Raw genomic sequence first — 57671 nt, 5'->3', positions numbered from 1 at the left:
TTATATAGTAGAAATAGGTTCGCCGCTGCTGAAAATCAAGACAGTTGTAGATTGGCAGGAAAAGCACGTTTTAGTAAAAGCAGCCTTTGGGTTAAATGTAGAAGCAGATTTGGCAACTTGCGAAATTCCCGGCGGTGCGATCGCACGCACAACCAAGCCGCAAACACCCGCCGAAAAAGCCAAATGGGAAGTGCCGATTTTGCGCTGGACTGATATCAGCAATGACGGTTTTGGAGTGAGTTTGCTCAACGATTGCAAATACGGTTGCGACCTTCAACCGAATCGAATTCGGCTGACTTTGCTTCGGGGTTCGACTTGGCCGGATGGACAAGCAGATGTAGGAGTTTCCGAATTTACTTGTGCAGTGTATCCCCACAGCGGAAATTGGCAAGAGGCCGGCACAGTTAGGCGCGGCTGCGAGTTGAATTTGCCGCTGCTAGTAAAGGTGTTGCCGCAGTTGGGAGAAAATCGAAACAAGAGTTTACCTGCTGTTGGTAAATTCTTGGATTTGTCGGCCGACAATTTAGTTTTGATGGCTTTCAAACAGTCGGAAGACGATTCTAACGTGTGGATTTTGCGGTGTTGCGAATCCGAGGGGAAGGAGACTGTGCTAGAATTCAACAGTGACTTGGGATTAGAAATTGTAGAGCCAGTAGATTTGTTAGAACGGCCTGCCAATTTGTCTGAAAAGTTGCCCGAAGGACGAGGATTTAAGATAGAGCCTTGGAAAATCGCGAGTTTTGCAGTTGTCCCCAAAACAGACACCTAAAGACTTTATACCGAAATCTGGACTCGGCTGTAAACCTACATCTTTCCCTTTCATTTATTCTCTTCTCATCTCCCCTCTCCACCCTCTGTGGAACAGGCGTCCCGCCTGTGAATTTCTGCGGTTCATGGAAAAAAAATCAGTTGGCACAGGTAAAATCCCAAAGCTAAAATTTAATTGTACGAGCACGATGGTGCAATAATTATAGCCTTTTAGTACAGCCAAAAATAAGCTATTCCCAAAGTAACGAAAGTCAGCGGCAGCCCGAACCGCAAATGTTCTTTAAAAGTCAGCAAATCGCCTGATTTTCCTGCAACTTCAGCTACAATTAAATTAGCCACAGAACCCAACAAAGTTAAATTCCCCGCCAGGGTAGAACCCGCCGCCAACAACAGCCAAGCTTGCGTATCTGTTTTGACAATCACCGATTGCAGAACTAACACTGCGGGTACGTTAGAAATTAAGTTAGAAAGAATTACCGTTACTCCCAACAAACTCAGCGGCGTACCCGTCAAATTAGTTAAATTGTCCAACAAACCCAGTTGTTGAGTTGCTTTAGTCACCACAAACAATCCCGCAAACATTACTAGCAAATTCCAGTCAACGCCTTGCAAAATGCGATCGGACTTGACGCGCCTAGTAATTAACAATACACTGGCAGCTATCCAGGCAGATTCTGCTAAAGGTGCACCCGCTAAAAAAGCTACCAAAAGTCCTGCTGTCACCCACAAACTTTTTGCCAGTAAAGGCTTGAACAATCGATAGCGGACTTGGGGAACCTCCGGCAAAGATTTGCAAGAACGCACTTCTGGATAAAGCAACCACAGCCAAGCTACTTGAACCAGCAAACAAATTAAAGCGACTGGGGCGAGAGAGCCGGCAAATTCTAAATAACTAATTCCCGAAAAAGAACCGACGAGAATATTTTGCGGATTCCCACTGACAGTCGCCACCGAACCTAAATTAGTACCTCCGGCTAAAGCCAAAAGATAAGGGATAGGATTGAGAGACAAAGAGCGAGTCAGACTCAGTATTAAAGGGGCCAGCAAAATAGCAGTAGTGTCGTTAAGAAAAAATGCCGATAGAATGCCGCTGCCAAAAGTAACGGCCACCATAATGCCGAAAGGAGAACGAGTAAAGCGAGTTAAAAACTCCAAAGCGAGTTGAAAAAAACCCGATGCTCCCAAAGCGGAATTAACGACCATCATTCCCAGCAAAAAAACGATCGTATTGGGGTCGATCGCCTCCCAAGCAGTTTTCAGGTCGAGTATCCCCAAAGCCACCACAAAAGCTGACCCCATAATTGCAATCGCTGCCCTGTTCATCCGCAGCCCCGGCAAATATCCCAAACCGAATCCGAAGTAGGTCAGTCCCAATACTAGGTATTTGAGTGTTATCATATATACTTAAAACCATTGATTTCAGGTTTTTTTTATTGTCTAGGATGCTAAAAGTACAGACTGGGTAATTGCAGCTAAACCTGCTGGCATTGCAACTAGCGGGAAATATTGTCGGCAAACCGTGTACCAGCTACAAACAAACACAGTGGTTGGATGGGGAAGTGAAAACCAGCACGCTGGACAAGTGGCATTTTTGTTACAACTTGTAACTTTTTTCAAACAACAGGTTTAATTTAGTTTCACAAAAAAGTTAAATTCCAGAAGGTAAAATTAATTACAGTCGAGTTAAGCTAAAAGTGTTTGCTAAAAAAAGTCATTCAAGCAACCCCGAAACTAACTATTCTCACTTGAGCGACACGGACGGCGAGTTCGCGACAGCAAAACTTTCGTGCAGCCAACAAGTCGAACAAGATTGGTATGAAACTCTCTACGAGAATTTTCCGGGCATTTACTTCGTTCTAGACGCTTTGGGAAGAGTTTTTTCGCTCAATCAATTCGGCGCGTCTCGCCTCGCCTACAAATCGCAGGAATTAATTTGTCATTCAATTTTTAACATATTTTACTGCCAAGAGCAAGGGAAAATGCAGGCAGAATTTGCCCGATTAGCCCAGCCGGAAAACGGTACGCCAACTCCAAAAATTGCTTGTTGGGAAGGCTGCTTAACTTGCAAAGACGGCAGGATTATTAGGGTAAAAGCAACCGCGCGCCCAATGCCTGCGGTAAATTGGAAAATAGAGGAAAATACCAATGGTCGCTCAATTGCGAATTTCCAACGGCCGGCTGTACTGTTAGTTTGCGAAGAAATTAAGGCTGCTTCGCAGTCACCCCGGTCGCCCCACCAGAGAGGAAATTGGCGCAGTCCAACTTTAGCGATCGCAAAATTAGCCAAAAGTCAACTTAAAGAACGCAACAATATAGAAGACTTCATCCGCGAAGTAACAGAAACCGCTGTCAGTATTGTCAACTGCGATCGAGCCAGTATTTGGCTGTATGGCGAAGACAAAACGCAGCTTCACTGCATCGACCTTTACGAACAAAATACTAAACTCCATTCCGTACAAATAATCATCACAGCAGCCGACTGTCCGGCATATTTTCAAGCTTTAAAATCTGCAAGTGCGATCGCTACTGTGGCAGCAGAAAATGACCCGAGAACACGAGAACTTGTCAGTCTTTATTTGCTCGATCGGGGCACGACTTCCCTGTTAAACGTACCGATTGTGCTAGCAGGTCAAAGGTTGGGAATAGTCAGCGCCGAACGCCAGGGTTCCGACGGTGATTGGACGGAAGAAGAACACGAATTTACCCAAATATTAGCAGATTTTGTATCCTCAAGTTTGTCAGCTAGCGAAAAGTTAAAATTAGAAGCACTGCGGCACGAACAGCAGCAAAACTTGCTGACCCAATACTACGATCAACTAGAAGAAAGAGTAGAAAGACGCACTGCTGAACTCAAAAAAGCTAACCAAAAACTGCAAAAAGAAATAATTAAAAGAAAACAAGCAGAAGCCGAACTACGCCTGCAGCAACAAGAACAACAAATTATTTTTGATTCCGTGCCGGCGATGATTTGGCTCAAAGATACCGAAAGTCGCCTGCTGCGAATTAATCAAGCCGCCGCTGCATCGAGAGGTTTGCCCGCAGCTCAATTAGAAGGTAAATCTTTTTATGAAATCTATCCAGACGAAGCAGAGCAATATTATTTAGAAGATTTGGAAGTAATCAATTCCGGCGTTCCCAAGCAGGGGCAAGTCGAACTGCTACCAACAGTTTCGGGTCAAAAATGCTGGGTGCGGACAGATAAAATACCTTACCGCGACGAAACAGGTAAAGTCGCTGGTGTAATCGTGTTTGCCGTAGATATTACTGATTTAATTAGAGTCGAAAAAGAACTGCGAGAATATCGCGATCGCCTCACACAAAAAGTCGAAAAACGTACTGCTATGTACAGGCAAGCCATGACCGCTTTGTACTCGGCAAATACGCAATTGCAACAGTTAATTAACAACAGCTATTCTTCCGGCGCAAATGGCACCAGCTACTCAGCAGCGCACTTGCTCGAATGCGAAGCTTATTTTGAAGCAGTTGCCGTGGCTGACCGCGAGACAATTTTGAGCGTCAGCAGCAATTTTGCCCAACTTTTCGGTTACGAACCTGCGGAAATGGCGGGAATGAGCTTGCTGGAACTACTGTCGCCGAAATCATACAAACAGGCGCCGCAAATGATTTCGGCAGCCAGCAATACAGTCTGTGAAACTATTTTTCTCAGGCGAGATGGAACTGCTTTTCCTGCTGACGTTCGCAGCAAATTCGTTTTTTGGGAAGGTCGTTTAGTCCAGGTAAAAGCAGTCCGAGACCTCACGGAACGCAAATTGACCGCAGCAGAATTAGAGCGATCGCGGTCTCTGCTGCACGCTACCTTAGAAGCAACGGCAGACGGCATTCTCGCCGTTACTACCGCCGGAGAAATGATTAGTTATAACGAAAAGTTAGTTCAAATGTGGGGAATTTATGAAGAAGTTAGAAACTCAATGGATAGAACGGTGCGGCTGGCATTTCTCACTAAGCAAGTGAAAGATCCGAGAGCTTTTTTGCAGAGAGTTAAAGAATTTTATAGGGATGCGGAGTCGGAAGGCTGCGATCTTCTAGAATTTAAAGACGGCCGCACTTTTGAGCGCTACACGCAGCCGATTCGAGTCGGACAAAATATTATTGGCAGGGTGTGGCGCTTCCGCGATATTACCTCCCGCGAAAAGGTGACGGCAATGTTGGGAGATTCTCAAAGGCGCTTTCGGGCAATTTTTGATTCTTCTTTCCAATTTGTGAGCTTATTGAAACCGGACGGCACTCTGCTGGAAGCTAACCAAACTTCTCTGGATTTTGCGGGAATTAAGCTACGGGATGTGGCCAATAAACCGTTTTGGCGGTTGCCTTGGTGGGGAGATTCTGAGGAAGTTCAGGAACAGTTGCAAGAGGCGATTTCTCGATCGGCAAAAGGTGAATTTGTCCGCTATGAAGTCGAAGTTCAAGGTGTAAATCGGACGGCAACTGTTGATTTTTCTCTCAAACCGGTCGCGGATGAAACGGGCAAAATAGTATTGTTGCTGCCGGAAGGTCGGGACATTACTAAAAGCAAGCAAGCCCAAGTCGCGCTGCGGCAACAAATAGAACGGGAACGCCTGATCGCGCAGATTCAATCGCGCATCCGTTCTTCTCTGGATATCCAAGATATTCTCAACACTACAGTAGCGGAAGTGCGGGAGTTTTTGGCAACCGATCGCGTGCTGGTTTTCCGCTTCCGACCCGACTGGAACGGAGATGTGGTGGTGGAGTCGGTTGGAGAAGGATGGATGCCACTCAAGGGGATGGGAATTGACGATTGCTGTTTTGCCAATACTTACATCGGACAGTATTTAAAGGGTCGCATTCGCGCCATCGAGGATATTCATGCTTCTAATTTGACCGAGTGTCACATGAATTTTTTGGCGGGGTGTCAGGTGAAGGCAAATTTGGTAGTGCCGATTGTCCAGCAGGGAATAGAACCTCGGGAAGGTAACGGTTCTTGTCAAGTGCCGAAGTTGTGGGGTTTGCTGATTGCCCACCACTGTTCGGCACCCCGCCAGTGGCAGCAATTTGATATGGATTTGCTGAGTCAGTTGGGTACTCAAGTGGCGATCGCGATCGAACAATCTTTAGTTTACCAGCAGCTAGCTGCTGCCAACCAGCGGTTGGACGGGTTGGCGAATTTGGACAGCCTGACTCAGCTAGCTAACCGCCGCCGATTTGACGAGGTGATCAACCGGGAATGGGAGCGATCGAGCTCTTCGGAACCGCTATCTTTGATTATGTGCGACATTGACTGTTTTAAACTTTACAACGACAATTACGGCCACCAAGCCGGGGATGCTTGTTTGCAGCAAGTGGCGCGGGCGATCGGGGATGCTTGCACAAACGCACCCGCAGAACGCCTCTATTTGGCTGCTAGGTACGGTGGCGAGGAATTTGGGGTAATTTTGCCAAATACGGATATCGTGGCTGCACAGGCGGTTGCTGAGAGCATCCGCAGCCGCGTCAAAGCTTTGGCAATTCCCCACATCAAGTCTGTTGTCAGTGATTCTGTGACTCTCAGCTTGGGAGTTGCGGCAGTTTCACCAAGTCAAAATTCCCCGAAAATGTTGATTGAAGCTGCGGATAAGGCACTGTATCGAGCTAAGTCTGGCGGGCGCGATCGAGTGGCGATTAGTGAGTAGTCAGGTTATTTTAGATTTGAGATTTTAGATTTGGGACTTAGTGATGAAGCTGCTGGCTTCGAGCTTGTCTGCAGTTGCATTCTTTTTTGAAAGTGGTGTTACTAAAAAAGCGATCGCCCTAACTGGCATAAAGTTAGTGCGATCGCGGTACTATGAATCAGCTATTTATCTATCAGACTCGGCGCGGAATTTTTACGCATTTCCACGAAGATTGTTACAAGACTTCACAGAAAGAGGGGAAGAGTGAGAGATGCGGAAATTTTTCCTTCTAATAACCAATAACAGTCAACAGTCAACCGTCAACCGTCAACTGACAAAAGTTTTTGAAACACCCCATACATATCCTCAGCCAACTTTTTAGGATTCCACAAAGGTGCGAGATGTTCTGGCTGCTTAGATTTTACTAAATGCTCTTTCACCGCATTTCTGAAACCAGCATCGCGGCCAAACTTAACTCCCCACTGCGTGTATTCTTCCCAACTCCAGGCCGCACCGACATCAAGATTTGCACTTTTCAGAAAAGCGTAACCCATGCGCGAAAGATATTGGTCGCCGGAGCGAGTTACCACTGGCAAATTCGCCCACAAAGCCTCTAAATTGTGAGTTCCCCCGTTGTAAGGATAGGAATCTAAAAGCACGTCGGCTACATAATAAATAGCGCGATGTTCTTCTTCACTTCTGGTTTGACCTATAAACTTAATCCGACCAAAATCTACTCCCTGAATTTCGCATTCTTGGCGGTAAGTGCTGTGAATAACATCGGGGTCGCCTTGACCTTTGCGGATTAACAAACTATCTGGTACTTCCTTAAGGATTTGAACTTGAGCTCGTACCATTTCGGGATTGGTTTTTCTCCCAGGCGCAACGCACAGATAAGTCATTTGATCTAAGCCAATTCCGAGAGCGTTTCTAATCGCCTCTCGATTTACAGGAATGCTTTGCAGTGCGCCAATTGCTACCGAACAAGCAGGCAATCTTACTAACTGTTCTAAGTAATTTTTTTCAACACCAGGGGGGTGAGTGTGTTCGTCGCACAGAAAGTAGTGATTATCTGAAATGTAGGGTGCGTCGAATCCCAGCCAAGAAACGCAAATTCCCGCAGGATATTGGTATAAAACTTCCACATTTGTTGGCACTGTCATCGAGTCTAAGTCTATCAAAACATCCAAGTTGTCTTGCGCTACTTCGGCGAAGATTTCACCGCCATCAGCAAAGCCGTTTGGATATTTTTTAGGCCAGTAAAACTTGCCCGCCATGTCTTCAAACCGCTGCGTAACTTCATCTCGGTGGAGTTTGCCGGTGACGTAAAGGTGAACGTGGGGGGTGATGTGGCTTAATTCGCGAATTAAAGCTTCGCTGCACCAGCCTACCGAGTGGCGGCGGAAGTGTTTGGAAAGGAAGCCGATTTTTAAAGGACGCTGTTCTTTGGTTTGGTAATTGGCTAGGTTGCTTCTGTTAACTTGCTGCCGCAGCGGGACGGCTTTTTGGTAGTATTCTTTGGCAATTAGTCGGTAGAAGCTGGCATTTTTTTCGCGGTTGTCTCGCAGGTGAGAAACTGCAAACAGGAAGATTTCGTAGAGCAGTTTTAGTTCGATTACGCTAAAGGTTTCGACCTTTTCGTAGCAGAGTTTTTCGATTTCTTCGAGTTTTTGAATTGCCTGTTTGCTGACACCTGATTGCAGGTAGGAAAAGACGTAGGCTGTAGCTGACATGACTGGGGCATTTTCGCCGCAGTTTTCGCAGTATTTGTCGGCTACGCTGCGGGCTCCGGCGAGGTTGGTGGAATGGCTTAGCAAGTCGCACAGTTGTTGGTAGGCTTCGCTAAAATTGGGGTTGCATTCGATCGCCTTTTCAAAATTGGCGATCGCCTCCAACGGCTTATCTTGTTTCTGAATGTGTCCCATCCGGCAGTAAACCTCTGCCCAATTCGGTTTTAATCCCAGAGCTTGCTGATAGCTGGCTAGAGCTTCTTCCAGCCGCCCCTGCATGGAAAAACAATTGCCGAGGTTAGCGTGAACTTCCGGCCAGTCGGGCTTAATTTTCAGAGTGTTTTGATAATTAGTAATTGCTTCGTCGTACTTGTTTTGCTGTAAAAAAGAGTTGGCTATATTGAAGTGCAAAACTTCTAAGTGCGGCTTTAAAGCTACAGCTTTCTGATAGTAAGCGATGGCGGCTTCGAGATTGCCTTGTTGCGATCGCGCGCTGCCGATGTTACCGTAAGCTTCGGCCCAATCCGGTTTAATGGCGATCGCTTTTTCGTAGCATTCGATGGCTTCGTCGCGCTTTCCTTGGCTGAAAAGTCGATTACCTAAGTTAAAGTGGAAGTCGGCACCGACTAGCTGCGGGTTGAGTTCGGATGTTCTTTTAAAACAGGCGATCGCTGCTTCGATGTTGCCGTGTTGGTGATATACTTTCCCTAAATTCCAGTGAGCTCCCGCTAAATCGGGACTCAGGGCGATGGCTTGCTGGTAATGGGCGATCGCTTCTTCCAAACGCCCCATTTTGAAATACATACTGCCGATATTGGCGCGCACTTCCGCAAAATTTGGCTGCAACACTAGGGCTTGAGAATACGATCGAATCGCAGCTTCAGTTTTGCCTTCTGCTTGCAAGGCATTACCTAAAGTGACGTAAGCGTAGATGAAATCCGGTCGAATTTTTAGCGCTTGCTGACAAGCTGCGATCGCCTCTTTAATTTTACCTTGAACTAAAAACTGTTCTGCGAGTTTATTGTACGGTTCTACTTCTTCAAAATTGGCAACTTGTCCGCTATCTGGAACATTGAGCGAGGTAACTTGTTCGGAAAGTTCGGCGGGGTTTGTAAACGGAGTATTTAAAGTCTCAGTGGTGGGCGCTGGCGGCAAATTGATACTCGAAGGCTGCAAGCCGTAGCCTTCATCTTTGTTGACAGATACTGGTTGCGCTGCGCCTGATTCTGTTTCTAATTCGATAAAGTTGCTGTCGGTAGTTTGCCGCTGTTTTTGTGCGAGCAAACTCGATAGTTTCTCAGCAGCGCTGGCATCTCCCGGTTGCTGTTGCAGCACTTTTTGATAGCAAGCAATGGCTGCATCTAACTTTTCTTGCTGCTGCAAAACGCTGCCAAGCATCAAATTAACTGAGCTTAATTGAGGATTAATGGCGAGAGCTTTTTGGTAATAATTAGCCGCCTGTTCCAATTCCCCTAACTTGTAATACATACTGCCGAGATTCGCGCTGGCTTCGGCAAATTCCGGCTGAATTTCTAAAGCTTGCAAGTAAGCTTGAATTGCCATTTCTAGCTTGTTTTGACTGTGCAGGGCATTGCCCATTGTCAAGTAAGCAGCAGCAAAATTCGGTTTGAATTTAATCGCGAGATTGCAAGAGGCGATCGCCTTTTCAAATTCTCCTTGTAAAGCATAAACTTCCGCCAACTTTTTATGAACTTCCGCATCTTCGGGATTGAACTCTAAAGCTTTCTGATAGTTCTCGATGGCGCCACCGAGATCGCCTCGATCTTTCAGCCAATTTCCCTTTTGAAAATAATCTCTCACTGCCTCTAAACCTACTAAAGAATTCCCGATCATTTGCTCTGCCACTCTTACAGGTTTTACACTAATAATATTCAACCATTCTAGCCACTCTCGGGATCGTGCAGACCAAGTACAGCATCGATTTATATATTCTACCTGCTGTCTCAGATGATTTTCAGCAGTTGCGCCGCCCGTACCCCTACCCTCATTTAATACTCCGACTACGGCCTCTAAAAACTGCCTTGTATATTCCTCCCAATCTGGTTGGCCCGCACGCTTCCAATTAGTTATCGATGCAAAATTTTCCACCCCTGACATTGAAACTAGACGGGCAAACCCAGCAGTTGTTTCCGGCAAAGCTGCCAATTCACTCGTCACAATCCGGCAACCGCAGGCCATCGCCTCCATCACGGCAATAGATGAGGTTTCCAAATAGGTATTCGGGTAAGCTAAAACCGCGACAGAAGGCAGTTGCCGGACGAGTTCGGGTTGCGGCAGGGAACCGACGTACTCGACGCCTTCTGTTTCCTGGCACTGGCGGTAAAGTTGACCGAAAAAAAGCTGGTTTTCATTGTCGTCTATTTGGTGTACTTTCATGCTTGAAAATACTTTTAATCTGGTTCCGGGGACAGATTGACGAATTGCGGGAAAGACTTTTAACAAAATATCGAGTCCGCGAAATGGAGTGCTGGTTTAAGCTAGAATGGGCGGTCGAGATTTATGAGAGAGGAGAGAAATATTATCGGCGAAAATGTTAGCAAAAAAAGGTGCGATCGCATTTCTTAAAACACAACTGCGATTGGAGTCAATCCCAAAGCGCCGGTGAAATTGCTCGCGCTGCCAGTCGCTAACAAATACAAAGGCGTCGCAAGCATTGATTTCTCGAGCATTATTGAAATCTTGGAGGAATACAAAGCCGGGTTCGTTATGAATCCACAAAATTAATTGAGTGCGATCGCCCAAAAGCGGCTTGATTTCCAGCGCTTTGCCGACTATATTGACTATAACTAAAAAATCGAGCGATCGCAGCAATTCTAAATTAGATTTGTCCCCCACCCTGCGCCTGCAATCAACGCCGCGCGAAATCCCATTTTCATCGTGGCAATTATCCGCCGATTTGTGAACTAGATTTTTTTTATTGAACCGCAGAGTACGCAGAGGGCGCAGAGAAAAAAGAGAGAAGTTCCCACTTGAAATAATTTGCGAGTTCCCTCTCTTCTTCTTCTTCCTCTCTGCGTTCTCTGCGCTCTCTGCGGTTAAATAAATCCATAATAAATGGTATAATCTTAAAACTATTGAGGAGTACCGAACATGACCGCAGAACAAGATCCCGTAAAATTGATGAAACAGCAAGTCGGCTTTGCTGCCGCCGATCGCGTACAATCTGGTATGATTGTCGGACTCGGCACCGGGTCAACTACAGCTTATACTATTCAAGCATTGGGCGATCGCATAAAATCCGGTCAACTCAAAGATATCAAGGGAGTGCCGACATCTTTTCAATCAGAAGTGTTAGCCAAACAGTACGGAGTACCGCTGACAACACTGGATGAAATTGACAGAATAGATGTGGCTATTGACGGCGCTGATGAAGTAGATCCCCACCTCAACTTAATTAAAGGTGGCGGCGCAGCCCACACCCGCGAAAAAGTAGTCGATTACCTCGCCACTCAGTTTATTGTAGTAGTTGACAGTTCCAAAATTGTAGATAAATTGGGTTCGACTTTTCGCGTGCCCATCGAAGTTATACCGATGGCATTAACACCAGTGATGCGCGCCATTGAAAAATTGGGTGGCAAACCCGAACTCCGCATGGGTGTGAAAAAAGCAGGCCCCGTAATTACCGATCAAGGTAATATGGTAATTGATGTCAAATTTGATGACATTGCCAACCCCGGAGAAATGGAAAAAACATTGAATAACATTCCCGGTGTGTTAGAAAATGGTTTGTTTGTAGACTGTACAGATTTGGTTTTAGTCGGCGAAATCCAAGACGGAAAACCAGTAGTACGGGAGATTTCTAAATAGTCAAAACGGCCCCAGTGGTGGTCAAAAACTCTTTGTGGAACAGGCATCTTGCCTGTTCAGAAGAATGCTGCAAAAACTCTTTGTGGAACAGGCATCTTGCCTGTTCAGGAGAATGCTGCAATATGGGAGTTACAACCCGCAAAAATACCAAAAACAAGGTTTATTACCCTATAAGCTGTTGTGCATTTAATTTGTATGTTGAGGGCGGGCTCTCCTGCCCACCCCACGGAAAAATTTATTTTACTATGCAATTTAAATGCGGATTAGCTTAGCAACCTCCAAGACTATTAAGAAGTTCTTAATCAGTGACACCCTTGCGATTGTTACATCTTCCTTCTTGCTTCTTCCGGACATCCTACATCCGTTACATCCCGTACATTGCTCGTTGCCGAACTTCCTTCTTCCGGACATCCTACATCCGTTACATCCCGTACATTGCTCGTTGCCGAACTTCCTTCTTCTATAGCTTTGACTTTCATTATGATGCAATATCGCAGATTCGGTCGCACAGAATTATCCATGCCCGTCTTTTCCTGCGGTGGCATGAGATATCAGTACAAATGGCAAGACGTGCCAGCCAATGAAATTCCCCCAGACAATCAACAAAATCTAGAAGCGACGATTCGCTACTCGGTTGAATGCGGCATCAATCACATAGAAACTGCTCGCGGTTACGGCACTTCCGAGATGCAACTGGGGCTAATTTTGCCGAACTTTCCCCGCGAAAAATTGATAGTGCAAACGAAAGTTAGTCCCAAACCAAACTCCCAAGAGTTCCGCGAAGAGTTTGAAAAATCCTTAGCTTATTTGCAACTGGAATACGTCGATTTACTGTCGCTGCACGGCATTAATACGTGGGAATTGCTAGAGGATTCTATGCGTCCGGGCGGCTGCATGGATGTGGCGAAAAAGTTGCAAGCAGAAGGCAAAGTTAGGTTTATTGGTTTTTCCACTCACGGCCCGACGGATGTGATTGTCAAAACAATTGAAACCAATCAATTTGATTATCTTAACTTGCACTGGTACTACATCAATCAAATTAATTGGCCGGCTATTGAAGCGGCTAAACGTCACGATATGGGCGTTTTTATTATCAGTCCTTCAGACAAAGGCGGTCAACTTTACAGCCCGCCGCAAAAATTGGTAGATTTGTGCTATCCGCTGAGTCCGATGGTGTTTAATGATTTGTTTTGTTTGTCGCATCCGCAAGTACACACTTTGAGTTTGGGCGCAGCCAAACCTGAAGATTTTAACGAGCATCTGAAAGCTGTAGAATTGTTAGATAGAGCCGATGAAATTTTGCCACCGATATTAGAAAAACTTGAAAAAGCAGCCATTGATAAATTAGGAGAAGATTGGTTTAAGACTTGGCACGTCGGTTTACCAACTATCGAAAATACTCCCGGAGGTATTAATATTTATGTGATTTTGTGGCTGTGGAATTTGGCGCAGGCTTACGATACGATCGACTATTGCAAGATGCGCTACAACCTTTTAGGTAATGGGGGCCACTGGTTCCCGGGCCAAAAAGCCGTAGCTTGCGGGGCGGAACGCCATCGTCTCGATGAATTAGACTTGCGCCGCTGTCTCGCCCACAGTCCCCACGCTGCTAAAATTCCCGGTATTCTGAAAGCAGCCGATCGGCTTTTTGGAGGTCAAGCCATCCAGCGCTTGTCCCAAGAATAATCGCAAAAAAAACCCGGTTTCGAGGCAGAAACCGGGTTGGTGAACCGGAGCACGTGAGTTAGTTACGCGCACACAATTAGCCTATACTTGAGAAACTCTCACAACCATCGCCCATCCGTCTCATCCATTCGGGCGATACAACTTTTTTTATCAACTCGCTCCCATTTTGCTTTAATCTGAGATAAAACAGTTAATAATTCACTTAGGTACTTTTTATGACTCTCAAACGCCGAGATTTCTTGTATTTGGTGACTGCCACCGTCGGAGCTATTACCGCAGGTGCTTGCCAAGCGTCAGGAAATAATGTATCGCAAGCAAGTCCAATTGCAGAAAGCCCAAAAATAGCCCAAACTCCGGGGCCTTTTACACTTCCGCCTTTGCCCTACGAATACAATGCTTTAGAACCGCACATCGATGCGCGGACAATGCAATTTCACCACGACAAACACCACGCCGCCTACGTTAAAAACCTCAACGATGCTGTCAGTAAATACCCGCAACTCAAAAATATCACTGCGGAAAATATGCTGCGAGATTTGAGCAAAGTGCCGGAAGATATTCGCACAGCAGTTCGTAACAATGGCGGGGGACACCTAAATCACAGTATGTTTTGGGAAATCATGAGTCCCAAAGGTGGCGGCGAACCGACAGGGGCAATTGCAACAGCAATTAAGCAAACTTTCGGCAGTGTTGACGATTTTAAAGCAAAATTTAACGATGCAGGCGCCAAGCGTTTTGGCAGCGGTTGGGTGTGGCTAGTCCGCAATAAAGCTGGCAAACTTGAGATTACAACTACGGCAAATCAAGACACTCCTTTGATAGATGGCAACTATCCAATTATGGGTAACGATGTTTGGGAACACGCTTATTATCTCAAATATCAAAACCTGCGCGCAGACTACTTAAAAGCTTGGTGGAATGTGGTTAATTGGGCGGAAATTAACAAGCGCTACGAAAAGGCGATCGGGTAGTTTTCGATTAGATGAAATACAGGACAGGGCAGATGAAATACAGGACACGGTAGTGCCGTGTCCCTACTAGCTAGCGGACGGGACGATCGAACTGCCGTGCAACTTTCCGCAAGTAAACGCAGTGCCGCGCCCCCTGACTCGTGGGCGTTGTGAATGCTTCGACTGACTCAACTTTACCGCCCAAATGCTCGATCGCCCTTTGCAACTCGGTCTCTTCCTCCGCCGTCCAATTCCCACGGTAAAGTACCGCCAAACCGCCATTTTTTAGCAGGGGCAGCGCGCATTTAGCGCACAGAGGAGCGGCTCCCACTGCTCGGAGAACTGCTAAATCGTAAGCTTGTTTGTGCTGCGGCACTCTGGCAATTTCATCGGCTCTGCCCAACAAAGTCGCCGCATTTTCTATTCCTAAAGACGGCACAACTGTTTCCAAAAAAGTAATTTTTTTGCGCGTAGAATCGAGCAACGTAACTGATAAATGCGGCAGGGCGATCGCGATCGGCAGACCCGGAAAACCCCCACCCGTCCCAATGTCGATCGCTTTGAGCACCGACTCGGCGGACAATTCGGGATTTTCCGCCGAATTGTGATTAGCTGGCAGCAGTCTGGCAATTCCCCGCAGAGAATCCCACAAATGTTTTTCCCAAAACTCCATCGGCTCAGTAATTCGAGTTAAATTCAAGGAGCGATTTCCCTCGACAACTAACTCATAAAGTCGCTGAAATTGTTGTTGCTGCGACTCATCCGGCTGCCAATTCAGCGTTTTTTGCCACAACTCGTTCATCTGGGGCAACACAGGCATTGTCATCTGATTCATCTTCTATTCCCACTCTTTTGTAAGCTCTGCAAATTCTCTGCACTTAAAAATGCTTCATAATGCGATAGACCCGCCCGCACTAACTAATGACTAATGACTAATGACTAACAAAACTCGTTTCCTTAGCTTCTAATTTAGCCCGATCGACCTCCTGCAAATCCCCGCGGTCTAAAGTCCAAAAGCGATCGGCAACGCTCAGCAAATCGCTAGCATCGTGAGTAACAATCAACAAAGTCCAGTGACTTTTCAACTTGCTCAACAAGCTTACCAACTGCCGCCGCATCGACCAATCCAAACCCGCCGTCGGTTCGTCCAAAAGTAGCAAATGCGGCTGCCGAATTAGCTGCACCGCCAGGGCAACCCTGCGCTGTTGTCCGCCGCTCAAAGCGTGGGGGGAAGCCCGCAGCGGCAAATGTCCGAGCCCCACTTCTGCCATTGCTGAGTTAATTTGTTCTTGTCCCAATTCAGGATGTCCCAGTCGCAATTCTTCTAAAATTGTGCCTCCGCAAAAATGCCTTTCTGGAAACTGGAACACTAAACCTCCTAACTGTTGCAAGTGTTCGGGTGTTAATTCTTGTTCCCGCCAACGGATGTCGCCGCTAGTTTTTTCCGCTAAACCTGCTAATATTTCTAATAGCGTACTTTTGCCAGAACCGCTGCGACCCACAATCAGCCCCATTTGCTGCGAGGGAAGTTCTAAGTTAATATTTTTCAGAATAGCATTCGGACAGGCTGTAGGATGATATACTAAGTTTTTTAGATAAAGCATTAACGGCAGTTGTTAGTTGGCAGTTGGCAGTTGGCAGTTGGCAGTTGGCAGTTGGCAGTTGGCAGTTGTTAACAGTCTACAGTCTACAATCAAAAAAATAGTTATTGTTGGAGCGGGGAACTTCTGGTTGGGCTATTGATAGTTAAGGCTGTTTTTGGCTGGGGTCAATCGCACGCAATTATTTTACATAAATCTTAACAAAATTTTCCTTTTTTTTCAGGATTGGCGTTTGCTTTTTCAGTTTTTTGATGGTATATTTTAACAATGGAAATATGTTCGTTTATCACTGAAAAGTCACACTCCGATTATTAAAATATACCGCAACAGCTAGAAAAAATCAAGCAAATTTCACTCTTTTTTTGGTCGCGGCCCGAGAGTCTGAAAATTTAACTCTCTTGTTTCTAGTTTACAGTATATTCCATTGAGAGAATTGACGATGACGAAAACCCCTTTAGCATCGCTGGGCAAGCAAATGTTAAGTTCTAAACAGAGAGTGCGGGCGATCGCTGCTGCACTGGCGATCGCCCTCAGCATCTGCATTAACTCGGCAGTAGCGGGCGATCCGTTTCGCAGCAGCAACCCGCAGGCGATCGGGCCCAACACCGAAACCGCTTTCAAAACAATGTTTCAGCAAGGAAACTACAAACAAGCAAAAACTCAAATTCAACAAGCAGTATCAGCCGAACCAAACGAGCCGCTAGCCTATGCAATGGCAGCCTCCCTCTCATACATCGAGCAGGACTTAAACTCGATGAATTCCTACGCGCAAAAAACCCGCGAAGTCGGCGAAAAATTGGCGAAAACTAATCCATTGCGCGGCAACATCTACACAGCAGCAGGTCACTTTTTAGAAGGGGCGAACATTATAGCCAAAGAAGGAACAGCCAAAGGCGCGCCCCAAGCACTCAACAAACTGCGAGTAGTATTTCAATACCTAGATGCCGCCGATAAAATAGCGCCCAACGACCCCGAACTCAACCTGCTAAAAGGCTACATGGACTTAATGCTAGCCACAAACCTGCCCTTTTCCAACCCCAGCGAAGCAATTCAAAGACTCGAACAAAAAGCCTCTCCTCGCTACTTAGCTTATCGCGGCATGGCAGTAGGCTATCGAGACTTGAAAAAGTACGATCGCGCTTTAGAGTTTGCCAACAAATCCCTAGCAGAAACGCCAAATAATCCCGAAGTTCTCTATCTAAAAGCACAAATTTTGTTCTCTCAATCCCAGGGGAAAGACGGCAACAAAACCTTACTTGAGGAAGCCCGAAAAAACTTCGACGCAGCCTTAGCAAAACCCGACCAACTGCCGCGCAGTTTAGTAGCCGAAATCTTCTTTGAGCAGTGCAGAACCCGGAACCGTCTCGACAGCAAATCTCGCGACTGCGACCCGATGCGCGATAAAATCAGAGATGCAGATGGAGTCTGGGGGCCGGCGGCCTTACCACCACTATAACAAGAGTCAGAGGGGAAGTCAGAAGTCAGGAGTCAGGAGGAAAATTTTTCCTGTCTCCCTCTCTCCCACTTTTCCTCTCTCCTGCAATCCAATTCCTGCAATTCCATTCCCTTTCTTTGATAAAATTGATGCAAGTAGAGTTTCGCGAGTTTAACCCCTTTGACCTCTGGATTTGGCTGAAGTTCAGCAACGTGCCTTCAAACGGTGAAAAACAGTATGTTGAAGAAGTGTTTGACTCTTGGTTTTTCTTGGGAAAACTGGGAGGATTTAATGCGGAAAATTTGCAAGTTCAAGATGAAGGCTTAGATATCAGTCAGATGAATTACGATGTTAATCTAGCCGACCAAAGCATGATGGCTTTGATGCACAATATGGGAGAAATGGAGTATCAAGGTTCTTGGGCTCGCTGCTGGTTTGATTTGGGAACTAGCGATGCAATTGGCCTCGATGTTTTGATTAATGTTTTCCAGCAACTCAGCAAAGAATTCGTAACGATTGAAAAACTCATTATTGGCGGGGAAAATACAGACTGGCCCGTTGACAACAGTCGCCGTCGAGAGGCTTTTGCTGCTGATAATTAGTGATTAGTAATTACTCATTAGGGGCGGATTCTACTCGTTACTATGCTCTGCCTGGTAACACAGATCCGGAGGCTCTGCCTCCTATGAAAGCTGCTCCGAAAGCGAGGCAGAACCTCTGGACATTGATTCCTAGGCTCTGCCTAGGAACCAGTTAACTAGAGATATTTGCTATAGCTAACAAGATAGATAAACCCGCCTCTACCGCGTTACCTCGATCTACCGTACACTTGGCAGCGTACTCAACAACTGATAGAGAAGAGAGTTAATAAAACCGAGGGCGATCGCCCCCAGCAAAGCACTCCAAATTCCCCAGCGCAACCGAAATCCTTCGACTAGCCAAGCCGCCAATCCAAAGATAATCGCGTTGATAACAATTATCCACAAACCAAAAGTTACCAACACCAGTGGAAAACCCAAAACGACAAAAAGCGGTCGCACCAAAGCATTCAGCAATCCAAAAACCGCCGCCGAAATCATCGCTTTTCCAAAAGTGTCAATGTCCACCCCGATGGGCAACTTGGAAATGATAAAAAAGCTCACAGAAGTAACCAGCCAAGCAATTACCAGCGAAACGATATCCATGTGCCAATCTCCTTAAAAAAGCTAAACATTAAATCGGAACAACAGTACATCCCCCTCTTGTACAACATACTCCTTTCCTTCACTGCGAACTAAGCCTTTTTCCTTAGCTGCATTCATCGCGCCCGTAGCAACCAAATCTTCATATGCTACAGTTTCGGCCCGGATGAAACCCCGTTCAAAATCAGAGTGAATAACCCCCGCAGCTTGCGGTGCTAACATTCCCGCGATAATAGTCCAAGCGCGAGTTTCCTTCGGGCCGCTAGTAAAATAAGTCCGCAAACCCAATAATTCGTAAGTAGCTCGAATCAGAGATTTCAAGCCACCTTCTTTTACCCCCAGAGATTCTAGGAAATCCGTTCGTTCTTCCTCTGATAACTCCACCAATTCTGACTCAACTTGCGCCGAAACTATGACAACCTTAGCATTTTCTTTAGCTGCTACTTCCCGCACTTGTTCGACATAGCTATTTCCAGTTGCTAAATCGTCCTCAGATACGTTGGCAGCATAGATAATTGGTTTGTTGGTCAGTAATTCCAAACCTTTAACTAATTCAGCTTCTTCATCTGTGAAATTGTACTGCCGCGCCGGTTTGCCGGCATTCAAAACTGCGACTAATTTTTCGAGTACATCCACTTCTGCCTGAGCTTCCTTGTTGTTGCGGGCCAGCTTGCGAGTGCGATCGAGCCTGCGTTCAATTTGAGCTAAATCTGCTAAAATTAATTCGAGATTGATAATGTCAATATCTCGGATCGGATCGACAGAACCCGCAACGTGAATGATGTCGTCATTCTCAAAACAGCGGACAACATGGACGATCGCATCTACAGCCCGAATGTGAGACAAAAACTGATTTCCCAGTCCTTCCCCCTGACTCGCCCCCTTCACCAAACCCGCAATATCCACAAACTCCATCCGTGTCGGCACAGTTTGCGCGGAATTGGAAATATTGCTCAGCACGTTCAACCGTTCGTCTGGCACTGCCACGATACCCGTATTTGGCTCGATCGTACAGAAAGGAAAATTAGCAGCAGTCGCCTTGGCATTAGCAACCAGAGCATTAAACAAGGTAGATTTGCCAACATTAGGCAGTCCGACAATTCCGGCAGTAAGCATAGGTATTTAGAAACATATCACTGTTTCAAAATATCATAAGCAATAGCAATATATCTGACTTGTCCCTTCTAACTTCTACAGCTAAGCTTGAATAAATATCTAACTTGAGGTAGATGGCTCAATGGTTAACAACTGGTTGAGCAAAGTAACGGTCGCTGCGGGGCTGTCGCTGCCACTGGTAGCGCTGACAGCACCTAGCGTCTTGGCTGGGATGGTCAAAGTTTCGGTGATTAACAACAGCGGCAAGACGATGACAGCCGTTTATATGTCTCCTCCCGATCGGGATACTTGGGGAGAAAACGAGCTAGACGCCCCGATTGCCGATCGGGACAAGGCAGATTTTGAGTGGAATCAAGCTGACTACGGCGGCTCGGATGCGGGCTGTATTTTCGATGTCAGGGCCGAATACTCTGACGGCAAATCCACTGATTTGGATGCTGTTGACCTTTGCAAAGAGACTGCGCTCAACTTCAATTAATCGATAATTTAGGCAAAAACCGAGTTTTTTCAAGTCTGATATTCATCAAAAAGATTGGGGACTTTGGAGAAAGCCGATTTTTGCGATCGACCTGACAAACAATCTTAAATTTCGCGATCGACTAAAACATAATTTATACAGGTTCAGGGATTGTCTGAGGAATAGGCTCCGGCACTGTCTGAGGAATTGGAGAGGGTACAGTTTCCGGCACCGGTTCGGGAATTGGCTGGGGAATTGGCGCAGGTACCGGCTCCGGTACTATCCCGGGAAGGGGTTCGGGTACGGGGCCCGGCACTGGTGGCGATGCGGGTATAGTCGGGAGCCCCGGTTCGGTACTGGGAATCTGCGGGCCTGGAAACGGAGTAGGGTTGGGAAAAATCACGGCAATTCTATTAATAACTCGATACAATCAGCGTATATAAAAAACTAAAAATACGGCATCTATCTAAATAGTGAAAATTTATTAAAGTTGATATTTTGCACGATTTTTAATCCGCTTTTTGGAGTAGACGAAAGCAACCGGGTCGATCTGTATTTGATTTTTTATGCTGACGGAAAGCAATTTGGTCACAGCCCCCCGGTACAGCCCGTGAACCCTTGAAAAAAGCGTAGCGTACTCATCACGTGCGATCGCTACAGCCCGTGGGAGCAATTCTAAAATCTCAAATCTACAATCTCAAATCGCGCAATCGCCCTCCAAAAAGCCTTGCCCGCCTGTGGTTTGGCACGACACCTAGCCAAAAGTACAGGTTCTGTCCTGTACTTACGGCCAGTTGCGAGCTGGCCTTTTGGCTAATTTAAGACTGAACTAAAAGCTAGGAACTTTTTGGGGATTGCTCTCTTACGATTGAACCTACGCTGTCACAGATTTTTAGGATTAAGCAAAAAGTTTCTCCCAATCCAAATCTGTTTCGGTCTATGCAACAATGAAAGCCGAGGCATAAAGGATGCATCTCCAAGATTTTGTCGAGACAAATATCAAATACGATGTCAGCAAAATAGTAGCAGATCGAGAGTTAAACTTGGAAATCCAAGAGCTTCTGATCGCTCAAGGGCTACTCTCTCCCACAGTAGAAGATATCTTTGGCCCTGTTTCTATTGCTGTTTTAAAACGCTTCCAAAAACTAAATCGCTGCTATGAACCAGGATTTTTGGGAAAACGAACAGCTACCGAACTCCTCGAAGTTGATAAAGTAGCCACGCGAGGAGCGGAAGGGGTTCCCTCAATTCAGGTTCAAATTATCCAAGATACTCTCCTTAAAAATAAACCGTTGCAATCCGATGCTTTGTTGCCTGCGGAAAAACAGAATCTAAAAGCCGGTGTCACTCTCAGAGTAGCATCATTTGAAGTGGAGCGCGGTCATTTAAAAATTACCTTAGCTGATACTCCTGTTGAGAATACTTGGACTGGATATATTTTTGGAGAACACGCCGAAGTTTTTGAAGGCACTACCATAATTTATCCAAAACGCGATGAAATTAAATTGCCGGTTCCTTACAAATCTCAGAGAGATAATGAAATCAACCCTGATGGTTCGTGCAATGTTACTTCAATAGCGATGTGTTTGGAGTATCTAAAGATTCCTCGTCGGCACAGTGAGGGGTACTTTGAGGATGAGCTTTACAACTATGCCTTAGATCGAGGATTAAGTCGGCATAGTGGTTACGATCTAGCTCAAATTGTTCGCGACTATGGAGCGAAAGATAATTACACTGAAACGGCCACTATTGAAGAAGTCAAAGACTGGTTAGCTAATGGAAACCCAACCGTTGTTCACGGCTACTTTACTGGTAACACAGGGGGTCTGAACGACGGTCACATCATTGTATTAGTTGGCTATGACAGCACAGGTTTCATTGTTCACGATCCTTATGGGGAATGGTTCATAGATGGCTACGATCGCAATGAGCCAGACGGAAACGATGAAAAGGGTAAGTTCCTGCATTACTCCTACGGAATGATTAAAGATACCTGCATCCCCGATGGAAACTTTTGGGTACATTTTATTTCCCGCTCGTGAGAGTTGGTGTCATTCTCCATTTCCTAGAATCGTTAATAGATAGAAAATATTAGCTATTAACGATTAAAACCAATTTAAAAACTTTAATTAAACAAGGCAGTTATGGCAAAAAACATTTACGCGCTGTTAGTTGGTATTGACAACTATTCTCCCGCATCTAATCCTCTCGTCCCTCCGTTAAAAGGTTGTGTTAACGATATTAAAGCTATAGAAGCTTATCTGGGAGAGCGAATTACTCAAGATAGCGAATGGAAACTTATAGAGCCTACAGACCAACCTTGGATACTGCTCAATCAAGATGCCACTCGTCAGGCAATTATCAGCGCTTTCCAGCAGCATTTGTGCAACGCTGACAGCGAAGATGTGGTCTTATTTTACTATTCCGGTCATGGCGCTCAAGAGAAATCACCAGAGGAATTTTGGGAATTAGAGGCAGACCGCTTAGATGAAACTTTAGTGTGCTATGACAGCCGTGCAGAAAATGGTCGGGACTTAGCTGATAAAGAACTAGCCTACCTCATATCCAAAATAGCCCTAAAAGAACCCCGCATTGTTGTCATTCTTGACTGCTGCCACTCCGGTTCTGGAACCAGAGACTTACCCCCCGAAACAACAGTGAGGCGCGCCTTAGTAGACTCGCGGGAGCGACCGTTAAGCACCTTTATTTTTGCCGAAGACGCACCAGCAATTCATGAAATACTAAGCACTGCTAAACAATCAGAAAGAAAGACAACAGGTGTGATTTTGCCCAAGGGGAAGCACATTTTGTTCTCTGCCTGTAGAGACTACGAACTGGCGAAAGAATACAAAACTGAGGATGGAGAAAGTAGAGGAGCTTTCTCTTACTTTTTGCTGCAAACACTACAGCGAACCAATGGCAGCATAACCTATCGAGATTTAGCGAGAAATATGAATGCTCTCGTGACTGGCAAAGTCAAAGAACAGTCGCCTCAAGTAGAAGCAACAGACAGGAACGATTTAGACCAACCTTTCTTGGGCGGTGCTATTAAAGAACGGCCTCACTACTTCACCTTAACTCACAGTCAAAACCTTCGGAATTGGGTAATTGATGGAGGGTCTATTCACGGAATTCCTAAACCCTCTAATGGGGGAGATACGCGACTAGCATTTTTTCCCTATGGCAGCAGTACCGCAAAATTGCGCCAACTTTCAGAAGCTTTAGGCGAAGCACGAGTAACTCAGGTATTGCCACAACGCAGCCAAGTAGAAATTATTAACGGTCAAGACAGCTTATCAGAAAGTGAGAGCTATTGGGCAGTGGTGACAAGTTTGCCGTTGCCAGCGTTGAAAATTTACATTAAGGGCGATGAAAGTGAACTCCAAGGCATCAAACACGTCGAACAAGCACTGTCAAAAGCAGCAATTGGCAACAAACCTTCTTTGTATGTGCAGCAAGTAAATGAACCTAAAGATGCAGATTACCATCTGTTAGTCAGTCACGGTCAGTATTGGATTTTACAGCCTGATAATAACCGGCCTTTAGTTGCTCCGATTCCCGAAGAACCAAATCAGTCGGGATACACAGAGGAAATTGCTTTACAGGTGATTTATCGTTTAGAACATATTGCCCGTTGGAATAACATTTTACAACTCTCCACTCCTGCAACCAGCCGCATTAAAACCGACGAGGTGGAAATGGAAATAATTCTGCTTTGCGGCCAGCAAGAATCTTCGCCAGGGGATAGAGACGGAAATATCTCGTCATCTGAGATGCGTGTCGATTACGCCTATGACAATGGGGAGTGGCAAGCGCCAAACATCCAAATAAGGCTAACAAATAAAAGTGACAAGAAGTTGTATTGTAATGTAATCGTTCTTTCCGAAAGTTTTTCCGTAGACACTCCATTTTTTGACCGAGATAGCAGTATCTTGCTCCTACCCAAAAATTCAGAAAATTCCTCTAGTATTACCAGCTTTGAGGATATTACATTTCAAGTGCCAGACGAATATTTTGAACAAGGCATTACTGAGTATAAGGATATTCTCAAGCTAATTGTGTGTACCACAGAATTTGATGCTAGCTTGCTAAAACAAGATGGACTAGCGCCACCTAAACTGACTCGTTCTCTTGGAGAAACAGAGGGAACTCTCAATAGCTTAATGGCACAAGTTAATACTCGCGAAGCCGTGAGAGCCAAGGGAAATTATGATGATTGGATGACAAAGGAAGTGACGATTACAATTGTCCGACCTCAAGATGCTCAACCCATTAACGCTAATGGCAGCACTGCCCTACAACAGGGTGCAGTCGAAGTTCAAGCTCATCCAACTTTAAAAGCGAAAGTGAATCTCACCACTGTACCCCAAGCGAGTCGAGATTTAGGGAATTTGATTTTACCTGCGATTTTGCGGCAACAAAATCGCGTGAGTGAATCTTTCCAATTTACAACCAGCCGAGGCACAGATCCAGGGTTAAGTGCTTTGGAGTTAAGTGATGTAAAAGATTATGAAGCGGTGACACCAACAACCCCTCTCAACTTGTTGGTCAATCAAGAATTAGCTGAGAACGAGCATATCTTACCTTTTGCTTATGATGGGGAATTTTTCTTGCCATTAGGAAGAGGGGCGAGAACTGAAGATGGCAAGATAGAGATTACGCTGGAACGCTTACCCAAACCAACAGTTAGCAGTCGCAGCCTTCACGGATCGATCCGAATTTTCTTTGAAAAAGTCGCCCATCAAAAATTGGGAAGACCTTATGAATATCCTATTTTAGCTGTAGCAGAGGTCAGCGAAAAAGGTGATGTCAGCTACGAAAAAAATCCAGAGCAAGTTAAAGCTAGAGTTGCAAAAGCCCAGCGCATCCTTCTCTACATTCACGGGATTATAGGGGACACGCAAAGTATGGTTCCTAGTGTCAGACAGACGGTAGTAGAAGTGGACGGACAACAGCGACAGATTGCAGAACTTTATGACTTAGTTTTGACTTTTGACTACGAGAATATCCAAACCACCATCGAGGAAAATAGCCGCTTATTAGGCCAAAGATTGCAAGCAGTTGGTTTGGGAGCAAATCACGGCAAGCAGTTGGATATTGTGGCTCACTCAATGGGGGGTTTGGTTTCTCGGTGGTTTATCGAGCGAGAAGGCGGGAATCAGGTTGTCCAGCACTTGGTGATGTTAGGGACACCTAATGGGGGTTCTCCTTGGCCTACAATCCAGGATTGGGTTTTCACAGCGCTTGGGATAGGGTTGAATCAACTGTCGAAAATTATTTGGCCGACCAAAATTGTTGCTCAATTACTGGAGTTTTTAGAAGCAAACGATTACTCGCTAGAGCAAATGCGGCCGGATTCTCCTTTTCTGAAAAAACTTGCCGAAAATCCCGACCCAGGGGTTCCCTATACAATTATTGCTGGCGATCGCTCAATTGTTTCAAAAGCTCTAGAATTTCAACCCGACAAGGAATCAAATCCCTTACAGCGGTTATTGAGCAACCTTTTTGGTCAAACTAAAGACAGAGTTGTAGAATTGGCATTTTTCAGTCAACCTAATGATATTGCCGTTGCTTTAACTAGCATCAAAAATGTCAGTGCTAACCGCTCTCCTGCGCCCAAAATCCTATTACCGGATACTGCGTGCGACCATCTTAGCTACTTTACACATCAGGCTGGGTTAGATGCTCTGGCAGCGGCTCTTTTCCCAAGTCCAAATGGCAATAGCCAGTTATTAGTAAAACCTTTGGTCGTGGCAAGAGTAGAGGATGAGCCAGAGAGTATGAATTCTCAGCTTGCGGTTAAAGATACAGTCAACCCTTTACCTGTTGCAGAACAGCTTGCCAAAACTCCCGTAGAAAGTTTCTCTCCAGCCTCTAACAGTCTCACCAGTTCACATCCAGTTGGCTCGGATACGCTAAACGTTCAAACACAAAATAATTCCAGGATAACGGGTTTAGTAATTGGGCTATTTGGGTTTTTAATCGCAGCCGCTATTGGCTTAATTGGTCTCTGGCCTCGTTCTCCCGTGCAACAACCAGCGAATCAAAAATCAACGAGTCAGTCAAATGAACAGGCACTCTATCAGTTTAAAAAAACTAGCAATTAGTTTTTGGTTGACAATTTTGCCAGCATTAAACTGAAACTTGAAATAAATTAGTCGGGGGAATTAAAGAATGTCGGAGATTAAACGCAGTCTGGCAGTGGTGATTGGTATCGATCGCTATGTTAATAACATTCCCCCCTTGCAAACAGCAGCCAATGATGCTCAACAACTTGCCAATCTGATCGAGGAAAAGTATCAATATCAAGTTTTGTTACTGTTAGATACAGATGCTACTCTGTCTAATATCAGCGATGTCTTGGCAGGCTTTACCGAGAAAATACTTGTTTTTCCGGATGGCAATAAAGTGCAAGTTGCAGCGGACGATCGCATTTTGTTCTACTTTGCCGGACATGGCATCGCCTTAGACGGACTGGATAATGCAGAAGGCCCGGCTGGCTTTTTGATTCCTCAAGATGGTGAACGAGATGATAGCGACACTTGGTTGTCGATGCAGCGATTGCACGATAGCTTAATCCAACTGCCATGTCGCCATTCGTTAATTATCCTGGATTGCTGCTTTGCTGGGACTTTTCGCTGGGCGGCAGTTCATCGGGAGGCAGTGCGATCGCAAAAAGTATATCGCGAACGGTACGCTCGCTACACATCAGGCTGCGCCCAGCAAGTCATTACCTCAGCAGCGCATGATGAAAAAGCCGCCGACTCCCTGTATCGGTTTGGACAGCGAAGCGAAAGTTCCAATCACTCTCCCTTTGCAGAACTTTTACTCAAGGCGCTTGAGGGAGAAGCAGACCTTACCAAAGATGGCGTGATTACCGCAACCGAACTCTATGCCTATTTACAATCAGAATTCGGCAAAATAGCAGCTAAACAAACCCCTGGTTTTGCACAGTTAAAACACCATGATAAGGGCGAATATATTTTTATTCTTCCTGGTTTTGACGTTAATCAATTGCCGCCCGCTCCCAAACTAAATGAAAACACCAATCCCTACAAAGGATTACAATCATTTGAAGAAGCAGATAGCGACAAATTCTTTGGCAGACAGGCTTTAACTGAAAAATTAGTTGAATTCGTCACAGAACATCCCTTAACTGTGGTTCTAGGTGCATCAGGTTCAGGGAAATCTAGCTTAGTCAAAGCTGGATTACTTCCCCAATTGAAAAAAACTCAACCCAACTGGCGCATACTCTCTCCTATTCGTCCGGGTGAGTCTCCTTTCAGTGCTTTAAACTCTGCCATAGAAAACGAAGATTTACCAGAATTACTTATCTCTAACGAGTTTGTTTCTGACAAAGACTTACCAGAAACTACCACTAGATATCGCAGTTTGGAAGCAGGACAAACTTTGAAAAGCTTGTTATCCAAACTCAGTGCATGGAAAAACTTTAATCCTCACACAAAATTGCTGTTAGTCATCGATCAATTTGAAGAATTAGTGACTCTCAGCCAAGATAGCCAAGAACAAGAATTTTTTTTAAAGTGGTTAGAAAAATCTTTAGAAACTCTCCCTGATTGGTTGCGAATCGTCATAACTTTACGTTCAGATTTTGAACCTCAATTTAGAGATACAGCATTAAAGCCCTATTGGAAAAAATCACGATTTGTTGTTCCCGCCATGACACGGGAAGAATTACGCCAAGCGATTGTCGATCCTGCTGCTGCTAAGGTAATGTATTTTGAACCGGCCACGTTGGTAGAGCAATTAATTGATGAGGTCGCACAAATGCCCGGAGCACTACCTTTACTTTCTTTCACTCTGAGCGAACTTTATTTTAACTATATTAAAAACGTCAGAGAAGGGAAAAGAAATAATCGGGCAATTACTCAAGAAGACTATGAAGAGTTGGGCGGAGTTACACGCAGTCTCACCCAAAGAGCCGACTCGGAATATGAAGAATTAGTTAAAAGCGATCGTGCTTATGCAAAAACCATCCGCCACATCATGCTGCGAATGGTAGCTGTAGGCGGTGGTGAATTGGCTCGCCGCCGGGTATTAGATGAAGAATTAATTTATCCCGAACCGGAAAATCAACGAGTCCAAACAGCCATCGAGCAATTTTGTGCCGCACGTCTATTAGTAAAAGGGCGAGATACAGAAGGCAAAGGCTATGTTGAACCTGCCCACGATGTCTTGATGCGGGGATGGCAAAAGCTAATAGTTTGGGAACGAGAACATCAAGAAAATTTAATTTTGCAGCGCAGGCTCACTCCAGCAGCTATAGAGTGGAAAAGCAAAGAAAAACCACGGAATTTTCAAGAAAAAATAGAACCCATTGTTAAGTTTATAGACAGCAGCCTCCTCTCTTGTCAAAACGTTTTTGACCAGATTCATGCAACTTTAATTAAAGTCTGGAAGCGCAAACCAAGCCTCCAAAAACGCCGCCAAGAAAAACAAGAAGAATTTCTCTGGGATACCAACCCTTATCTGAACGTATTAGACGAACATCTCAAATACGATGCAAATTGGTTTAACGAAGTAGAGGCCGAGTTTTTACAGCGCAGCCTCCGGCGCCGGCGCAACAACCTCCGCCGCCAAATTAGCCTGATTGCTACAGCCTTTGCTGTGACATTAGGATTTCTATTTTATCAATGGAATCAAAATCTACAAGCCCAAAGCAGAAGCTTAGCGCTATCGGCTGAACAACTTTTTAGCTCTGAGCGAGAATTAGATGCTTTGATAAAAGCTTTAAAAGCCAGAAAAATAATGAAACAGGCAGTTTGGGTTTCTTCAAACACGCAGGAGGAGGTTGTGTCAGCCCTGCAATCTATTATTTATCGCATCAGAGAATCCAATCGCTTGAAAGGTCACAAAGCTGCTATTTATAACATCAGTTTTAGTCCTGACAATCAAATTATTGCCTCTGCTAGTGCAGACAATACGATTAAACTTTGGAAATCAGATGGCACTTTACTCAATACCCTTTCGGGACATACTAACGAAGTTTATAGCATTAGTTTTAGCCCAGACAGTCAAATTATTGCCTCTGCTAGTGCCGATGGAAAGGTTAAACTTTGGAAACCGGATGGCACGTTACTCAAAACCCTTTCTGGCAATAAAGGGCCGGTCTTGAATGTTAGTTTTAGTCCCGACGGCAAGACTCTTGCCTCTGCTAGTGCGGACAAGACAATTAAGCTTTGGAAACCCGATGGCACATTGCTCAAAACCATTCAGGATAAAGGGTCGGTGTATAGCGTCAGTTTTACCCCAAACGGACAGACTATTGCTTCTGGTGGTGCGGATGGAACGGTCAAGCTTTGGAAACTCGATGGCAGTTTACTGAAAAGTTTTTCGGGTCATAAAGCGCCGGTTATGAGTGTTAGTTTTAGCCCGGATGGTGAGGTTATCGCTTCATCCAGTCAAGACAAGACGGTAAAAATTTGGAAACCCGATGGTACTTTAGTTAAAACTCTTGAGCATAATACTCATATTTTCAAGGTTAGTTTTAGCCCAGACAGTCAGTTGCTCGCCTCATCAAGTGCTGACAATATTGTTAAACTTTGGAAACGCAATGGTACTTTGCTGAATAGTTTAACTGGACGGAGCCCTTCTTTTAGCCCCGACGGTCAAATTCTTGCCTTTGCAGGCATTGATAATAGCATTGAACTGTGGAAGTTGAATAATAGCTTACGTAAAAATTTAACGGGGCAAACGGATATTGTTTTGGGGGTTAGTTTTAGCCCCAAAGGTGACACATTGGCTTCGGTAAGTGCTAATAGCTTGACTGAAGTTTGGAAACGAGATGGTTCTTTACTTAAAACGCTTTCTGGGCATCAAGCGCCGGTTAATAGCGTCAATTTTAGCCCCGACGGTCAAACGATCGCCTCTGCAAGTTTAGATACGAAAGTGAAACTTTGGAAACAAGATGGCACGTTGCTGAATACTTTTTCTGGTCATCAAGCTCCAGTTACCAGCGTTGTTTTTAGCCCCGACGGTCAAACAATTGCCTCTGGAAGTTACGATCGCACCGTGAATCTTTGGAAGCCAGATGGTACCTTGCTCAATACTCTTTCTAAACATAGCGGTTCAGTTAAAAGTCTTAGTTTTAGTCCTGACAGTAAAACTCTTGCTTCAGCAAGCCTCGATCAGACCGTCAAACTGTGGAAAATGGATGGAACTTTGCTAAATAGTATGAAGCATGAGGCTCAGGTTTATAGCGTTAGTTTCAGTCCAAATGGTGAGACTCTTGCCTCGGCTAGCAATGATGGCACGCTTAAAGTTTGGAAAACAGATGGCACTTTGCTCAAAAGCTGGACGGGGCATAGGGTGGCAGCTAATAGTATCAGTTTTAGCCCGGATGGCAAAATATTAGCTTCGACGGGTGACGATAAGACGGTGAAATTCTGGAAACCGGATGGCACTGGGATCGCTACTCTGCCGGGGCATAATGCGGCGGTTCGCAGTCTTAGTTTCAGCCCTGATGGTAAGACTTTGGCATCGGGTAGCGATGATCAGACGATGATTTTGTGGAATTTGGAGGGATTAGAACTCGATGCTTTATTAAAGCATGGTTGCTTTTGGATGCGCGATTATTTCAATAATCCTAATGTCAATTTTAGTAAAGAAGACCGCGATTTGTGCGAGCGCATAAATCGAGGATCTTAGATGGTCAAAGTAGAAGCATCTAAATATTATTCAGGGTTAATGGAGGCAATCAGCTATGGAGTTTAAGGCGAGATTTCGCAAACAAAAATACCACCATTTTTTCATAAAATTGACGGGTTTTTATAGTTTAGCATTGATATTAGCGTATTGCTTGACAGGGTGGCAGTGGCGATCGGTAGAAAAAGCGACAATTAAAATGCACAGTATTGATGCAAATTTACTTTTTAATCAAAAAACAAGATTGGCGTCTTACAGAATTATTCAAGTTCAGGATGTGGCACAGATCCAGCAGATCGATCCCTCGGCAGAGCAACAGCGTTCTGTTTGGAGTGTCGCTTTTAGCCCAGATGGTAAAACCCTCGCTGCTGGGACTTTCGACCAAAGTATCAAATTTTGGGAGGTGGCTACCGGCAAAGTTATTAAAACTTTCAGAGGCGCTCAGAAAGGAGCTTTGAGTATTGCTTTTAGTTCTGATGGCAAAACCCTCGCTTCTGCAAGTTTCGACAACTCGATCGAACTCTGGGACGTGGCTACTGGTAAATCTATTGACAGGTTAACGGGTCATAAAAATTGGGTTTTGAGGATTGCTTTTAGTCCTGATGGTAAAACCCTTGCTTCTGCCAGTAGCGACAAAACTATCAAACTCTGGGATGTGGCTACTGGTAAACTCATTCACACCTTGACCGGCCATCAGAGTTGGGTTGAGAGTTTTACCTTTAGTCCCGATGGTAAAACTCTTGCTTCTGGGAGTAGCGACAAAACTATTAAACTTTGGGATGTGGTTACGGGTAAACTGATTCGCGCTTTGACAGATGGCAAGAATTGTGTTTTGAGTATTGCTTTTAGTCCTAATGGTAAAACTCTGGCTGTTGGCAGTTTTGACAACAAAATCATACTGTGGGATCTGGCTGCGGGTCAAATTTTTGCAAGCTTGAGGGGTCATCACCAAGGGGTTTTGAGTATCGCCTTCAGCCCTGATGGCAAAACTCTGGCTTCTGGGAGTTTTGACAACACGATCGGACTCTGGGATGTGGCGACGGGTAAACCGATTCAAACTTTGATCGGCCATCAGGACTGGGTTGAGAGTGTCGCCTTTAGCCCTGACGGTAAAATGCTGGCTTCTGGAAGCTGGGATCGGACGATCGGACTCTGGGATGTGGCGGAGGGTAAGCCTGTTCGCACTTTGGCCGATCGCAATTATCAGCCTGCTGGGAAAATCGCTAGTTTTTGGGCGATCGAACTATAGCAATTCTCAAGGATTCGTGAAATGGGTCAGGTATTTGCACGATCGACAAAGGTGAACTTAGTTTTCGGGGATATGGTGGTCGCGATCGGCTGTTACTAAGGAGTCATTATGTTAACCATTCCGTTACCTTGCCATTGGCATTGGCGAAGATCGCCTTCCTAAAAAGCGATCTTGCAACAGAAAAACACATTCTAAAAAGGAAATTAACAATGGTATTAGAAATCAATCGCAACTTACGCTCTGAAACCTTGCAGCATAACCATACCCACTGCACTGCAAATATTGGTTTCACAGAAGAAGAACTTGAGCAGTTCAGTTGGGGAACACGAGGTTTTTTTGAACAAATGCCTGCCAAGGGAGATGGCTATGAATGTTACGGAGACAATTGCTATGGTCGTCCAGAAGTGATTCAGGCTCTCAAATATGTCTGTAATGAGTGGGTAAAAAAATATCCTAAACCCCGCATTGGCATCGGAGATATCAGTACAGCAGAAGGGGCAACACCAGGTCATAGCTCTCATGACAACGGACTTGATGTTGATATTGCTCTTGTTGCTAACACTGATGAAGAAATTCCTCTCACCTGTTACGATAGTAAATACTCTCGCCAACGCACTCAAGAATTGGTAGATTTATTCTACAATAATCCAATTTTGCGTATTCGGCGAATTCTCTTCAACGATCCGCAAATTACAGGCGTAGAATTTTGCGACGGACATCACAATCACCTTCATGTCAGTTTTATTTCCCCTGGGATTGATTCAGCCCCCTACAGCAGCGATCGAGATGGGGATTTGCGATTGGTTATCCCACCAATGCAAGGAGAACGAGTTCGCAAACTGCAAGAAGATTTAGCGAATGTTGGAATTTCAGTTACAGCAGATGGTATCTTTGGCGAGCAAACAGATGCCGCAGTCCGAAAATTTCAGGCCGATCGAAATTTGCAAGTCGATGGAATTGCCGGTTTTGTAACCCAAACTAAACTAGCAGAGTTAAGCTCCGGACAGTCTCGCGGAGTTTCTAGCGAACCATCCAATCTGAAACTCCAAGATGTAATTGACCAAAAGCGATCGATTCCTTTTGATGATATTAACTCTGGGGTTTTTGTTGACGATAGACTGTTTTGTGCAGAAATTCAAACCATCCTGCGGGCTAATCATCTTTTAGAAGTTGTCGATGGTATTTATGGCTCTAAAACGCAAGAAGCCTTAAGGAATTTTAAAGCTAGCCGTCAACTTGATGGCGGGGATGTGTTAGGGGCAACAACCGCTAAAGCTCTACTGGATGCCAAGCAAGGTGCTGGAAAGTTACCTGATTGGAAAGGCGGTGATAAACAAGCGGCGGTGCAGGCAATTATCAAAGAAGCTCATCGCCAAGGTATTGCGTCTCAAGCTCAAATTGCTTACATTCTCGCCACCGTTCAGCATGAAACAGCAGAGACTTTTCAACCCGTGAAAGAATCCGATTTTTTGGGCGAACCTGCCGCAGAAAACGACCGCAAAACCTTACCCTATTATCCGTTTTACGGACGGGGATACGTGCAACTAACCCACCTGGATAATTATCGCAAATATTCGGATTTGCTATCCCTAGACTTGGTTAACAATCCGGAGCTTGTGATGCTTCCAGATATTTCACTCTTTATCCTAGTTCATGGCATGAAATGGGGGGTCTTTACGGGTATGAAGCTGGATGATTATATTTCTGAAAGCAGTGTGGATTTCTGGAGTGCGCGTAAAATTATCAATGGTATAGATCGGGCCGAGCTGATTGAAAAGTATGCAATTAATTGGCAAACCCAATTAGGGTAGAATTTGGGGCGATCGCAACTCAACAATATACCTTGAATTAAAGTTTAACTTTGATAGCTTTTGGGTCAATCGGTTAAAGCGTCTTGGTAGTTTGTGACAGTAGTGCGCGATCGCCCAAAACTTCCTCACAACAGTAAGCTGAAAAATAGCCGCAGACTGTGGTATAATTTTTTCCTTTAACTGAAACCACAGCCCCTAGACAAACCATAAGTAAAGCAGTAGCCAGGATTTTCAACTGTTTGGGTATCACACTTAAGCAGTCCATATTCAGTCATTTTAGAGACATTTGAAATTGAGACGGTGTTGCTTGTGGGCGATTGCAACGAAAAAGGAAGCAGTCGATGCGATCGCAAAATTTCCAGCAATGGTTTCAGCAATTAATCACGTCCAGTGAAACCTCGGCGGTTGCTATAATTCTAAATAATCAAATCAGGATTAAGCGTGTCAGCAGCAAACTCTCAACAACAAACGCCTCTATTAGATGCCTTGCGCGATCGCACAAATCATCCGCACGCCCCATTCTACGCCCCCGGACATAAACGCGGACAAGGAATCTCTCAACCCCTAATTGACTTATTCGGTGCGGCAGTATTTCGATCGGATTTGCCGGAATTGCCGGAGTTAGACAATCTCTTTAACCCAGAAAGTGCAATTGCCGAAGCTCAATACTTGGCCGCCGAAGCATTTGGAGCCCAATCAACTCGGTTTTTGGCCAACGGTTCGACTTGCGGAATTATCGCCGCCATCTTAGCGAATTGCGGCCCCGGCGATAAAATTATCCTACCTCGAAATATCCACTCCTCGGCGATTTCTGGTTTAATTTTATCCGGTGCAATTCCAATTTTTGTCAATCCAGAGTACAACCCGGATTGGGATATTGCCAACAGCATCACCCCAGAAGCCACAGCCTCCGCATTAGAACAACATCCCGACGCCAAAGCAGTAATGATAGTTTACCCAACCTATCACGGCGTCTGCGGAGATTTGCGGGCGATCGCCCAAATTACCCATCAATACAACATACCGTTATTAGTAGACGAAGCCCACGGCGCGCACTTTAACTTTCATCCCAACTTGCCAGAACCAGCACTATCAGCCGGCGCCGATTTAACAGTACAATCAATCCACAAAACCCTCGGTGCAATGACACAAGCATCCATGCTGCACGTCAAGGGCGATCGCATAGATATCCAAAAATTAAATAAAGCATTGCAGTTAGTACAATCCACCAGTCCGAGTTACTTATTATTAGCATCCCTAGACGCCGCCCGCCAACAAATGGCACTCCACGGCAAAGAATTAATGGCGCAAACTTTACAGCTAGCAGAAAAAGCGCGATCGCGCCTCAGTCAAATTCCCGGCTTATCAGTTTTAGAACCGTTAAACACTCCGGGTTTTGCAGCATTAGACCGCACCAGGCTAACAGTAAAAGTATCAGATTTAGGAATCACAGGATTTGCCGCCGATGAAATTCTGCACTCTCAACTCGGCGTCACAGCAGAACTTCCCATGCCCCAACATTTAACATTTATTATCAGCTTGGGAAATACAGAATCAGATATTGACAATTTAGTTAAAGCTTGTACTCTTTTAGAAGCCACATCTGACACGATAGTCAATAAGCCTTTTATGGGCGGGCAAGATGCCCACCCCACAAGAAACTTGATGTGTTGTGGAACAGGCATCTTGCCTGTTATTGAAAGTGGAACGGGCATCTTGCCTGTTATTGAAAGTGGAACGGGCATCTTGCCTGTTATTGAAAGTGGAACGGGCATCTTGCCTGTTATTAAAAGTGGAACGGGCATCTTGCCTGTTATTGAAAGTGGAACGGGCATCTTGCCCGTTCTTGAGAATCGTGCAATATCTCAGTTAAAAGGAAGAAGTCAGAAAGAAGACGAGATTCTCTCCTTCCCCCGATTTTCCCCTCCCCCACTCTCCCCCCGCGAGGCATTCTTTTTCCCAGCGGAAACAGTACCTGCAGACAAAGCAGTCGATCGCCTGTGCGCCGAACTCATCTGTCCTTACCCGCCAGGAATACCAGTCCTGATGCCCGGTGAAATCATTACCCCAGCAGCCGTTGACTACCTGCAACAAATCCTGGCAGCCGGCGGAAAAATCACAGGTTGCAGCGATCCCGGCCTCCAAACTCTCAAGGTTGTGCGACAGTAAATACTAAGGCTTGGGGGAAATTGGGAGAATTTCTACTTCTTCGGCGAGTTCCCACTTCGGTCTTGCTTCAATCAAAAATCAAAAATCAAAAATATAACTATGCTTTGGCCCTACGTCACTCCAGGCATCCCGGATGACTTATTTGAACGTTTACCGGGAATTCCCATGAGTAAGCGAGAAGTCCGACTGCTGTTAATCTCCCACCTGCGGCTGCAAGCAGATTCAGTCGTGTGGGACATCGGTGCAGGTACTGGTACGATCGCCGTAGAAACAGGTTTGCTGTGTCCCAAAGGTCGGATTATCGCCGTCGAAAGGGACGAAGAAGTAGCAAGCTTGATTCGCAGAAATTGCGATCGATTCGAGCTCAACAACGTAGAAGTCATAGAAGGCAGTGCCCCGGAATGCCTGGAAAACCTGCCCCAACCCCCCCACCGAGTCTGCATCGAAGGAGGTCGCCCCATTAAAGCCATTCTCCAAGAAGTCTGGCGGTACTTGCAACCCCACGGTAGAGTTGTCGCCACAGCCTCGAATTTAGAAAATCTTTACGCCGTTTCCGAAGGGTTCGCCGAGTTACAAGTACGCAACATCGAAGTAGTCCAGTCCGCCGTCAACCGCTTGGAGACTCGCGGCCTCAGTCAAACCTTTGCCGCCGTCAATCCCATATTTATTCTCAGCGGCGAAAAGCTGGATTAGAAGTTAGTTGACAGTTGACAGTTGACAGTTGTTATTGGTTATTTGTTACCCATCCCCTTCCAGGGTCTGCCTCCACTGGGCCATGTCCCGTGCTTTTAGGCCCTATGCCCATTCCTAAATGTAATTCTTAACCTTTTTTACGTTCAATTAACCTTCATACTTAGAATAAGGGCGACCATAGCTGGATTGACCCCCTGAGTTGAGATTTTGGATCGTCGCCAGTTGGGTATTGGGCTTGGCTGTGCAAGGGAGGAAACCGTACCCTAACAATTCTTAGATCCTTACATCCTTGCCTCCTTGCATCCTTGCGTCGAATGACACGCCCAAAAACGGATACAAGCCGCCGACAATCGTCGCGGGCAACCCAAAATTTTAGACCCTAGTTCAATCTCCCAGATTCATCTGTGGAGTAAATCTAGAATCTAAAATCTAAAATCCAAAATCCAAAATCGAATGATCCGCCGCCGTCTGCAAGAGAAATTCATTTTATGCCTTGGTCTCGTATCCTGAGTGGAATAGTTGCGATCGCCCTTGCTTTGGGAATGATTATTATGGGCGGATGGTACTTCACCGTCGGCTTTGGAGTCATCGTCTACCTAGGTCAATTGGAATATTTTCAATTAGCCAGGGCTAAAGGCATTGCACCCGCTGCCAAAACTACCTTAGCCGTCAGTCAAGGCCTGTTAATTACTGCCGCCCTAGCACCGGAACTCGTAGATGCCATGTTCCCCTTAGCGGGAACCTTAATCTGTTTCTACCTGTTATTCCAACCTAAATTATCGACGATCGCCGATATTGCCTCCTCAATTTTAGGATTGTTCTACGGCGGTTATTTGCCCAGCTATTGGATACGGCTGCGAGTCGGCCTCGACCCAGCCAATCTTGCTACAACTGGACTGGGGCAAGCAGTAGCAAGCAATTTGCCGGTTAACATTTATCCGTCCCCGTCTTGGACAAATTCCAGCCACATATCTTTAGGATTGACTTCGCTGCTGCTGGCTTTCTTCTGCATCTGGGCCGCTGACATTGGGGCTTATTTTGTCGGCAAATTCTTCGGCCGCACTAGCCTGTCCCACATCAGCCCCAAAAAAACCGTTGAAGGTGCCGTATTTGGAGTTTGCGGCAGCATCGCCGTGGCAGCCGCTGGGTCTTGGTATTTACACTGGCCGGGGTGGCCGTATACTGGGGCTGCTTTTGGTCTGTTGATTGGGGTTGCTAGCCTGTTGGGAGATTTAACTGAGTCGATGATGAAGCGAGACGCCGGTGTTAAGGATTCGGGACAGTTGATCCCCGGTCACGGCGGCATTCTCGATCGCACCGACAGTTATGTTTTTACCGCACCGTTAGTCTACTATTTTGTCACTTTACTCTTGCCCGCGATCGACTCTTTTTTAATTAATCGGTAATTGGGCATGGGGCATTGGGCATGGGGCATTGGGCATGGGGAATTGGGCATGGGGCCTTGGGCATGGGGCCTTGGGCATGGGGCATTGGGCATTGGGGCATTGGGCATGGGGCCTTGGGCATGGGGCCTTGGGCATGGGGCATTGGGCATTGGGGCATTGGGAATTGGGAATTGGGTATGGGGTATTTATTCCCAGGATCGGCCGAGGAACCAGGTTAAAGTCAACTGTCAACTGTCAACTGTTAACTAACTAAGGCAAAACTCTAATTCCCCCCCGACAAACAATCTCCCCCGGACTCAAAATCAACTCTTCTATCTCAACTTCCCGCCCAAAATCAATTTTAAAATCATTGAAATCACTGCTCTTTAATTCTCCATCCATTTCGATTTCTGGTGCTTCAAACATCAATTCGCGACCGCTGGCTATCCGCAAACCAGTCCGCAATACAAAAGGAATTTGACTACCGCCAGCGCGCAAAATTGCCGCCGAAAGCGTTAACAAACCCGCCTCAATAGCAATCTGCGAATTTTGCAACTTCAGCGACTTTTCCCTATCTGTCAGCGGCAGCATAGGCAGCAAAAATTCGCTCAAAGCATCAGCCAGCAAAGGCGCTTTCAACGACGCATTCAAATCCGCTTGGCTGAGCCTCAAAACGCCTGCCACGGGAACGGATTCCAGGAGGCGCAGGGGTTGGCCTTTGAGAGCTTGACCGAGGTTGATGCGAATGCCGCAGCCCTCTATGGCAACTTCAGTTAGGTGTAGTCCTTTATACACAGCACCGCGCGCGGCAGCCGTGACTTTGGGGATCGCACCGCTGAAGATTTGTCGATCGCTCCCCTCAATTTTCACCTTCAACTCGTCCACCTGCTGAACTTGCGATCGCAGCCACAACTGCACCGCCGGAGACAGCACCGCGCTCGCGATCCGGCTGCCTTGACTCGGCGAAGGTATCCCCGGCACCTCGCCGAGATGAACAGTCCCACCAGAGCCAGCAGCGCCATCTCTATTGTCAAATTGAAGAGAGTTTCGATCGACAGTCATAAACAATTTCAGAATATAAACCTTAATATTCAAGCACAGAAATTTAACTAGAGCTTGCAAATCCGGTCTCAAAAACCCGGTTTCTGCACAGATATATCGCCGTCAACCTCTGATTTCCCTTGGAAACCGGGTTGATGAACAAAAGTCCGATCGACTCCAAAATCAAGCAGAAATCTGGCATCAGCAACACCAGAAGCCGAAAAATTCTCACCTTTCTCCCCTTGGGATCTTTGGGTAGTTCACGAGTTGTGCGATCCCGATGAAAAATTCGCGATCGAGCGTATAAATTTAACCAGCAGTACGGGATTTATGGTAGTGTTGGTTTATGGTCGGGTCTGACCCACACCTTTCAAACCAGCCGCAAACCAACGGTGCAAACCTGTGCCTGCAGCGAGTCTTTTCGTCGTAGTTTTTGCACAGCATTCAGGGTAATGCCATCAGGACAATCTGCACCGGGCACAAGGACAATCTGCACTCTTGCCGGGCGTCCTGTAATAATTGGTCAGCATTATAATTTATTCCCAACCAGGAATTGAGCATTGCTAGTACGGTTAATCAATTAACCGTGTCGTGTTTCCTCCCCACCGCTGGCTCGTTGGGGATTTCCACACTCCCGTCATGTCTGATGAAAGGCTGCAAAAAATACTCGCCCAGTGGGGCATTGCCTCTCGCCGTCTTGCAGAACAGATGATCGTAGCTGGACGAGTCCGAGTTAACGGCAATATTGTTCGCTTAGGAGAAAAAGCGAATCCCGATCGCGATCTCATCCAAGTCGATGGAGTCCCGGTGAAACCAACGGATCGACCCGCAAAGGTCTATTTGTTGCTCAACAAACCGGCAGGCGTAGTTTCTACTTGCAGCGATCCAAGAGCCCGATCGAAAGTTCTCGACTTGCTGCCACCCCAACTGCGCTCCGGTAAAGGCATCCACCCCGTAGGACGCTTAGATGCAGATTCCACCGGCGCCCTCTTGCTCACCAATGATGGTAAGCTGACATTTTGTTTGACCCATCCGCGTCACTCGATCGCCAAAACTTATCAGGTTTGGGTGAGCGGCGATCCCCCGGAACCCATACTGGAAGCGTGGCGTCAGGGCATCATCTTGTCCGGCAGAAAAACTTTGCCCGCGAAAGTTAAAGTTCTCGATCGCGCGCGAGACCAAACTCTGTTAGAAGTCATTCTATCAGAAGGCAGAAACCGACAGATTCGGCGAACTGCCGAACAGTTGGGATATCCCGTGGTGCGCCTGCACCGCACAGCCATCGGCCCGATTCAATTGCAGCGGCCCGGTTCGCCAATATTGCCACCAGGCTGCTGCCGACCCCTAGAAGATGCGGAAATTATTTATTTATGGAATCTAGTCAACCTAACATCAATAAGCGTGCCAGTAAATTCCCCGGAGCACAGCATATGACAAAGAATTTATTGTTTTTATTTTTCAAAACAACTAAGCAGAAACTGCACTCCCAAGAGCCAGAAACAGCTCAGAAGAAGCTAGCGGAAATAGGAACTCAACTCCGCCAGTACCGCGAACAGCAGTCGATTTGTTTGGACAAAGTAGCCGTGGTAACAATGATTCGGCGGAATCTGCTGCAAGCCATCGAGGACGGTCAACTAGACCAACTTCCCGAACCAGTCTACACTCAGGGTTTGATCAAGCGCTACGCTGAAGCAATGGGTTTGGATGGAACTCAGTTTGCCGACTTTTTCCCGATCGAACCGCCGCCCCGATCGAGAACCAAGCTATCCTGGCAAGATGTGCCTCAGTTGCGGCCGATGCACCTCTACCTCTTTTACACATTTCTAATTATCTGTTCGGTCAATGTCTTATCTCAGTTGATGAGCGGTTCTGTTACCGCAAAAAACGGTGCGGGAGCCGAAGAACTAGCGCTTGGGCAGCAAGAACAAGCTCGTTTAGCTGCTGAGGCATCGAGAGCCTCACAAAATCAGAAACCGGATAGTTACGAGGCTGTCGAAGCAGTAAGAACCGGTCAAAATTTAAATAAATCTGGCAATAAACCAGTGATGGTTAGCGTCACTTTTAAAGCAGAATCGTGGATGCAGGTTGAAGTCGATGGTAAAACAGAGTTTGAGGGAACTTTGCCGACCGGGACTGTTCGCACCTGGGGAGCTCAAAAGCAATTGGTAGTGGTAGCAGGTAACGCCGGCGGGGTAATGGTTGCTGTTAATAACGGACAAGCCGAACAACTCGGAGATCCTGGAGTCGCCAAAGAAGTTGTTTTTAAAGCAAACGAACTCAAGCCTTCAGCACCGCCCAAGAATGAAGGTTGAGTGTTAATTGGTAATTGTTAATGGGTAATAGGTAATAGCGGGCAGTCCACAGATTTTAATTAGAATGTCCGTCTTGATTGACTCATTACCAATTACGAATTACCCATTAACAATTACCCATTAGATCGAGTCCGGTTGCATCGGAATAGTCAAATCCAGTCAACAGTCAACAATCACGGATGGTGCAAGCGTAATTGATATCATTCATCTGCGTTAATCTGTGTTTATCTGCCCTCATCTGCGGTTAAAAAAAAGAGAATGTATTAACCGCATATGACAAGGGATGGACGCTGATTCACGCAGATCGAGAGTAGAGAGATAGGAATAATTCCGATGTTAACAGATTTGATATTACCCATTAACAATTACCAATTACCCACTACCAACTACCCCTTACTGACGATCAATGTTTATTAGGAGCGCGGCCGGAGATGTAAGTCATGGTTTTGAGCCGATCGCGCACTTCCCAATTTAAAGCTTCGGGCCGATACCGCCATCCCCAATTTCCCTCTGGTTTCCCCGGAAAATTCATCCGCGCGTCAGTATCTAAACCCAACAAATCTTGAAAAGGCACAATTGCCATATTAGCAATAGACATCCAACCCATGCGGATTAAAGACCAGTGAATTCCTTGGGGATCGATGCAGCCCAAATAACGCAAAACCTCATCTCTTTCGTAGTTTTGCAGTTGATTGAACCAACCGACAGTCGTGTCGTTGTCGTGGGTACCGGTGTAAACTACGCAATTGCGATCGTAATTGAAAGGCAAAAAAGGATCGCCAGGGCCCGCTCCGAAAGCAAACTGCAAAATCTTCATTCCTGGAAACTCGTATCGATCGCGCAAAGCTTCCACTTCCGGAGTAATTACCCCTAAATCCTCAGCGATAATCGGCAAGTTGCCAAACTTCTCGTTAATTAGATCCAACAAAGCTGTTCCCGGCGCTTTAATCCACTCTCCCTCGATCGCAGTTTCTTGTCCGCGCTTCACCGCCCAGTAAGCCTCAAATCCTCGAAAGTGGTCGATCCGAGTCACGTCTACATAAGCGAAAATCGCTTCAAAACGCTGCACCCACCACTCGAAATTAGTTGCTTGCAACTTCTCCCAATTGTATACGGGGTTGCCCCACAATTGACCTGTACTGCTGAAGTAATCAGGGGGAACACCCGCCATTAAAGCTGGTTCTCCGCTGGCTTCATCCAAGCAAAATATTTCTGGATGAGACCATACATCCGCGCTGTCGTGAGCTACATAAATCGGAATGTCGCCAATAATTTTAATGTCCCGCAGGTTAGCATAGCGTTTCAACTCCGTCCACTGGCGAAAAAACTCAAACTGGACGTATTTGTAGTAATAAATCTCAGCATTTAGCTGCTGAAGCCACTTCTCTACCGACTCTGGTTCTCGACGGGCAATTTCTGGTTCCCAATTGTTCCAGCTAACACCGCCAAAGTTATCTTTTAGTGCCATAAATAAGGCGTAATCTTCCAGCCAATTCTCTTTGCTTTCGCAAAAAGCTGAGAATTCTTTTTGCTGGATCGGGGATGCTTTGGCTTTGAAGTTTTCGCTAGCTTTTTTGAGCAAAGGTACTTTCAGGGCGATCGCCCGATCGAAGTCTACATAATCCAGCGGAAATTCGGGCAAATTAGCGAAGTCTTCATCTCCGAGCAATTGCTGATCCCGCAGCAGTTCTGGGTTAATTAGCAGGGGATTTCCCGCCATTGCTGAATAGCACGAATAAGGAGAATTGCCGTATCCTGTCGGGCCGAGCGGCAATACCTGCCAGTATTGCTGGTCGCTCTCAACTAAAAAGTCAATAAAGCGATATGCTTCTATTCCCATGTCCCCAATGCCAAATCGACTGGGAAAGGATGTGGGGTGGAGTAGCATACCACTCGATCGGGGAAAAAGCATAATCTATCTAAAGATATAGGAATTTAACATTGACAATTTGACCTATCTTCCCTACCCGTTAAACTTCGCAGTTTTTAGGGCGATTGTCAGGGCAAATACTTTTGTGATTGTCTCATATTTTCTGCGATAACGTGCTTGCCAAATATTTTTATGGGACTCTACTAATAACTCCTGAGTAGAGTTTAAAACATCAAAATCCGAACTTAGGCGATCGCCCTGCTTTCACAGCTAGGTTTTTTTACCCAGGCTCGTTTGCTGCAACAAAGTATTTTGATCGAGCGTACCCGGTTTCTGCTTAACTTTTCAATCTAACTTTTCTTTTGTTTTCGCCCCATCTCTCTGCAGTCGTAAATTGCCCGCCAACAATCAGCCATCACTTAAGCAGAGCCAATGCACAAATCAGCCGGCTGTTTTTGTATCTCACAAAACAGTCGGCTGCGGAATTACCTGAAAAGAGGCTGAGTTTAAGCTTGCTTGTTCAACAATTTCTGCACTTGTTTGAGAGCTATACTGCCGATGTTGTAAGCAGCCCAGCCGCCCGCCAACAATACGGGCATCAATACTATTAGTATGCGGAAGTCAAAATCCATGAGTTCTCCTCCTAAAGTTTTTTAACAAATTCTCATAATCTATTTGTATCTCATTTTGTCGCGATTCTCTTAACTCTTTAACCAAATATTCGGGATACGCAGGAGGACATCGCTCCGCAAGAATTGAGAGCGAAAGCGAAACTCCTGGGCGGGCGATCGGCATTCGCTGCACCAATTATCCCACAATCTGTTTCGCAATCCCTTCCACAACCTTAGTTAGAGGGTCGTTAGGGAAGTGCAGCGCAAACACTCCCTTGCTGGCGAGCAGCATCATCTGGTCGCTGTGGGGCAGTACCCCTGCCACTGGGATGTTGTAAATACTCTCTACTTGCTGCTTCAAATCGTCGAAATCCAGGGATTCTGGGGCTTTATTGATCGTCATCAAAATCTTGGGAACTTCTAATTTGCGGGCCACATCTACCGTGACAGCCGTTCCCTGAAAATCTTGCTGATCCGGACGCAGAATCAGCAGCAGGATGTCGGAAATGGTGATGCTGAGGAGGGTTTCTTCGTTGAGCCCCGGGTGCGTGTCTATAAATAGGTAGTCTAAGTTCAAAACCTCGATCAGTTCTTGAAAGCCGTCGGTAAGCAGTCCCACATCGTAGCCTTCCCGCAAAACTCGCGCTATCTCCCCTGCTTTAATGCTCGAAGGAATCAGGTAGAGGTTGCCGTTAGTGGCTAATTTTGGCAGCAGCGAACTCACATTGTAGGCCGTATCCGCGATCGGACACCGGCCCCACAGGTAATCGTTCAGGCAGCGATCCATGTTGTTCTCGCTGAAACCGAACAGCACGTGAATCCCCGGTGATTGAATGTCTGTGTCCACAATGGCGACCCGATTTCCGCCGCGAGCGATAATAGATGCCAGGTTTGCTGTCGTGTTCGATTTGCCAGTTCCGCCCCGGTAAGAGTGGACAGAGATGATTTTGGACATGATCTGCGTATGAGCGTAAGAAACGGCGAGAATTCATTATGATGCAATTCTCGATGCAGTCGAGTTGTCTTTGACATCCTCACCGACTATCAGGTGCAGTGATTCCCGACAGGTCAAACAAACTGAGTTGAATGAACTCCGGGCGGGTTGACGCTTCAACGGATGCCGCTAACTTTGCGCTAGTCTTACGCTTCCTCTGCAATCCGTTTTGAGTCTCCGAATGCCCTCCGGCGACTTTAATATTTACCGCTGCATTGATATCGCGGTCGTGGCTCGATCCGCAGAATAGACAAGTCCACTGACGAATAGATAGCTCCTTCTTGCCACCAATCTCGTTACAACACGAGCAACGCTGGCTGGTAGGTTCCCATCTACTAATGATGCGAAATTCACGCCCATACTTTTGGGCTTTTCCTTCTAGAAATGTTCTGAACAGTCGCCACCCTAAATCGCTGATTGCACGGGATAACTTACGGTTCTTGACCATGCCTGCGACATTTAAATCTTCCAGAATTACCGCTTGGTTTTCGCGGATTAATCTGGTTGATAACTTATGCAGAAAGTCTGTTCTTGTATCCTTAAGCTTGGCGTACAGTCTGGCTCTCCGTCGCTGTGCCTTCTCGTACCGCTTAGAGCCTCGCTGCTTTCTGGCTAGGTTTTTATCTAATCGCCTCACACGCTGAATACGCTTTTTCAGTGGCAGGAGTGCATCTACTTTTTCACCAGTGCTTAATGTGGCAAAGGTGGCTATGCCCAAATCAACGCCCACGCTGTTTTCGGTAGGTGGTAAAGTTTCTGGCCCAATCTCCACGACGAAGCTGACAAAATAGCGGTGGGCTGCGTCTCTAATCACTGTTACCGAGCTAAGCTCAGACGGGAGAGGACGCGACCAGACTACATCTAAGTTGCCTATCTTGGCAATATAGAGAGAATCATTTTGCAGCTTGAAACCAAAGGTAGTAAACCGTGCAGACTGTGCAGCCCGACGCTTCTTAAACCGTGGTGGCTTAACAGCTTTTCCCTTACGCTCTCCCTTACATGATTTAAAGAAGTTTTGGTACGCCTGTTCTAAATCATTGAGCGATTGTTGCAGAGGTACGTTAGAAACCTCCGTTAACCATTCTCTTTCTGCTACCTTTTTGGCTTGGGTTATAAATTGCTTCTGTAATGCAGCATTGCTCGGTTTCTTACCTGCTTCCCGATATTCAGCATTCCAGTGAGCCAGTGCATCATTCCACACCACACGCACACACCCGAACAGTTTAGCGAGTGCCAACTGCTGCGAGGGTGTGGGGTAGACGCGAAAACGATAACGTGCTTTCATCATAGTATAGTATCCTATTACGGACGCGAATGGCAAGACAAAACACTTTTAAAGTAAGGCTTACAGATGAGGAACTAGGCTGGCTCCAAGCTTATGCCGAGAGCAAACAAATAACTACCGCTGAAGTAGTGAGACAATATATCCAAAAACTCAAACCAAAAGAAAAGTCGCCCTGAAGTGCGAGGCTTGTATCCCATTATTTCCGGTCATTCTTCCTTACCCCCCAAATCCTCCTTATCTGTTAAACTATCACTTTTTTCATCTTTTATAATCTTTTGGGCGCCCCTGCGCTGCCGCATCTGTTTGGCTTTGGTTTGCAAATCGCTGAACTCGTCATCATGTTTAGTTTCGGCTGAACTAGCACCGCTGCCCGCATCGGACGCGACCGTTTTTGAGCCGCTTTCCGATTCAGTCGCGGCGGCACGCTGCTTTTGCTGTTTGGCTTTTTCCTGCAACTGAGCTAGGTATTCGTCTGTCTGACTTTCGACCTTGGGAAGCTCTGGGGTACTTGCAGTTATTTCTTGGGGTTCGGAAGGTGCTTTTTCAGAGGTTTCTTGTTTGCTAATCCTCAGTTTATCTTTCTTTTGCTGCAATTCTTTAAAGAAAGCAGATTCTGTGATTTCTGCGACTTGCTGTTCTTTTTTGGCTTGGTCTATTTCGATTTTGAAGACTTGTTTTACTCGATCGCTAATTGCTTTCCCGTATCCGGCTTTATTAAATCTCTCTGCTGAGACAATGCTTCCGCCAGTTAAGATTAATGCTAAGGCTGGCGCTGCCACAGGCACCCACCCTCCCAACAGAAAAATCCCAAAGCCGATCGCGCAGCACCCAGACAGCAGTGCTGCGAATGTCACTGTCAACTTCGCTGGGTGAGCCATCCGCGATGCCAAGGTTCCTCCCACAATTGACCATCCCGAAATCCACAAGATTTCTGCCCATTCCGGCCAAAACCAAAACATCGGTCTGTTGTCTAAAACTGCACTCAGAATTTGGCTGACTACTTGTGCGTGTGCCACGATCCCCGGCATGAATTGGTTTTTTTGCTGTCGCCCACTGTAAGGAGTATAAAATAAATCTTTAACGGTTTCTGTGGTATAACCGATGAGAACTATTTTATCTTTAACTAAATTCGGGTCAACTTTCCCTTCTAAAACATCCGTAATCCTGACTTGGTTTGCCACCTGCAGCCTCGAACGATAGTTAATTAGTATTTGGTATCCTCTGGCATCGGCATTTCTGTATCCACCGTCATTGCTTGCTAGTTGTTTTAATTGGGTTTTTCCCAGCCATAAAGATTGATCGGGTGCAAGTTTGGGAGAGATTTTTTGCCCTTGCAGGTAGCGGAGTGCTAGCTGGAGGTTGAATGAAAATAAAACTTGAGAACTGTCATTGCAAAGATGTTTTTGGACTGAGGAATTGCCTTCAATTGTTGGCGGTTTCATAAATAATAAAGCCCTGCGGAGTATGCCGCCCGGATCGACTCCGAAATCTGCAAATCCTACCCGGTTTGTTGGCATTCCCGGCGGCGGCGGAGAACCGGGATTGTCCGGGCTTCCGTCGGTAACTAAACATACTCCAATAATTCGATCGTTTTTTTGTAAAACTTTAGTTAATTCCTGGCGGCCGTCTCCTAAAGGTACGTCTCGCAGTACATCTAAACCGATGACTGCCGGCTGCATTTGGTCGAGTTTTTGTAAGATTTCAGCTATTTTGCGATCGGATATCGGCCACTGTTTCAGTTTCTGAATGTCTGCTTCGGTAATCCCCACCAGTAGCAAACGCGAGTCTGGCTGTTCCTCGGGACGCCACCTCACCATTTGGTCGTAAGCGCTTAATTCTACTGGTTCGAGTATTCCTAACTGTCGGGCCCCCATCAAGGATAATGTTACTGCCGCGCTGGCAATTAATACAGACTGAGCCAATGCTCGTGATGGTTTATACATTTGACTCAATTGAGCCGCTGCCGATCGAATTTTGTTAGATATTTTACTCATTATCCCAGCATAAAAGTTTGACTCGTTTCTGGAACAGCAGTTGTTTCATCTTTGCCGCCTGCTGGAGACTTCCTCCATCTTAGAACACTCGGAAACTCCGACCGCTTTGTTACAAAAATTTACAGTACGTGGCGAGCAACTGTATCCAATGATACTTGCGACCTAGGCAAGCTGATTTTTAGACAGAGAATCCACTTGCCGCTCGAATTAATTAATGTTATTGATGATATGTCAAGGTTTAAATAGTGTATCTGCGCCCTCGACTAGCAGCTCAAAAATATTTGTCGCCATCAGCGAATGCCTGTGTTTGCAATTATAGTGAAAGGTACAACAAAATGAAACGTTTTCTACATGGGGCTACACTTGCGGTCGCCGTATCTGCGATCGCAGCTACCGTACCCAGTTCACTTGCACCGATGCGCGCACAATCCCAGCCGCTTCTGCTGAGTCAAAATTTGAATTTCAAGCCTCCCGATGTAACAGCCCCCGCCAACCGACAAGGAGGGACACATCGCGGCAACAAGCTTTGTCCGGCGGGTTTATCTATTACTCCTTTAGTACCTCCAACTAATATCGGTTTAACCCTAACAGAGTCTCCCACAATTTTTGTCTATGTTCCTCAAACCTCAGCAAAAATAGAGTTTACTGTACTCAACGACAAAGAAGAGGAAGTGGTCTACGAAAAAACATTTAAACTTGACAAATCTGGGATTGTTGGAGTTACCATTCCTGCTACCGTGGACAACAACAAATCCCTTGAAGTTGGTAAGCGATACGTGTGGTCATTTTCGCTAGTTTGCGACCCCGAAGACCGAGCGGCGGATTTAGTTGTTAAAGGGTTCGTGCAGCGAATTGAACCGCAGGCAACTCTCAAGAGCGATTTGGCAAATCCCGACCCGATGACTAGGCTCAACGTTTATGCTCAAAATGGGATTTGGTACGAAACTCTCGCTACTTTAGCCCAAATGCGGCGCCAGACACCGGGGGATGTGAAGCTGACAGCCAAGTGGACGCAATTGTTGCAGTCCCAAGGACTCGAATCAGTTGCAGCTCAACCGCTGGTTGCGCCTCTTTAAATCTCGATATTTCTTGAAGTTTGGTCGGTATGCCGATGGCGATGTGAAAATTGACCCATTTACTCGATCGCGCCCGGGGCTAAAACTCCGGGTTAACAGAAGAGATGCGTTCTATAAATATTTCTACAAGTTGGTGGAAAAATGAAACGTTTTATACATTTTACGGCACTGGCGATGACTGTATTGGCGATCGCCCTTACTCTCCCCAGTTTGCTGACACCGATGCAGGCTGTGCCTGCACCCATTCTCCTGAGTCAGAATGTTAATTTCAAACCTCCCGATGTAACAGCCCCCGACAACCGGCAAGGGGGGACGCATCGAGGCTGTAAGTTACGGGATGGTTTATTCATTACTCCCTTAATACCTGAAAGCAATATTGGCTTAACGGTCACAGAGTCGCCAACATTTTTTGTATATGTTTCTCAACCGGCGGCTCAAGTAGAGTTTATTTTGCTAAACGCAGATGAATCCGAAGTAGTCTACGAAACTACTTTAAAAAATGACAAAGCCGGAATTGTTGGAGTTAGCCTTTCTGAGAAACGCAAGACACAAAATATTCAGGTTGGTAAGCGATATGTGTGGTCGTTTGCACTAGCCTGCGATCCTCTGGAGCGTTCTGGGGATTATATTGTTAAAGGATGGATGCAGCGAATTGAACCCCAGGCAAATCTCAAGCAGGATTTGGCAAATCCCGACCCTATGGCTAAGGTGATTGCTTATGCTAAAAATGGGATTTGGTACGAGACTCTTGCGACTCTAGCCGAAATGCGGCGCCTCGCACCCGATGATTCGCGGCTGACGACCGAGTGGACGCAATTGTTGCAGTCCCAAGGACTAGAATCGATTGCCGATCAACCGCTAGTTCAGTCTTTTTAATAACCACTCTTCACCAATCACTGCTGAGTGTTTGCACAGTCAATTCTCAAATTCTTCAATTCTTAAATCCAAAATCCAAAATCCAAAATCTAAAATCGATTGATGGCTAATAACTTTCCGACAATTCTAGCTCTTGATTTTGACGGTGTGATTTGTGACGGACTAATCGAATATTTCCAAACAGCTTGGCGTACCTACTGTCAAATCTGGAAACCAGTCGAAACAGTGCCAGATCCAGATTTAGCTTTGAGTTTTTACCGAGTGCGGCCCGCCATCGAAACCGGTTGGGAAATGCCGCTGCTGATCCGCGCACTGCTGACAGGAATTTCCCCAGAGCAAATTTTGCTAGACTGGCCCAATATAGTACCGTATTTGTTGACCGAAAATAATTTAAAAGCGCAGTCTGTCGGCGCTATGTTAGACGGATTGCGCGATAATTGGATTGCTGAGGATTTATCTGGGTGGCTGTCTTTGCACCGCTTTTATCCAGGGGTTGCCGATCGGTTGCACTCGTTGCAGGAGAGTTCGGTGAAAGTGGCGATCGTCACTACAAAGGAAGGCCGTTTTGTGCGGGAACTTTTGCAGCTAGCAGGCGTAGAAATGCCGTCGGAGTTGATTTTCGGTAAGGAATACAACAAGCCTAAGCACCAAATTTTGCGGGAATTTTTGGCTGCGTCTGGCAAAGATTCGACTATTTGGTTTGTGGAAGATCGGTTAAAAACTTTGCTGTCGGTGAAGCAGCAGCCGGATTTATCTCAGGTGAGGTTATTTTTGGCTGATTGGGGTTACAATACTCTGGCAGAACGGGAATCTGTGGCTCAAAATCCACCAGTTCAATTGCTTTCTCTGTCGCAGTTTGCCGGAGATTTTGCCGATTGGCTGCCGATCGACTGTTGATGTTAGATTTGTTGACAGGTGGGATTTTTTTTCGCTTTTCAGAGTCAAAAAAAACAACAAAAATTTACATCTTTTTTGTTGACTTTTGCGGCGCAGACATGGTATTTTAATATAATGGGATGGTTGCAAAAATAATATTTTTGCAACCATCCCATTATAAAACAAATATAACAGAAATCCCTCCAAAAAGCAAGGCTATCGACAAAAAAAATGTTTTTTTTTATAGACTATTGCAGGTACTCTTGACCTCACAAACCGGGTTTTTTTACTGTTTCTGTGGGCGGGCACGAAGTATTTTAACTTATCAAACCGCGTGTATGACAAAAAACCAAGCTTCGGCACCCAAAGTTTGAAAAGTGTTTTGATAATTTCTCAGCTTGAAAGCTTTCTAATATTGAGACTTAAAACCCATGCTGGATTTAACTAAAGCAGCCAAGGCAATGCAGGGAATGAGCCAACATTTGAATGTGGAAGCTCACGCGGCTCGCCAGCGTTTGGAAGTGGCTCAGAATTTGCTGGTAAAGGCTGCTGCGGAACAGGAAAAATTGGTGGAATTGCAAGAGAATTGGCGCGATCGCACTTTATTCAATGCTGCCACGCCGATCGAGCCATTATCCGATCGCACCTACATCACCGCACCCCCCGCAGCCCACACAGTCTTTGCCACAGACGGCTCGCAAATTTCCCCCAACCATCACGAAATAGCCTACTGCTACCTGCTAAACGTCGGCACAGTCATGCTGCACTACGGACAAAGCCGCCACCCAGTTTTAGACAGCGTACCCGAGGTTTTCTACAAACCCGAAGACTTGTACGGTTCGCGGCAGTGGGGAATTAGAACCGAAGAATGGATGGGATACCGGCGAGCAGTTTCCGAAGCAATTGCCTTAGCAGAAATGGGCTGCAATTGGGCAAAAGTTAACGACAATAAATTGCCCGCGCCAGCTTTAGCAATGGTAGACGGTTCCCTGATTTATTGGTTTTTGGAACAGTTACCCACCGAAGCGCGCGATCGAATTTTGCTGCCAATTTTAGAAGCTTGGGACAAGTTGCGTTTAGCAGGAATTCCCCTCTTAGGATACTTAAGCGCTTCTCGCAGCAGCGAAAGCTTATCTTTTTTACGGTTTGAAGCTTGCACCCACGAAGTACCAGACTGCATGACAAACTGCCCGAACGTCGGATTTTCAGCCACCATTTCTTTCGACGAAAAAGCACCTTGTCAAGAATTTGAACCTTTGCGCGATGCCATCTTGTGGGCAACAATCCTGTCACCGGGACAAAGAAGCCCTTTGTGGAAATCCCGAGCTCGAATTTTAGATTTGTACGGTCTTAATTCCGTCTATTTCTGTTACGTTCACGTTGGCACAGAAATTGCTAGAATAGAAGTGCCGGAATGGGTAGCACAAGATACAGCACAGCTAGATTTAGCATTGGGAATGATGCTCGCTCAGGTACACAAAGGCGGCGGGTATCCGGTGACGCTAGCAGAAGCTCACAATCAAGCGGTAGTCACGGGGGGCGATCGAAGTCGCTTTTTCGCTTTGTTAGAGCAGCAAATGATTAAAGCAGGCTTAAAAAATGTCGGAATTTCTTATAAGGAAACACGGAAGCGCGGCAGTATTGCTTAAAGTAATAAGTAGAGTAGTCGTTGACGCAGAAACCCGGTTTTTACAGAAATGCTGCTTTTGAGTCGGTAACATAGATAAAAAACCCGGTTTCTATGGTATTGATACGTAATTTATGTAGACTTTAAATAGAGTTAAAAATGTTATATGCCAATAGAACTAATTATCTTAATTGCTGCGTTACTTGTATCTTGGCTAGTGTTTAATTGGGCGTTTAAAGTGTTGAAAGCCAGCATCGGGACAGCGATTGGTTTAGCAGCAATTGTGCTGACGATGCAGTTATTGTTTGGCATCGGCCCCAACCAGCTTTTCCAACACATAATTCACCTGCCGGACACCCTGGGGAAAATGATTTCTGGCAAGTGATCCGATTTTAGATTTTTGATTTTATATTTTACATTTTAGATTTTAGATTTTTTTAGATACCCGAGTTGTTGAATAAGTCGGGTATCTGGGTATTCCGGTAATTTTTCCTCTTCGTTCAGATATTAACTTCCCAGCATTTGCAACTTGTACAAACTGGCATACAACCCTTCTTGCTGCAACAATTCTTCGTGGCTGCCAGACTCTACTAACTGCCCGCGCTTGAGCACTAAAATGCGATCGACATTTCGGATAGTCGAGAGCCTGTGGGCAATAATTATCGCCGTTCTGTCCGCCATCAAACGCTCTAAAGCTTCTTGAATTAAAGCTTCCGTCCCCACATCCAAACTAGCAGTTGCCTCGTCTAGAACTAAAATACTGGGATTGCGAATAGCGGCGCGAGCAAACGCTAATAATTGCTTTTGTCCCCCCGAAAGATTGGTTCCCCGTTCCCGCAATTGCGTGTCATAACCTTGAGGCAACTGTTCGATTAAACGCGCAACATTTGTCTTTTCTGCTGCTGCTTGAATTTCCTCAATCGAGTAACTTTCTCCCAGGCTGATATTGCTCTTCACGTCACCAGCAAATAGAAAGCCATCTTGGATAATCACGCCTATGTGCCTGCGTAACTCTGCTTGAGGCAAATCCCGAATATCCACATGATTGACCAGAATCCGTCCTCGGCTAGGTTCGTAAAGACGGCACAGGAGACGGATAATCGAACTTTTGCCCGCACCCGTGGGGCCAACTAATGCTACTTTTTCGCCGGATTTGATGGTGAAATTGAGGTTTTGCAGAACATATTCGTCTTGTTTGTAAGCAAACCACACGTTGTCAAATTGGATTTCTCCCGATTCAGAATTCTGCGATTTGGCATTTTCTCCCCCCCTTAGCAAGGTGGGGTTGGCGGGGGGCGATTGGGGATTGTTAGGCAATAAACGATATTCTGAACTTGCTGGATTTTGATGGTTATCTGCCAATTCTCGATCGAACGGAGACAAGTTGTAAGCCGTGGCCTCTGGATGTCCAGTTATCAACAACGGTGAATAACCTGCCCTTCTTCCTTCTTCCCTTTTCCCTCTTCCCTCTTCCTTCTTCCCTCTTCCTTCTTCCTTCTTCCCGCTAGTTGGATCTTTAATTTCGATCGGTTCGTTGAGAATATCGCTAATCCGTTCGACGGCAGTAAATCCGGCTTGAATTGCAGTGAATTTCTCAGCAAATTGCCGCAGCGGATCGAAGAGACGCTGAGCAAATAAAATGAATGCCGAGAGAGTACCGAAGTTAAGATTACCGGCTAAAACCCTTTGACCGCCCATCCACAAAACCCCTGCGATTGCCACTAAAGCAATCCATTCTAAAGTCGCAGATACGGCTGAGTCATAAAAGATAGTTGTGTCAACGGCTTTAATGTACCGTTTATTGGTGACGCGAAACAATTCTGAGTTGAATCTTTCGCGGCGGAATAGCTGCACTACGCCAATACCAGTCAAGTTTTCTTGCAGTTGTGAGTTAAGGTCTGAAAGTTCTTCTCTTGTAGTGTAATTTGCTATGCGATATTGGTTCTGGAAATAAACTATGACTGCGGTAATTGGTATCATCATCAGCACCAACATTAAAGCTAGTTGCCACTGCATGGTAAACATGAAAATGGCAATTACTAAAATAGAAAATAAATCGCTGACAATGCCGATCGCCCCTGAAGAGAAAACCTCTCCCAAAGCTTCCACATCGCTGGTGAGGCGAGTCATCAGTTTACCGACAGGAGTGCGATCGAAAAATCTCACTGCTAGCGATGTGACGTGGGCGAACAAATCATTTCTAATATCTGTAGTAATTATTTGCCCTACTTTGGTGACTAAATAGCCTTGAACTGATTGCAATGCCAATCTAAGTGTTATAGTTAGCATGAGCAAAATAGCCAAAATATTCAATGCAGCAGATAAAGGCAATCCCCGCAAGAATTCGTAGGTAGGTTCCGAGCGAATTACCGAAATTGCCTGTCCGATGAGAATGGGTTGAATTGCTCCTGAGACTGCTAGCGGTACTAATAGTGCGATCGAAATAATCAACAAGCGTTTGCTGCGGGTTGCGTAAGATGCCAACCTCAGAAATAACCGCCAGTCTGTTTCCTGGCCGGATTTGTTTTTGGTGTCTGCTACTGGTGAGGAAGTTGTCATCCGATTTTAGATTTTAGATTTTAGATTGCAGAAGCTGTTATGCTACTAAATTTGGGGGCTTTTGCTGAGGATATCGAGCTTGTTTTTCGCTGCGCGGCTTGTAGGGCGGGCGGGCGATCGCAGTTAGCTCAGCTTTGAGCAAAAAAGCTGTACAATATATCCAACTTACAATTGTAGCAAATAGAGTCAGTTAAATTAGGAAACCTTCTACAGCTCCAGCAAATTATCGCTCCCGACAGCACTCAGTCGCCCATATTTATTACAACAGCGGATACCCGCTACTTGCCACTTTATGCCTTTAGAGATAGAGTTCGCCACTGGTTTTATTTGCTGGATCAAATGCTGGATTTTCAAAATGCCGTTCACTGCATTGAAGAAATTGATTCTACATTTCACCGTCGTCCCCAGGAAAGTGTATTAGACTTTTTGCTGATAAATTATGCACGAAATAGAGACAGCCCGATTGTATCTGAGGCAATTTACGCCAGACGACTTAGATGACCTGTACCGCATCTACAGCGATCCGGAAATAATGAAATACCTCACAGGAGTTAGAACTAGAGAAGCAACAGAAATCGCCATTCATAATATGCTCCAACGTTGGGAACAAAATAACTTCGGAATGTGGGCTTTAGTACATAAAAGAGACCGTAAAATGATCGGCCGCTGCGGACTTGCTTGTCTCGACCAAACACCGGAAGTTGAGCTTGGCTATGCGATCGACAAAGTTTACTGGAATCAAGGATTAGTCACAGAAGCATCTTTTGCTAGTCTAAACTATGGATTTGAAATATTACAGCTTGAAAGAATAGTTGCGATCGCCCGTCCAGAAAATATCGCCTCCCAGCGGGTGATACAGAAAGTTGGCATGAAATATGAAAAAAATGCTCGTTATTACGAAACTGATGTACTATATTACTCTATCTCGCGAGAAACCTACGAGTCATTCGATTTTAGATTTTAGATTTTGGATTTTAGATTTACCCGACGGATAAATTCGGGGGCTTGAGAATTTTAGATTTTAGATTTTGGATTTTAGATTTACCCGACGGATAAATTCGGGGGCTTGAGAATTTTAGATTTTGGATTGATTCCACCCATAAATCCGGGGGCTTGTACCATGAAGAAATTCTCGATCAAAAGTAGTTTTGTAGGGTGTGCGTTGCACACCTTACTGCGTTTAAATTACTCACATTGCAATTTGTCATTATTGCCTGCTGACAACTACGAAGTCCTTTGCAATTGCTTGTTAACTTTTTGAATTTTCTTAGCAAAATACTCTTGTCTGTGTCCCAATTTTTTAGCCACGTCCAACCCTTTTTGATAGGATTCCAAAGCTTTATCGTAAGCCTTCATCTCCTGATAAACTTGACCGAGATTGTCGTAAGCACTCATCAATCCGTAGAAATTGTAAGCCCGCTCTTCTAACAGCAACTGCATTTGATAAATCCGCAAAGTCGGCTCCCACTGCTTTTGCGCTCGGTAAAGCAATGCTAATTTATCCAAAGCTTCGCTAGCCTGAGCATACTGTTGAATGGGGACGGCTAAATTGTAGGCTTCCTGATAGTATTGAGCTGCTAAATTGATTTGACCTATGGTTTGGTAATCACTGGCGATCGCAATTTTGAGCGGTGGTATAGCGCTCGGATTTTGCAGGTTCAAATACACTGATGCTAGTTTTTCCCTGGCTGCGATCGCCTTTAGGGGTTGTTTCGACTGCTGGTAAACGTAGGCCAACTGTCTCAGAGTCTCTACCTCAGTTGGAGGAGTTACAGGCTGCGGCGGCGCACCGTTTCCCGCAACAACAGCAGAATTTTGCACAGCAGAATTAGCAGCAAATAAAGCGCGGTTTTCCTGAATTAAAGTAGCCAATTCCTCATACACCGGAGCAGCTTTATCGTAACTCAACCAATTGATGTGAATAAGCCCGATCGCCTTCAAAATCTGACCTTGAGCCAATATATCTTGGTTTTGGCGCGCATTTTCGAGAATTTCTTGGTAAACTTCTACAGTCGGGCCTTTAGCGCGCACCTGCTGAAAAGCCGCAGCGAAAGCGGGGAGCAACTCAGTATTAAGTGGTACTTGGGATTTGACTTGTTTTTGAATTGCTTGCAACCGTTTAGTAATAAGCTGTAATTCGAGGTTTTTACCGTTACTCCAAGCAACACTTCCCACCCGACTCAAAGCAGCAATTTCCGC

Annotated in this window: 45 protein-coding genes (2 of these 45 only partly in view); 27 read left to right on the top strand and 18 right to left on the bottom strand. The window is 45.7% G+C overall.

Annotated elements, in window-relative coordinates; translation table 11 throughout:
• A protein-coding gene (locus tag OSC7112_RS03300; RefSeq protein ID WP_015174566.1) for an alpha-mannosidase crosses the window boundary here: on the top strand, positions 1 to 769 show its final stretch. The gene continues 3083 nt to the left of window position 1, outside the view; only the last 769 of its 3852 coding nucleotides appear in the window; the start codon falls outside the window, past its left edge; the stop codon is at positions 767 to 769.
• Positions 770 to 978: 209 nt separating this feature from the next.
• On the opposite strand, the gene OSC7112_RS03295 is transcribed toward OSC7112_RS03300, so the two are convergent.
• Entirely contained in the window at positions 979 to 2166 is a 1188-nt protein-coding gene (locus OSC7112_RS03295) for an anion transporter (RefSeq protein WP_015174565.1), read from the bottom strand.
• 68 nt (positions 2167 to 2234) lie between these two features.
• Here OSC7112_RS03295 and OSC7112_RS39290 point away from each other — a divergent pair, with 68 nt between their 5' ends.
• The 3 genes from OSC7112_RS39290 to OSC7112_RS39285 all read left to right on the top strand — a co-directional run bounded on the left by OSC7112_RS39290 (position 2235) and on the right by OSC7112_RS39285 (position 6663).
• Positions 2235 to 2375, top strand: coding sequence for a hypothetical protein (locus OSC7112_RS39290; protein WP_190274322.1), 141 nt, complete (start codon positions 2235 to 2237; stop codon positions 2373 to 2375).
• An 87-nt stretch (positions 2376 to 2462) separates the two neighbouring features.
• Positions 2463 to 6416 (top strand): PAS domain S-box protein, encoded by a 3954-nt coding sequence (locus OSC7112_RS03290; RefSeq protein ID WP_015174564.1) that lies wholly within the window; start codon positions 2463 to 2465, stop codon positions 6414 to 6416.
• A gap of 43 nt (positions 6417 to 6459) precedes the next feature.
• Positions 6460 to 6663 carry a hypothetical protein gene (locus tag OSC7112_RS39285; RefSeq protein WP_015174563.1) on the top strand — a complete coding sequence of 68 codons (204 nt, stop codon included), beginning with the start codon at positions 6460 to 6462 and terminating at the stop codon, positions 6661 to 6663.
• Positions 6664 to 6715: 52 nt separating this feature from the next.
• On the opposite strand, the gene OSC7112_RS03280 is transcribed toward OSC7112_RS39285, so the two are convergent.
• Complete coding sequence (locus tag OSC7112_RS03280) at positions 6716 to 10591, bottom strand: tetratricopeptide repeat protein (protein ID WP_263053615.1); 3876 nt, start codon at positions 10589 to 10591, stop codon at positions 6716 to 6718.
• Between the two features lie 27 nt (positions 10592 to 10618).
• On the bottom strand, positions 10619 to 10981 hold the full coding sequence (locus OSC7112_RS03275; RefSeq protein WP_015174561.1) for a glycosyltransferase family protein: 363 nt from the start codon (positions 10979 to 10981) through the stop codon (positions 10619 to 10621).
• 255 nt (positions 10982 to 11236) lie between these two features.
• Here OSC7112_RS03275 and rpiA point away from each other — a divergent pair, with 255 nt between their 5' ends.
• Positions 11237 to 11953: a ribose-5-phosphate isomerase RpiA gene (rpiA, locus tag OSC7112_RS03270; protein ID WP_015174559.1), complete on the top strand. Its 717-nt coding sequence runs from the start codon at positions 11237 to 11239 to the stop codon at positions 11951 to 11953.
• Here the strand turns inward: rpiA and OSC7112_RS39280 are convergent.
• Positions 11946 to 12110: a hypothetical protein gene (locus tag OSC7112_RS39280; RefSeq protein ID WP_190274321.1), complete on the bottom strand. Its 165-nt coding sequence runs from the start codon at positions 12108 to 12110 to the stop codon at positions 11946 to 11948. The two genes, rpiA and OSC7112_RS39280, sit on opposite strands and share 8 nt — an antisense overlap.
• Before the next feature lie 166 nt (positions 12111 to 12276).
• Positions 12277 to 12432 (bottom strand): hypothetical protein, encoded by a 156-nt coding sequence (locus OSC7112_RS39275; RefSeq protein WP_015174558.1) that lies wholly within the window; start codon positions 12430 to 12432, stop codon positions 12277 to 12279.
• Between the two features lies 1 nt (position 12433).
• Between OSC7112_RS39275 and OSC7112_RS03265 the strand changes: the two genes are divergently transcribed.
• Both OSC7112_RS03265 and OSC7112_RS03260 read left to right on the top strand, forming a co-directional pair.
• Positions 12434 to 13639: an aldo/keto reductase gene (locus OSC7112_RS03265; RefSeq protein WP_015174557.1), complete on the top strand. Its 1206-nt coding sequence runs from the start codon at positions 12434 to 12436 to the stop codon at positions 13637 to 13639.
• A 215-nt stretch (positions 13640 to 13854) separates the two neighbouring features.
• On the top strand, positions 13855 to 14610 hold the full coding sequence (locus OSC7112_RS03260; RefSeq protein WP_015174556.1) for a Fe-Mn family superoxide dismutase: 756 nt from the start codon (positions 13855 to 13857) through the stop codon (positions 14608 to 14610).
• Between the two features lie 70 nt (positions 14611 to 14680).
• Here the strand turns inward: OSC7112_RS03260 and rsmG are convergent, their stop codons facing one another.
• Both rsmG and OSC7112_RS03250 read right to left on the bottom strand, forming a co-directional pair.
• Positions 14681 to 15424: a 16S rRNA (guanine(527)-N(7))-methyltransferase RsmG gene (gene rsmG, locus OSC7112_RS03255; RefSeq protein ID WP_015174555.1), complete on the bottom strand. Its 744-nt coding sequence runs from the start codon at positions 15422 to 15424 to the stop codon at positions 14681 to 14683.
• Between the two features lie 97 nt (positions 15425 to 15521).
• Positions 15522 to 16193 carry an ABC transporter ATP-binding protein gene (locus OSC7112_RS03250; RefSeq protein ID WP_015174554.1) on the bottom strand — a complete coding sequence of 224 codons (672 nt, stop codon included), beginning with the start codon at positions 16191 to 16193 and terminating at the stop codon, positions 15522 to 15524.
• 436 nt (positions 16194 to 16629) lie between these two features.
• Here OSC7112_RS03250 and OSC7112_RS03245 point away from each other — a divergent pair, with 436 nt between their 5' ends.
• Both OSC7112_RS03245 and OSC7112_RS03240 read left to right on the top strand, forming a co-directional pair.
• A complete protein-coding gene (locus OSC7112_RS03245; RefSeq protein ID WP_015174553.1) occupies positions 16630 to 17646 on the top strand; it encodes a Sll0314/Alr1548 family TPR repeat-containing protein in 1017 nt (338 codons plus the stop codon).
• A 128-nt stretch (positions 17647 to 17774) separates the two neighbouring features.
• Positions 17775 to 18227 (top strand): DUF3531 family protein, encoded by a 453-nt coding sequence (locus OSC7112_RS03240; RefSeq protein WP_015174552.1) that lies wholly within the window; start codon positions 17775 to 17777, stop codon positions 18225 to 18227.
• A gap of 216 nt (positions 18228 to 18443) precedes the next feature.
• Here OSC7112_RS03240 and OSC7112_RS03235 read toward each other — a convergent pair whose 3' ends face one another.
• Both OSC7112_RS03235 and ychF read right to left on the bottom strand, forming a co-directional pair.
• Entirely contained in the window at positions 18444 to 18809 is a 366-nt protein-coding gene (locus OSC7112_RS03235) for a phage holin family protein (RefSeq protein ID WP_015174551.1), read from the bottom strand.
• Positions 18810 to 18830: 21 nt separating this feature from the next.
• Entirely contained in the window at positions 18831 to 19922 is a 1092-nt protein-coding gene (gene ychF, locus OSC7112_RS03230; RefSeq protein ID WP_015174550.1) for a redox-regulated ATPase YchF, read from the bottom strand.
• A gap of 121 nt (positions 19923 to 20043) precedes the next feature.
• Between ychF and OSC7112_RS03225 the strand changes: the two genes are divergently transcribed.
• Complete coding sequence (locus OSC7112_RS03225; RefSeq protein ID WP_015174549.1) at positions 20044 to 20400, top strand: hypothetical protein; 357 nt, start codon at positions 20044 to 20046, stop codon at positions 20398 to 20400.
• Positions 20401 to 20533: 133 nt separating this feature from the next.
• Here the strand turns inward: OSC7112_RS03225 and OSC7112_RS03220 are convergent, their stop codons facing one another.
• Positions 20534 to 20782, bottom strand: a complete 249-nt coding sequence (locus OSC7112_RS03220; RefSeq protein WP_015174548.1) for a hypothetical protein — start codon at positions 20780 to 20782, stop codon at positions 20534 to 20536.
• 565 nt (positions 20783 to 21347) lie between these two features.
• On the opposite strand from OSC7112_RS03220, the gene OSC7112_RS03215 reads away from it, so the two are divergent.
• The 8 genes from OSC7112_RS03215 (at position 21348) to OSC7112_RS03170 (ending at position 38372) form a co-directional block, all read left to right on the top strand.
• Complete coding sequence (locus OSC7112_RS03215) at positions 21348 to 22421, top strand: C39 family peptidase (RefSeq protein WP_015174547.1); 1074 nt, start codon at positions 21348 to 21350, stop codon at positions 22419 to 22421.
• 102 nt (positions 22422 to 22523) lie between these two features.
• Complete coding sequence (locus tag OSC7112_RS03210; protein ID WP_015174546.1) at positions 22524 to 26486, top strand: caspase family protein; 3963 nt, start codon at positions 22524 to 22526, stop codon at positions 26484 to 26486.
• Between the two features lie 67 nt (positions 26487 to 26553).
• Positions 26554 to 31047, top strand: coding sequence for an nSTAND1 domain-containing NTPase (locus OSC7112_RS34290; RefSeq protein WP_015174545.1), 4494 nt, complete (start codon positions 26554 to 26556; stop codon positions 31045 to 31047).
• A gap of 55 nt (positions 31048 to 31102) precedes the next feature.
• Positions 31103 to 32293, top strand: coding sequence for a WD40 repeat domain-containing protein (locus OSC7112_RS03195; protein WP_015174544.1), 1191 nt, complete (start codon positions 31103 to 31105; stop codon positions 32291 to 32293).
• A gap of 209 nt (positions 32294 to 32502) precedes the next feature.
• On the top strand, positions 32503 to 34104 hold the full coding sequence (locus OSC7112_RS03190) for a penicillin-insensitive murein endopeptidase (RefSeq protein ID WP_015174543.1): 1602 nt from the start codon (positions 32503 to 32505) through the stop codon (positions 34102 to 34104).
• A 441-nt stretch (positions 34105 to 34545) separates the two neighbouring features.
• Positions 34546 to 36273, top strand: coding sequence for an aminotransferase class I/II-fold pyridoxal phosphate-dependent enzyme (locus OSC7112_RS03180; protein WP_015174541.1), 1728 nt, complete (start codon positions 34546 to 34548; stop codon positions 36271 to 36273).
• 99 nt (positions 36274 to 36372) lie between these two features.
• Entirely contained in the window at positions 36373 to 36966 is a 594-nt protein-coding gene (gene cbiT, locus OSC7112_RS03175; protein ID WP_015174540.1) for a precorrin-6Y C5,15-methyltransferase subunit CbiT, read from the top strand.
• Between the two features lie 488 nt (positions 36967 to 37454).
• A complete protein-coding gene (locus OSC7112_RS03170) occupies positions 37455 to 38372 on the top strand; it encodes a phosphatidate cytidylyltransferase (RefSeq protein WP_015174539.1) in 918 nt (305 codons plus the stop codon).
• Between the two features lie 249 nt (positions 38373 to 38621).
• Here OSC7112_RS03170 and OSC7112_RS03160 read toward each other — a convergent pair whose 3' ends face one another.
• The gene (locus OSC7112_RS03160; protein WP_015174538.1) at positions 38622 to 39413 is read right to left on the bottom strand and encodes an LmeA family phospholipid-binding protein; all 792 of its coding nucleotides are present in this window, start codon (positions 39411 to 39413) and stop codon (positions 38622 to 38624) included.
• A gap of 618 nt (positions 39414 to 40031) precedes the next feature.
• Between OSC7112_RS03160 and OSC7112_RS03155 the strand changes: the two genes are divergently transcribed.
• Both OSC7112_RS03155 and OSC7112_RS03150 read left to right on the top strand, forming a co-directional pair.
• Complete coding sequence (locus tag OSC7112_RS03155; protein ID WP_015174537.1) at positions 40032 to 40826, top strand: pseudouridine synthase; 795 nt, start codon at positions 40032 to 40034, stop codon at positions 40824 to 40826.
• Positions 40823 to 41704: a helix-turn-helix domain-containing protein gene (locus OSC7112_RS03150; protein ID WP_015174536.1), complete on the top strand. Its 882-nt coding sequence runs from the start codon at positions 40823 to 40825 to the stop codon at positions 41702 to 41704. Before OSC7112_RS03155 ends, OSC7112_RS03150 begins: the two co-directional genes overlap by 4 nt.
• A gap of 403 nt (positions 41705 to 42107) precedes the next feature.
• Here the strand turns inward: OSC7112_RS03150 and malQ are convergent, their stop codons facing one another.
• The 4 genes from malQ to OSC7112_RS03130 all read right to left on the bottom strand — a co-directional run bounded on the left by malQ (position 42108) and on the right by OSC7112_RS03130 (position 46464).
• The gene (malQ, locus tag OSC7112_RS03145) at positions 42108 to 43616 is read right to left on the bottom strand and encodes a 4-alpha-glucanotransferase (RefSeq protein WP_015174535.1); all 1509 of its coding nucleotides are present in this window, start codon (positions 43614 to 43616) and stop codon (positions 42108 to 42110) included.
• Positions 43617 to 44080: 464 nt separating this feature from the next.
• Positions 44081 to 44206, bottom strand: a complete 126-nt coding sequence (locus tag OSC7112_RS03140; protein ID WP_015174534.1) for a photosystem II protein Y — start codon at positions 44204 to 44206, stop codon at positions 44081 to 44083.
• Positions 44207 to 44381: 175 nt separating this feature from the next.
• The gene (locus tag OSC7112_RS03135) at positions 44382 to 45140 is read right to left on the bottom strand and encodes a MinD/ParA family ATP-binding protein (protein ID WP_015174533.1); all 759 of its coding nucleotides are present in this window, start codon (positions 45138 to 45140) and stop codon (positions 44382 to 44384) included.
• Positions 45141 to 45219: 79 nt separating this feature from the next.
• Complete coding sequence (locus tag OSC7112_RS03130) at positions 45220 to 46464, bottom strand: RNA-guided endonuclease InsQ/TnpB family protein (protein ID WP_041622883.1); 1245 nt, start codon at positions 46462 to 46464, stop codon at positions 45220 to 45222.
• A gap of 29 nt (positions 46465 to 46493) precedes the next feature.
• Between OSC7112_RS03130 and OSC7112_RS37745 the strand changes: the two genes are divergently transcribed.
• A complete protein-coding gene (locus OSC7112_RS37745) occupies positions 46494 to 46640 on the top strand; it encodes a CopG domain-containing protein DNA-binding domain-containing protein (protein WP_015174531.1) in 147 nt (48 codons plus the stop codon).
• 30 nt (positions 46641 to 46670) lie between these two features.
• Here the strand turns inward: OSC7112_RS37745 and OSC7112_RS03125 are convergent, their stop codons facing one another.
• On the bottom strand, positions 46671 to 48458 hold the full coding sequence (locus OSC7112_RS03125) for a CHASE2 domain-containing protein (protein WP_015174530.1): 1788 nt from the start codon (positions 48456 to 48458) through the stop codon (positions 46671 to 46673).
• A gap of 335 nt (positions 48459 to 48793) precedes the next feature.
• On the opposite strand from OSC7112_RS03125, the gene OSC7112_RS03120 reads away from it, so the two are divergent.
• From OSC7112_RS03120 to OSC7112_RS03100, 5 genes are all read left to right on the top strand, one after another.
• Positions 48794 to 49534 carry a DUF928 domain-containing protein gene (locus tag OSC7112_RS03120; RefSeq protein ID WP_015174529.1) on the top strand — a complete coding sequence of 247 codons (741 nt, stop codon included), beginning with the start codon at positions 48794 to 48796 and terminating at the stop codon, positions 49532 to 49534.
• 141 nt (positions 49535 to 49675) lie between these two features.
• Positions 49676 to 50410: a DUF928 domain-containing protein gene (locus OSC7112_RS03115; protein ID WP_015174528.1), complete on the top strand. Its 735-nt coding sequence runs from the start codon at positions 49676 to 49678 to the stop codon at positions 50408 to 50410.
• Between the two features lie 102 nt (positions 50411 to 50512).
• Positions 50513 to 51307, top strand: coding sequence for an HAD family hydrolase (locus tag OSC7112_RS03110; protein WP_015174527.1), 795 nt, complete (start codon positions 50513 to 50515; stop codon positions 51305 to 51307).
• A 410-nt stretch (positions 51308 to 51717) separates the two neighbouring features.
• Positions 51718 to 52935, top strand: a complete 1218-nt coding sequence (locus OSC7112_RS03105) for a DNA double-strand break repair nuclease NurA (protein ID WP_015174526.1) — start codon at positions 51718 to 51720, stop codon at positions 52933 to 52935.
• A gap of 144 nt (positions 52936 to 53079) precedes the next feature.
• Positions 53080 to 53298, top strand: coding sequence for a hypothetical protein (locus OSC7112_RS03100; protein ID WP_015174525.1), 219 nt, complete (start codon positions 53080 to 53082; stop codon positions 53296 to 53298).
• 122 nt (positions 53299 to 53420) lie between these two features.
• On the opposite strand, the gene OSC7112_RS03095 is transcribed toward OSC7112_RS03100, so the two are convergent.
• A complete protein-coding gene (locus tag OSC7112_RS03095) occupies positions 53421 to 55472 on the bottom strand; it encodes an ABC transporter ATP-binding protein (RefSeq protein ID WP_015174524.1) in 2052 nt (683 codons plus the stop codon).
• Positions 55473 to 55911: 439 nt separating this feature from the next.
• On the opposite strand from OSC7112_RS03095, the gene OSC7112_RS03090 reads away from it, so the two are divergent.
• Positions 55912 to 56436: a GNAT family N-acetyltransferase gene (locus OSC7112_RS03090; protein WP_015174523.1), complete on the top strand. Its 525-nt coding sequence runs from the start codon at positions 55912 to 55914 to the stop codon at positions 56434 to 56436.
• 260 nt (positions 56437 to 56696) lie between these two features.
• On the opposite strand, the gene OSC7112_RS03085 is transcribed toward OSC7112_RS03090, so the two are convergent.
• A protein-coding gene (locus OSC7112_RS03085) for a tetratricopeptide repeat protein (protein ID WP_015174522.1) crosses the window boundary here: on the bottom strand, positions 56697 to 57671 show its 3' portion. It continues 360 nt past the right edge of the window; the window shows 975 of its 1335 coding nt (coding positions 361-1335); the start codon falls outside the window, past its right edge; the stop codon is at positions 56697 to 56699.

Origin of the sequence: Oscillatoria nigro-viridis PCC 7112 (assembly GCF_000317475.1) — a bacterium.
Taxonomy (GTDB): domain Bacteria; phylum Cyanobacteriota; class Cyanobacteriia; order Cyanobacteriales; family Microcoleaceae; genus Microcoleus; species Microcoleus nigroviridis.
This window is presented reverse-complemented; position numbering and strand designations above follow the sequence as displayed.

Bases quoted from the DNA above. Each gene is read 5' to 3' on its own strand.
- rsmG (WP_015174555.1), bottom strand. From the start codon at position 15,424: ATGAATCAGATGACAATGCCTGTGTTGCCCCAGATGAACGAGTTGTGG.
- OSC7112_RS03125 (WP_015174530.1), bottom strand. From the start codon at position 48,458: ATGAGTAAAATATCTAACAAAATTCGATCGGCAGCGGCTCAATTGAGT.
- OSC7112_RS03105 (WP_015174526.1), top strand. From the start codon at position 51,718: ATGCTGGATTTAACTAAAGCAGCCAAGGCAATGCAGGGAATGAGCCAA.
- OSC7112_RS03215 (WP_015174547.1), top strand. From the start codon at position 21,348: ATGCATCTCCAAGATTTTGTCGAGACAAATATCAAATACGATGTCAGC.
- cbiT (WP_015174540.1), top strand. From the start codon at position 36,373: ATGCTTTGGCCCTACGTCACTCCAGGCATCCCGGATGACTTATTTGAA.
- malQ (WP_015174535.1), bottom strand. From the start codon at position 43,616: ATGCTTTTTCCCCGATCGAGTGGTATGCTACTCCACCCCACATCCTTT.
- OSC7112_RS03235 (WP_015174551.1), bottom strand. From the start codon at position 18,809: ATGGATATCGTTTCGCTGGTAATTGCTTGGCTGGTTACTTCTGTGAGC.
- OSC7112_RS03190 (WP_015174543.1), top strand. From the start codon at position 32,503: ATGGTATTAGAAATCAATCGCAACTTACGCTCTGAAACCTTGCAGCAT.
- rpiA (WP_015174559.1), top strand. From the start codon at position 11,237: ATGACCGCAGAACAAGATCCCGTAAAATTGATGAAACAGCAAGTCGGC.
- OSC7112_RS03100 (WP_015174525.1), top strand. From the start codon at position 53,080: ATGCCAATAGAACTAATTATCTTAATTGCTGCGTTACTTGTATCTTGG.
- OSC7112_RS03295 (WP_015174565.1), bottom strand. From the start codon at position 2,166: ATGATAACACTCAAATACCTAGTATTGGGACTGACCTACTTCGGATTC.
- OSC7112_RS03135 (WP_015174533.1), bottom strand. From the start codon at position 45,140: ATGTCCAAAATCATCTCTGTCCACTCTTACCGGGGCGGAACTGGCAAA.
- OSC7112_RS03090 (WP_015174523.1), top strand. From the start codon at position 55,912: ATGCACGAAATAGAGACAGCCCGATTGTATCTGAGGCAATTTACGCCA.
- OSC7112_RS39275 (WP_015174558.1), bottom strand. From the start codon at position 12,432: ATGAAAGTCAAAGCTATAGAAGAAGGAAGTTCGGCAACGAGCAATGTA.
- OSC7112_RS03155 (WP_015174537.1), top strand. From the start codon at position 40,032: ATGTCTGATGAAAGGCTGCAAAAAATACTCGCCCAGTGGGGCATTGCC.
- ychF (WP_015174550.1), bottom strand. From the start codon at position 19,922: ATGCTTACTGCCGGAATTGTCGGACTGCCTAATGTTGGCAAATCTACC.
- OSC7112_RS03245 (WP_015174553.1), top strand. From the start codon at position 16,630: ATGACGAAAACCCCTTTAGCATCGCTGGGCAAGCAAATGTTAAGTTCT.
- OSC7112_RS03130 (WP_041622883.1), bottom strand. From the start codon at position 46,464: ATGAAAGCACGTTATCGTTTTCGCGTCTACCCCACACCCTCGCAGCAG.
- OSC7112_RS34290 (WP_015174545.1), top strand. From the start codon at position 26,554: ATGTCGGAGATTAAACGCAGTCTGGCAGTGGTGATTGGTATCGATCGC.
- OSC7112_RS03250 (WP_015174554.1), bottom strand. From the start codon at position 16,193: ATGCTTTATCTAAAAAACTTAGTATATCATCCTACAGCCTGTCCGAAT.
- OSC7112_RS03160 (WP_015174538.1), bottom strand. From the start codon at position 39,413: ATGACTGTCGATCGAAACTCTCTTCAATTTGACAATAGAGATGGCGCT.
- OSC7112_RS37745 (WP_015174531.1), top strand. From the start codon at position 46,494: ATGGCAAGACAAAACACTTTTAAAGTAAGGCTTACAGATGAGGAACTA.
- OSC7112_RS03095 (WP_015174524.1), bottom strand. From the start codon at position 55,472: ATGACAACTTCCTCACCAGTAGCAGACACCAAAAACAAATCCGGCCAG.
- OSC7112_RS03140 (WP_015174534.1), bottom strand. From the start codon at position 44,206: ATGGATTTTGACTTCCGCATACTAATAGTATTGATGCCCGTATTGTTG.
- OSC7112_RS03225 (WP_015174549.1), top strand. From the start codon at position 20,044: ATGGTTAACAACTGGTTGAGCAAAGTAACGGTCGCTGCGGGGCTGTCG.
- OSC7112_RS03115 (WP_015174528.1), top strand. From the start codon at position 49,676: ATGAAACGTTTTATACATTTTACGGCACTGGCGATGACTGTATTGGCG.
- OSC7112_RS03260 (WP_015174556.1), top strand. From the start codon at position 13,855: ATGACTCTCAAACGCCGAGATTTCTTGTATTTGGTGACTGCCACCGTC.
- OSC7112_RS03265 (WP_015174557.1), top strand. From the start codon at position 12,434: ATGATGCAATATCGCAGATTCGGTCGCACAGAATTATCCATGCCCGTC.
- OSC7112_RS03150 (WP_015174536.1), top strand. From the start codon at position 40,823: ATGACAAAGAATTTATTGTTTTTATTTTTCAAAACAACTAAGCAGAAA.
- OSC7112_RS39285 (WP_015174563.1), top strand. From the start codon at position 6,460: ATGAAGCTGCTGGCTTCGAGCTTGTCTGCAGTTGCATTCTTTTTTGAA.
- OSC7112_RS03195 (WP_015174544.1), top strand. From the start codon at position 31,103: ATGGAGTTTAAGGCGAGATTTCGCAAACAAAAATACCACCATTTTTTC.
- OSC7112_RS03110 (WP_015174527.1), top strand. From the start codon at position 50,513: ATGGCTAATAACTTTCCGACAATTCTAGCTCTTGATTTTGACGGTGTG.
- OSC7112_RS03170 (WP_015174539.1), top strand. From the start codon at position 37,455: ATGCCTTGGTCTCGTATCCTGAGTGGAATAGTTGCGATCGCCCTTGCT.
- OSC7112_RS03210 (WP_015174546.1), top strand. From the start codon at position 22,524: ATGGCAAAAAACATTTACGCGCTGTTAGTTGGTATTGACAACTATTCT.
- OSC7112_RS03120 (WP_015174529.1), top strand. From the start codon at position 48,794: ATGAAACGTTTTCTACATGGGGCTACACTTGCGGTCGCCGTATCTGCG.
- OSC7112_RS03240 (WP_015174552.1), top strand. From the start codon at position 17,775: ATGCAAGTAGAGTTTCGCGAGTTTAACCCCTTTGACCTCTGGATTTGG.